Origin of the sequence: Halorubellus sp. JP-L1, assembly GCF_011440375.1 — an archaeon.
Taxonomy (GTDB): Archaea; Halobacteriota; Halobacteria; order Halobacteriales; family Natrialbaceae; genus Halorubellus.
This window is the reverse complement of record NZ_JAAOIR010000002.1, coordinates 567,780-623,595: the sequence shown is the minus strand read 5'-3', so window position 1 is coordinate 623,595 and position 55,816 is coordinate 567,780. Positions and strand designations below refer to the sequence as shown.

General features: G+C 70.2%; 54 protein-coding genes and 1 tRNA gene (2 of these 55 only partly in view). 25 read left to right on the top strand and 30 right to left on the bottom strand.

Annotated features, from left to right (window positions below; translation table 11 throughout):
- From G9C85_RS11620 to G9C85_RS11595, 6 genes are all read right to left on the bottom strand, one after another.
- Positions 1-875: the 5' portion of a hypothetical protein gene (locus G9C85_RS11620; protein ID WP_166040077.1), read on the bottom strand. Its footprint begins 124 nt before the window's first position; the window shows 875 of its 999 coding nt (coding positions 1-875); it begins with the start codon at positions 873-875; its stop codon lies beyond the left edge, outside the window.
- Positions 872-1,330 carry a hypothetical protein gene (locus G9C85_RS11615; protein WP_240148864.1) on the bottom strand — a complete coding sequence of 153 codons (459 nt, stop codon included), beginning with the start codon at positions 1,328-1,330 and terminating at the stop codon, positions 872-874. Before G9C85_RS11615 ends, G9C85_RS11620 begins: the two co-directional genes overlap by 4 nt.
- Positions 1,308-1,784 (bottom strand): hypothetical protein, encoded by a 477-nt coding sequence (locus tag G9C85_RS11610; RefSeq protein WP_166040076.1) that lies wholly within the window; start codon positions 1,782-1,784, stop codon positions 1,308-1,310. Before G9C85_RS11610 ends, G9C85_RS11615 begins: the two co-directional genes overlap by 23 nt.
- A gap of 90 nt (positions 1,785-1,874) precedes the next feature.
- Positions 1,875-3,668: a hypothetical protein gene (locus G9C85_RS11605; RefSeq protein ID WP_166040074.1), complete on the bottom strand. Its 1,794-nt coding sequence runs from the start codon at positions 3,666-3,668 to the stop codon at positions 1,875-1,877.
- Positions 3,665-5,560, bottom strand: coding sequence for an ATPase, T2SS/T4P/T4SS family (locus tag G9C85_RS11600; RefSeq protein ID WP_205254349.1), 1,896 nt, complete (start codon positions 5,558-5,560; stop codon positions 3,665-3,667). Before G9C85_RS11600 ends, G9C85_RS11605 begins: the two co-directional genes overlap by 4 nt.
- Before the next feature lie 442 nt (positions 5,561-6,002).
- Positions 6,003-6,794 carry a hypothetical protein gene (locus G9C85_RS11595; protein WP_166039030.1) on the bottom strand — a complete coding sequence of 264 codons (792 nt, stop codon included), beginning with the start codon at positions 6,792-6,794 and terminating at the stop codon, positions 6,003-6,005.
- Between the two features lie 133 nt (positions 6,795-6,927).
- Between G9C85_RS11595 and G9C85_RS11590 the strand changes: the two genes are divergently transcribed.
- Positions 6,928-8,007, top strand: a complete 1,080-nt coding sequence (locus G9C85_RS11590) for a tubulin/FtsZ family protein (RefSeq protein ID WP_166040073.1) — start codon at positions 6,928-6,930, stop codon at positions 8,005-8,007.
- Positions 8,008-8,210: 203 nt separating this feature from the next.
- Here G9C85_RS11590 and G9C85_RS11585 read toward each other — a convergent pair whose 3' ends face one another.
- The 4 genes from G9C85_RS11585 to G9C85_RS11570 form a co-directional block, all read right to left on the bottom strand.
- A complete protein-coding gene (locus G9C85_RS11585) occupies positions 8,211-8,657 on the bottom strand; it encodes an SHOCT domain-containing protein (protein ID WP_166040071.1) in 447 nt (148 codons plus the stop codon).
- A 66-nt stretch (positions 8,658-8,723) separates the two neighbouring features.
- Complete coding sequence (locus tag G9C85_RS11580) at positions 8,724-10,067, bottom strand: alkaline phosphatase family protein (protein WP_166040068.1); 1,344 nt, start codon at positions 10,065-10,067, stop codon at positions 8,724-8,726.
- A 150-nt stretch (positions 10,068-10,217) separates the two neighbouring features.
- Complete coding sequence (locus G9C85_RS11575; RefSeq protein ID WP_166040067.1) at positions 10,218-10,367, bottom strand: hypothetical protein; 150 nt, start codon at positions 10,365-10,367, stop codon at positions 10,218-10,220.
- Between the two features lie 148 nt (positions 10,368-10,515).
- The gene (locus tag G9C85_RS11570) at positions 10,516-11,046 is read right to left on the bottom strand and encodes an inorganic diphosphatase (protein ID WP_166040065.1); all 531 of its coding nucleotides are present in this window, start codon (positions 11,044-11,046) and stop codon (positions 10,516-10,518) included.
- Between the two features lie 313 nt (positions 11,047-11,359).
- Here G9C85_RS11570 and G9C85_RS11565 point away from each other — a divergent pair, with 313 nt between their 5' ends.
- A complete protein-coding gene (locus tag G9C85_RS11565) occupies positions 11,360-11,719 on the top strand; it encodes a PadR family transcriptional regulator (RefSeq protein ID WP_166040063.1) in 360 nt (119 codons plus the stop codon).
- 32 nt (positions 11,720-11,751) lie between these two features.
- Here G9C85_RS11565 and G9C85_RS11560 read toward each other — a convergent pair whose 3' ends face one another.
- Complete coding sequence (locus G9C85_RS11560) at positions 11,752-12,255, bottom strand: rnhA operon protein (protein ID WP_166040948.1); 504 nt, start codon at positions 12,253-12,255, stop codon at positions 11,752-11,754.
- Positions 12,256-12,472: 217 nt separating this feature from the next.
- Entirely contained in the window at positions 12,473-13,066 is a 594-nt protein-coding gene (gene rnhA / locus G9C85_RS11555) for a ribonuclease HI (protein ID WP_166040061.1), read from the bottom strand.
- A 179-nt stretch (positions 13,067-13,245) separates the two neighbouring features.
- On the opposite strand from rnhA, the gene G9C85_RS11550 reads away from it, so the two are divergent.
- From G9C85_RS11550 to G9C85_RS11525, 6 genes are all read left to right on the top strand, one after another.
- The gene (locus tag G9C85_RS11550; RefSeq protein WP_166040059.1) at positions 13,246-14,208 is read left to right on the top strand and encodes a transcription initiation factor IIB family protein; all 963 of its coding nucleotides are present in this window, start codon (positions 13,246-13,248) and stop codon (positions 14,206-14,208) included.
- A gap of 128 nt (positions 14,209-14,336) precedes the next feature.
- On the top strand, positions 14,337-14,552 hold the full coding sequence (locus tag G9C85_RS11545) for a hypothetical protein (RefSeq protein ID WP_166040056.1): 216 nt from the start codon (positions 14,337-14,339) through the stop codon (positions 14,550-14,552).
- Between the two features lie 49 nt (positions 14,553-14,601).
- Entirely contained in the window at positions 14,602-16,437 is a 1,836-nt protein-coding gene (locus G9C85_RS11540; RefSeq protein WP_166040054.1) for a S9 family peptidase, read from the top strand.
- Positions 16,438-16,493: 56 nt separating this feature from the next.
- Positions 16,494-16,751: a hypothetical protein gene (locus tag G9C85_RS11535; RefSeq protein WP_166040052.1), complete on the top strand. Its 258-nt coding sequence runs from the start codon at positions 16,494-16,496 to the stop codon at positions 16,749-16,751.
- Between the two features lie 72 nt (positions 16,752-16,823).
- The gene (locus G9C85_RS11530; RefSeq protein ID WP_166040050.1) at positions 16,824-17,747 is read left to right on the top strand and encodes an ABC transporter ATP-binding protein; all 924 of its coding nucleotides are present in this window, start codon (positions 16,824-16,826) and stop codon (positions 17,745-17,747) included.
- Positions 17,744-18,589 carry an ABC transporter permease subunit gene (locus G9C85_RS11525; protein WP_166040048.1) on the top strand — a complete coding sequence of 282 codons (846 nt, stop codon included), beginning with the start codon at positions 17,744-17,746 and terminating at the stop codon, positions 18,587-18,589. Before G9C85_RS11530 ends, G9C85_RS11525 begins: the two co-directional genes overlap by 4 nt.
- 55 nt (positions 18,590-18,644) lie before the next feature.
- Here the strand turns inward: G9C85_RS11525 and G9C85_RS11520 are convergent, their stop codons facing one another.
- The gene (locus tag G9C85_RS11520; RefSeq protein WP_166040046.1) at positions 18,645-19,703 is read right to left on the bottom strand and encodes an NAD(P)-dependent glycerol-1-phosphate dehydrogenase; all 1,059 of its coding nucleotides are present in this window, start codon (positions 19,701-19,703) and stop codon (positions 18,645-18,647) included.
- A gap of 730 nt (positions 19,704-20,433) precedes the next feature.
- On the opposite strand from G9C85_RS11520, the gene G9C85_RS11515 reads away from it, so the two are divergent.
- A complete protein-coding gene (locus tag G9C85_RS11515) occupies positions 20,434-20,703 on the top strand; it encodes a hypothetical protein (protein WP_166040044.1) in 270 nt (89 codons plus the stop codon).
- A 54-nt stretch (positions 20,704-20,757) separates the two neighbouring features.
- On the opposite strand, the gene G9C85_RS11510 is transcribed toward G9C85_RS11515, so the two are convergent.
- Positions 20,758-21,657, bottom strand: a complete 900-nt coding sequence (locus G9C85_RS11510; protein WP_166040042.1) for a DUF445 family protein — start codon at positions 21,655-21,657, stop codon at positions 20,758-20,760.
- A gap of 172 nt (positions 21,658-21,829) precedes the next feature.
- Here G9C85_RS11510 and G9C85_RS11505 point away from each other — a divergent pair, with 172 nt between their 5' ends.
- Positions 21,830-23,011: an inorganic phosphate transporter gene (locus tag G9C85_RS11505; protein WP_166040040.1), complete on the top strand. Its 1,182-nt coding sequence runs from the start codon at positions 21,830-21,832 to the stop codon at positions 23,009-23,011.
- A 61-nt stretch (positions 23,012-23,072) separates the two neighbouring features.
- Here G9C85_RS11505 and G9C85_RS11500 read toward each other — a convergent pair whose 3' ends face one another.
- Positions 23,073-24,221, bottom strand: coding sequence for an NAD-dependent epimerase/dehydratase family protein (locus tag G9C85_RS11500; protein WP_193570700.1), 1,149 nt, complete (start codon positions 24,219-24,221; stop codon positions 23,073-23,075).
- A 106-nt stretch (positions 24,222-24,327) separates the two neighbouring features.
- Here G9C85_RS11500 and G9C85_RS11495 point away from each other — a divergent pair, with 106 nt between their 5' ends.
- Both G9C85_RS11495 and G9C85_RS11490 read left to right on the top strand, forming a co-directional pair.
- Positions 24,328-24,540 (top strand): zinc ribbon domain-containing protein, encoded by a 213-nt coding sequence (locus G9C85_RS11495; protein WP_166040038.1) that lies wholly within the window; start codon positions 24,328-24,330, stop codon positions 24,538-24,540.
- A 22-nt stretch (positions 24,541-24,562) separates the two neighbouring features.
- Complete coding sequence (locus G9C85_RS11490; RefSeq protein WP_166040036.1) at positions 24,563-24,775, top strand: hypothetical protein; 213 nt, start codon at positions 24,563-24,565, stop codon at positions 24,773-24,775.
- A gap of 40 nt (positions 24,776-24,815) precedes the next feature.
- Here G9C85_RS11490 and gltB read toward each other — a convergent pair whose 3' ends face one another.
- Positions 24,816-29,480 (bottom strand): glutamate synthase large subunit, encoded by a 4,665-nt coding sequence (gltB, locus tag G9C85_RS11485; RefSeq protein ID WP_193570744.1) that lies wholly within the window; start codon positions 29,478-29,480, stop codon positions 24,816-24,818.
- 339 nt (positions 29,481-29,819) lie between these two features.
- On the bottom strand, positions 29,820-31,319 hold the full coding sequence (gene proS, locus G9C85_RS11480) for a proline--tRNA ligase (protein ID WP_166040033.1): 1,500 nt from the start codon (positions 31,317-31,319) through the stop codon (positions 29,820-29,822).
- Positions 31,320-31,478: 159 nt separating this feature from the next.
- On the opposite strand from proS, the gene G9C85_RS11475 reads away from it, so the two are divergent.
- Positions 31,479-32,432, top strand: a complete 954-nt coding sequence (locus tag G9C85_RS11475; protein ID WP_166040031.1) for a CPBP family intramembrane glutamic endopeptidase — start codon at positions 31,479-31,481, stop codon at positions 32,430-32,432.
- A 30-nt stretch (positions 32,433-32,462) separates the two neighbouring features.
- Here the strand turns inward: G9C85_RS11475 and G9C85_RS11470 are convergent, their stop codons facing one another.
- The 4 genes from G9C85_RS11470 to G9C85_RS11455 form a co-directional block, all read right to left on the bottom strand.
- Positions 32,463-33,029 carry an 8-oxo-dGTP diphosphatase gene (locus G9C85_RS11470; protein WP_166040029.1) on the bottom strand — a complete coding sequence of 189 codons (567 nt, stop codon included), beginning with the start codon at positions 33,027-33,029 and terminating at the stop codon, positions 32,463-32,465.
- Positions 33,030-33,081: 52 nt separating this feature from the next.
- Positions 33,082-33,579, bottom strand: a complete 498-nt coding sequence (locus G9C85_RS19255; RefSeq protein WP_166040027.1) for a DUF488 family protein — start codon at positions 33,577-33,579, stop codon at positions 33,082-33,084.
- A 29-nt stretch (positions 33,580-33,608) separates the two neighbouring features.
- Positions 33,609-34,454, bottom strand: coding sequence for a hypothetical protein (locus G9C85_RS11460; protein WP_166040026.1), 846 nt, complete (start codon positions 34,452-34,454; stop codon positions 33,609-33,611).
- Between the two features lie 85 nt (positions 34,455-34,539).
- Complete coding sequence (locus G9C85_RS11455) at positions 34,540-35,046, bottom strand: hypothetical protein (RefSeq protein WP_166040024.1); 507 nt, start codon at positions 35,044-35,046, stop codon at positions 34,540-34,542.
- 326 nt (positions 35,047-35,372) lie between these two features.
- Here G9C85_RS11455 and G9C85_RS11450 point away from each other — a divergent pair, with 326 nt between their 5' ends.
- Both G9C85_RS11450 and G9C85_RS11445 read left to right on the top strand, forming a co-directional pair.
- Complete coding sequence (locus tag G9C85_RS11450) at positions 35,373-37,292, top strand: beta-CASP ribonuclease aCPSF1 (protein ID WP_166040022.1); 1,920 nt, start codon at positions 35,373-35,375, stop codon at positions 37,290-37,292.
- Positions 37,293-37,476: 184 nt separating this feature from the next.
- Positions 37,477-37,824, top strand: a complete 348-nt coding sequence (locus G9C85_RS11445; RefSeq protein WP_166040020.1) for a DUF192 domain-containing protein — start codon at positions 37,477-37,479, stop codon at positions 37,822-37,824.
- Between the two features lie 228 nt (positions 37,825-38,052).
- Here the strand turns inward: G9C85_RS11445 and G9C85_RS11440 are convergent, their stop codons facing one another.
- On the bottom strand, positions 38,053-39,069 hold the full coding sequence (locus G9C85_RS11440) for a transcription initiation factor IIB family protein (RefSeq protein ID WP_166040018.1): 1,017 nt from the start codon (positions 39,067-39,069) through the stop codon (positions 38,053-38,055).
- Positions 39,070-39,600: 531 nt separating this feature from the next.
- A tRNA-Ser gene (locus G9C85_RS11435) sits at positions 39,601-39,685 on the bottom strand.
- Positions 39,686-39,789: 104 nt separating this feature from the next.
- On the opposite strand from G9C85_RS11435, the gene G9C85_RS11430 reads away from it, so the two are divergent.
- Positions 39,790-40,740, top strand: coding sequence for a MoxR family ATPase (locus G9C85_RS11430; RefSeq protein WP_166040016.1), 951 nt, complete (start codon positions 39,790-39,792; stop codon positions 40,738-40,740).
- A gap of 120 nt (positions 40,741-40,860) precedes the next feature.
- Positions 40,861-41,412 (top strand): cupin domain-containing protein, encoded by a 552-nt coding sequence (locus tag G9C85_RS11425; protein ID WP_166040014.1) that lies wholly within the window; start codon positions 40,861-40,863, stop codon positions 41,410-41,412.
- Between the two features lie 15 nt (positions 41,413-41,427).
- Here G9C85_RS11425 and G9C85_RS11420 read toward each other — a convergent pair whose 3' ends face one another.
- From G9C85_RS11420 to G9C85_RS11395, 6 genes are all read right to left on the bottom strand, one after another.
- Positions 41,428-42,033 (bottom strand): hypothetical protein, encoded by a 606-nt coding sequence (locus G9C85_RS11420; protein ID WP_166040012.1) that lies wholly within the window; start codon positions 42,031-42,033, stop codon positions 41,428-41,430.
- Positions 42,030-43,484 carry a DUF58 domain-containing protein gene (locus tag G9C85_RS11415; protein WP_193570699.1) on the bottom strand — a complete coding sequence of 485 codons (1,455 nt, stop codon included), beginning with the start codon at positions 43,482-43,484 and terminating at the stop codon, positions 42,030-42,032. Before G9C85_RS11415 ends, G9C85_RS11420 begins: the two co-directional genes overlap by 4 nt.
- Complete coding sequence (locus G9C85_RS11410; protein WP_166040010.1) at positions 43,481-44,044, bottom strand: hypothetical protein; 564 nt, start codon at positions 44,042-44,044, stop codon at positions 43,481-43,483. The genes G9C85_RS11415 and G9C85_RS11410 overlap by 4 nt, the downstream gene beginning before the upstream one ends.
- Positions 44,041-45,012: a DUF4129 domain-containing protein gene (locus tag G9C85_RS11405; protein WP_166040008.1), complete on the bottom strand. Its 972-nt coding sequence runs from the start codon at positions 45,010-45,012 to the stop codon at positions 44,041-44,043. Before G9C85_RS11405 ends, G9C85_RS11410 begins: the two co-directional genes overlap by 4 nt.
- Positions 45,013-45,120: 108 nt before the next feature.
- Entirely contained in the window at positions 45,121-46,125 is a 1,005-nt protein-coding gene (locus G9C85_RS11400; protein WP_166040006.1) for a DUF4129 domain-containing protein, read from the bottom strand.
- Positions 46,126-46,204: 79 nt separating this feature from the next.
- Complete coding sequence (locus tag G9C85_RS11395; RefSeq protein ID WP_166040004.1) at positions 46,205-46,837, bottom strand: VOC family protein; 633 nt, start codon at positions 46,835-46,837, stop codon at positions 46,205-46,207.
- 149 nt (positions 46,838-46,986) lie between these two features.
- On the opposite strand from G9C85_RS11395, the gene G9C85_RS11390 reads away from it, so the two are divergent.
- The 8 genes from G9C85_RS11390 to G9C85_RS11355 all read left to right on the top strand — a co-directional run bounded on the left by G9C85_RS11390 (position 46,987) and on the right by G9C85_RS11355 (position 54,418).
- Complete coding sequence (locus G9C85_RS11390; RefSeq protein ID WP_166040003.1) at positions 46,987-49,281, top strand: type II/IV secretion system ATPase subunit; 2,295 nt, start codon at positions 46,987-46,989, stop codon at positions 49,279-49,281.
- Positions 49,278-51,101, top strand: coding sequence for a type II secretion system F family protein (locus tag G9C85_RS11385; RefSeq protein ID WP_369680802.1), 1,824 nt, complete (start codon positions 49,278-49,280; stop codon positions 51,099-51,101). The genes G9C85_RS11390 and G9C85_RS11385 overlap by 4 nt, the downstream gene beginning before the upstream one ends.
- Positions 51,098-51,853 carry a type IV pilin gene (locus G9C85_RS11380; protein ID WP_166040000.1) on the top strand — a complete coding sequence of 252 codons (756 nt, stop codon included), beginning with the start codon at positions 51,098-51,100 and terminating at the stop codon, positions 51,851-51,853. The genes G9C85_RS11385 and G9C85_RS11380 overlap by 4 nt, the downstream gene beginning before the upstream one ends.
- Positions 51,850-52,356 (top strand): hypothetical protein, encoded by a 507-nt coding sequence (locus tag G9C85_RS11375; RefSeq protein ID WP_166039999.1) that lies wholly within the window; start codon positions 51,850-51,852, stop codon positions 52,354-52,356. The genes G9C85_RS11380 and G9C85_RS11375 overlap by 4 nt, the downstream gene beginning before the upstream one ends.
- Positions 52,357-53,046: a hypothetical protein gene (locus G9C85_RS11370; RefSeq protein ID WP_166039997.1), complete on the top strand. Its 690-nt coding sequence runs from the start codon at positions 52,357-52,359 to the stop codon at positions 53,044-53,046.
- Positions 53,036-53,488, top strand: a complete 453-nt coding sequence (locus G9C85_RS11365; RefSeq protein WP_166039995.1) for a hypothetical protein — start codon at positions 53,036-53,038, stop codon at positions 53,486-53,488. The genes G9C85_RS11370 and G9C85_RS11365 overlap by 11 nt, the downstream gene beginning before the upstream one ends.
- A complete protein-coding gene (locus G9C85_RS11360) occupies positions 53,485-54,024 on the top strand; it encodes a hypothetical protein (RefSeq protein WP_166039993.1) in 540 nt (179 codons plus the stop codon). Before G9C85_RS11365 ends, G9C85_RS11360 begins: the two co-directional genes overlap by 4 nt.
- Positions 54,025-54,211: 187 nt before the next feature.
- Entirely contained in the window at positions 54,212-54,418 is a 207-nt protein-coding gene (locus G9C85_RS11355) for a cold-shock protein (protein ID WP_008418277.1), read from the top strand.
- Positions 54,419-54,668: 250 nt separating this feature from the next.
- Here the strand turns inward: G9C85_RS11355 and G9C85_RS11350 are convergent, their stop codons facing one another.
- A protein-coding gene (locus G9C85_RS11350; protein ID WP_166039991.1) for a PAS domain-containing protein crosses the window boundary here: on the bottom strand, positions 54,669-55,816 show its 3' portion. The gene runs 760 nt beyond the window's last position; the window shows 1,148 of its 1,908 coding nt (coding positions 761-1,908); its start codon lies off the right edge, out of view — the gene reads right to left on this strand; it ends in the stop codon at positions 54,669-54,671.

Below are 55,816 nucleotides of genomic sequence, written 5' to 3'. Positions count from 1 at the left end.
AGCAGGTCGTTCGCGCTACCGACGCGGCCACCTTCGAGCGCACCGTCCACGTCGACGCCGAGTGCGTCCCCGAGGCGTCCGTACCGCCCCGCGACGGCCGCTCTGGTCGCGCCGTCGCGCAGTCCCCAGCGCGCGCGAGCGGGCGGCGCGACCGTGGCCATCGTCGCGGCCGCAACCACCTCCGCGAGCGCGCGATAGCCGCCCTCGCGCGCCACGTCCCGACGCTCGGTCGGTCGCGGCCCCGGGCCGACGGGGACCCGAACGCGAGCGACCGCGACGTCGACGCCCGGCGGCGCCGTCGGCCCGACCGTCGTGCGGCCCCTGACGCCGCTCCCAGGCGCCGGCGCGTACGTCGCAGTGACGTTCGCGCGAGCGTCCATGCCCGCGAGCACGCGCTCGGCTCGCTCGACGACCGCCTGCTCGAACGACCCCTCTACGCTGGGGCCGGCAGCCGATTCGCTCGCGTCGACGGCGACGTCCGCGACCGCCGCACGGGCGAGGAGCGCCGCCGTCGTCCCCTGCACCGAGCGCTCGCCGCGGCCGGCACCCTCGCCGCGGCCGGCACCCTCGGCCCGCTCACCACCCTCTGCGCCGCGCGCGTCCGGACCGCGGCGTGCGACCGGGTCGTCCGCGTGAGCGTCTTGGAGCGCGTATTCGACGGTGACGGTCGTGGTCGCGAGCCGATCGGCGGCGGCGTTCGCGCTCGCGGGGTCGTGGCGGTCCGGCGGTGGGCCGGCCGCGGCGAGCACGGCGACGGCGGCAGACACCAGGAGGAGGCAGAGCGTCACGTCGAGCGTCGTGCTCAACCCGCGGTCGACTCGCGGCGACGTCGCTCCTGCCCCGACGCCGAGGCCGCCGGCGCGTGCGCGAGTCACTGCCAGACCTCCACGCGGAGGCGGCCCGTGGCGACCACGCCGGGGGCGACGCGGACGCTCACGGGCTCGCTCGCGGTCGCGGCGTCCGGCGGACTGGCGGGCCCGACGCGCCAGCGGTCGCCCGCCGCGGACAACGACACCGCGACGTCGTAGCCCGCCGGTGCGCTCGAGAGGGCGTCCGAGAGGTCTCCGGGGTCGAGGACGCCATCCTCCGCGAGCGTGGCGCTGGCGCGCTCGAGCGTTGGCTCCGCCACTCGCGGATCACTCGGCGACGGGAAGGCGTCGTAGAGGCCGCCCGCGTACAGCGCGAGCGCCGCGCCGACGACGACGGTCGCCGCGAGCGCCGGCAGTGGCCCGGTCTGCGCGCGGTCGTCGCCGGTCCGCGATCGCCGGGTCGTCGACTGTCCAGGCGGCGACGCCCGGGGCGTCGACTCAGGTGAGGACGAGCGTGACATGCACGTCACCCCAGTTGACGCGGCGGACGACGATCTCGTCGCGAGCCGACCGCCACGTGGCGTCGCCGGCGTCCTCGCGGGTCGCTTCGGCCATCGCCGCGAGCGCTCGCGGCGACTCGAACGCCTCGCTCGGTGGCGTGCCGCGGGCGACCGCACCGAGTCGCGAGTCCGCGTCGACGGGCGTCACCGGCCCGAACGCGAACCGGGCGTGGGTCGCGCCCGCGTCGGTGCGGAGCCCGAGACTGCGTGGCGTCACGCGGACGCTCGAAGCCTCGAGGGGATGGGTCGCGGTCCCGGGGTAGTCGCTCGCGGCGAGCGCGTCCACGGAGTTCGCCGCTGCGCGAGCGTCCGGCGGCGGTCGCGTCGGTAGGTCGGCGGCGACGCCGACCACGACGAGGCTCGCGGCGGCGAGCCCCAGGAAGCAGTACGTCGCGGATAGCGGCACGTCGAACATGCAGGGCGTCGCCGCGGCTCCGTACTTGAACCCTCGGCGGCCTCTCGACGCGTCCGCGCGACGCTCGCGGTCGACCCGTCGCGTCCGATCTCAGACGAGTGCGTTCGTGAGGACGACGCCGGCTGTGAACGAGACGCCCGCCGTCGGGATTGCGGCGGCGACCTCGCGGCCGACGGCGACGCGGTCCAGGCCGGCTTCGAGGACGACGGCGAGCACGGCGAGGATGGCGGCGAGCACGAGGACGTACGCGCCGACGGCGAGGCCCAGTGCGGTCGGGTCGATGCCCGTGCTCGGTGCGTCGCCGAGGAGCGAGCCCGGTGCGGCGAGGCTCCCGGCGAGCGAGACGGTGGCGCCGCCGACGAGCGGCCCGAACCCGCGTCCCGTCGACCGGAGCGTGCCCGTGACCGCGGCGAGGTCGTCGCGACACGCGCGCTCGACGGCGGCGAGGTCCTCGAGGTGGTCAGCGACCGCGACGACCGCCTCGCCCGCGGGTGCGCCCTGGGCGGCGGCGAGCGCGAGCAGGTCGACGACGGCGCGGGTACGCTGACTCGGGAGCGCAGCGACCGCGCCGTGCTCGCCGAGGAACGCGTCGCGGGGGCCGACGCCGAGGCGGCGCTGGACGCCGAGCGCGTCCGCGAACGCCTCGCCGGTCGCGCCGGGGACGTCCGCGCCGGCCGCGAGCGCGTCCTCGACGGCGTCCCCGTCCGCGACCCGTCGCCCGACCGCGTACGCCGCGTCGACGAGGCCGTCCTCGACGGCGAGCGCGCGGTCCCGGACGTCGCCCGCGGCCGCGGCGAGGCGATGGCTGGCGACGCCGACGCCGACCGCGACACCGAGGATCGGCGCGACCCATCGCGGGACGAGTTCGGTGACGGGGAGTTCGACGACGGCCCCGTCGGCGAGCGCGAGGACGCCGCCGGCGACGGTCGCGCCGGCAAGTGCGCCGACGACGAGGGCCGGCCACCGTCGCGTCGGGACGGCCGGGTGGTCGCGGGGGACGCGCGGCGGCGGGAACGCCACGGGCCGGTTCGCGAGCACCCACGCCGTCGCCCCAAGGAGGACGAGCGGGAGCGCGACGTCGTAGACGGCGACGACGAGCGGGAGCGTGGCGGGGAGGCCGACGGCGCCGGCGGCGGGGAGAACGGCGACGAGCGCGAGCGGGAGGAGGACGCCGAACGCGTACAGCGCGTTCACGGGGCCGCTGAGTCCCGTGGTGTACGTGCGGAGGCGGTCGCGGGTGCCGTCGAGGACCGCGGTGAACGCGCGATCGATGCGGCGCCCGCGGTCGCCGTCTGGCGCGTCGGGCGCGCTCGCGAGCAGGTGACACGCCCTCCGGAGGCCCGGTGCGGCGTCGGCGTGCGCGTCCGCGAACGCGGCGAGCGCCCGGTCGAGGCGGCCGCTGCGCCGGGCGTGCGCGCCGAGGGCGTCAGCGAGCGGGTCGTCCGTCGCGTCCGCGGCGAACGCCACCGCGGGCTCCAGGGCCGGTTCGACGTGCAATCGAAGTGCGATCCGGGCGACGAGGTCGGGCGCTCGCCCGAGCGCGCGCCGCTTCCGGACCGCGACGAGCATGCCCGGGAGTTCGTGGACGCCGTGCGCGACGGCGACGACGACCGCGAGCGCGACTGGCGCGAGCACGAACACGGACAGCCCGACGACCCAGCCCGCGAGGAAGCCAGCGAGTGCCACGAGGACGCCAGCGCCGTAGCCGGCGCGGACGAGCGTCTCCGCGGCGACCGGGACGCCGAGGTCGCCGAGCGCCCCGCGCAGGTCCTCGCCGGCCGCTGCCTCGACCGGCGCGAGCGCGGCGAGCAGCCCGCACGCGACCGCGACCCGTCGCTCGCGTTCGCGCGGGCCGGTGACGTCGTCTCCGACGCCCGAGGTCACGCCGACCACGCTCCGGGGTCGAGTCGCCCCGCCCTCGCCCGGTCGGCGAGCAGCGCCTCGCGGTCCGCGAGCGCATCCCGGACGGCCGCGTAGTCCTCCGTCGGCGTCGCCAGATCCGCGACGAGCGCGCTGTTCCCGCGAGCGATGCGGCTCGTCGCCCGCAAGCGGCCGTCGTCGTCGAGTTCGTATAGCGAGCGGAACGTCGCGTCGTCGCCCGCGCCGACGACCTCCTCGATGCGAGCGACGCGCCGCTCGACGCTCCCGTCGACCGTCACGCGCCGGCACGTCACCACGCAGTCCGTCGCGGCGAACGACGACGCCGACACGCCGAGGTCCTCGACCACGCGCTCGCGCACCGCTCTCGCGCCGTCCCCGTGGATCGTCCCGAGGACGGCGTCGCTGCTCGCGCCGACGCGCATCGCCTCGTAGAGCACCTGGGCCTCCTCGCCGCGGACCTCGCCGACGACGAGCGCGCCCTCCCCGAGGCGGAGCGCCGTCCGGAGCGCGTCCGCGGCGGAGAGCGCGTCGCCGCGTTCGCTCGTCTGCAACCCCTGGACGTCGCGGTCGTCCGCGCGGAGCGCTTCGACCGGGAGTTCGGGCGTATCCTCGACGAGGACTGCACGCGTCGTCGCGTCGAGCTCGAAGCAGAGCGCGCCCAGGAGCGTCGTCTTCCCCGCGCCGCGAGCGCCGGCGACGAGCGTCGCCGCGGCCCTGGTCGTCGCGAGCGACAGGAGCGCCGCCGCCTCGGCCGGCACGGTGTCGTTCGCGACGAGCGCCGGGAGCGTGAACGCGTCCTCGCCGCCGCGACGGAACGCGAACCCGACGCCGTCCGCGACCGGGTCGCGAACGCCAGCGACGCGTACGGGGGTCTCGCCGACGGTCGTCGCCGCGTCCACCGTCGGCGTCGCTCGCGAGAACGCCCGCCCGCTCTCCGCGCGGACCCGCGACGCGAGCGCGCTCGCGCCGTCGACCGTCACCCGGCAATTCGTCGGTACCGACCCGTCCTCGCCGAGGCCAACGCGCAGCGCCGGGCCGTCGTCGTCGCTCGGCGCGTACACGTCCGTCACCGCGGGGTCGGCGAACGCGTCCTCGAGGACGCCGTCGCCCGCGGTCTGTCGACGGAGCACGTCGACGACGCGCGAGTTCCGGTCCGAGTCCGGGTCCGAATCCGCGTCGCCGTCCGTAACGGCGTCCACCGCGCGCCGGCGGGCGCGAGCCGTGCCGCCGTAGTCGCCGGCGGCGACGCGCTCGTACGCCCGCCGGAACGCGTCCCGGCCCGCGTCGTCGAGCGACGCCCACGCCGGCCGGAGGTGGTAGCGCGGCCGACCGCGGTCGTCGCGGTACCGCGTCGCCACGCCGCCCGTCGAGAGGCTCCGTGTCTCTTCGGCGGTCCAGTCGGCGGGCGGAGTCAGGCGGACGCGGACCGGTGCGACGACGGGGCCCTCGTGGACGGCGAGCGCGTCGTAACCGGCGATGCCTTCGGCCGCAACGAGGAGCCCGGATTCGGCCGCCCACTCCGAGACCGGCGGAGCGCGAGCGCGAGCGCTCTCGGCCGCCCCGAGCGGGTCGCGACGGACGCGCTCCGCGAGCGGGTCAGAGGCGTCGCCGAGTCGAGCGAGGAATCGACCGGCAGCGACGAACAGCGCGACCGCGCGGTCGCCGTACCGACGCTCGAACCCACGCGCGCGCACCCTGACGGCGTCCACGGTGCGGTCGCGGCACGCGGCGACGACGGTCGCGCGACAGCCCTCGTTCGCGACGAGGTCGCCGTCACCATCGCAGTCGCTTCCGTCGACGCAGAGCGCGTCACCATCGCAGTCGCTTCCGTCGACGCAGAGCGCGCCGCCCTCGATGCTCGTCGTGCACGCACAGTCGTCGCGTCGGTCGAACATGCCGACGGTGGCCGCGCCTCCCCCGATAAACGCTCGGCGTCCCCGGTGGCGCGCGCGACCACCACGCCACACGCCGTCTTCGACACCGCGATCCGGTGCATGCCCGACGTCTCCAGTACGAGCGGGCCGTCCGGCGCGCTGACGGATGCGGGCAGCGCGCGACCGCCGCGGCGACCGCTCGCGAGCCGGTACCGGACCGTGCGCCCCGACACCCGGACCTCGGCGACGCCAGCCGTTCCGACCGCGGCCTCCGGAACGTCGACGGCGACGACGCGCCGCGTCCCCCGCGGCGCCCCCGAGACGTGCTCGACCGCCAGCGCCAGTCGGTCGGCGTCCCCCGAGACCGCCTCGACGGTCGCACGCTCGCGCGCCGCCTCGATGCCGGGCGCGGCGACCGCGAGCAACGCCACCGCGAGCGCGACCGCCGCCAGGACCCGGAGCGTCACAGCGCGTCACGGAGCCGCGCGACTAACCCCGGCTGCTCGCGGTCGTCGTCCGCGTCCGGATCCTCGTACGGCGCCCGCGGCTCCTCGGGCGGCCACGCGACCACCTCGCCCTCCGTGTCGGCGCCATCGCGACGGCGGCCACCATCGCCGGCTCGGGCGGAGTCGTCCCGTCGACGCTCGTCGGCGCCCCGGCCAGCGTCGCGAGGCCGACCGTGGTCGGTAGTCGACGCACGGGTCTCGGTCCCTCCACTGGTCGCCTCGCTCGCGTCCACCGGCACCCGACTTCGGTCGGACGTCGGTGCTCGCTCGCGGCCCGCGGACGCCCCGGAACCACGGGGAGCGTCCCGTTCCAGCGCGGCAACGCGCTCGCGGAGGTCGTCCGCGGTCGCGACCGCCGCGTCCGCGCGCTCCTCCACGCGGTCGTTCACCGCGCGCACGCTCCCCGCGTACCCCCGGAGCGCCTGCACCGCCGCCTCCAGCTCCGCGACGCGCTCGGTCAACGCCGCCACGTCCGCCGCGGCCGCGCTCCCGTCGTCGGCCACCGTCCCGTCGTCGGCCGCGGACGCCGACCACCCGGCACCGTCGCCCGCGTTCGCAGTTCCGCCGCCCGTCGCGTCCGCAGCGCTCGCACTCGCGCCGCTCGCCGCGTCAGCGGCGCCTCCGGGCGCCGTCGCTCCCGGGTCGTCGCCGAACGCCGTCGCTCCCGGGTCGTCGCCGGACGCCGTCGGCGTCCCGTCGTCCAGCGCATCGTCGACCGCCGCGAGCCGCTCCTCGAAGTCACCTGGCATGCAGCCACCTCGCCGCCCCCTCTCACATCAACCCTCGGCGTCAGGGAGCCGTCGCCGACCACCCACTGCCGCGGCGTCGACACCCATCGGGCATGGGGAAGGTCTATGTGCCCACCACGGAAAACAGCGTGACATGAAAGTGGTCCTCATCGGCGTCGGACAGGCGGGTGGGAAACTCACCCAGCGCCTCGCCGAGTTCGACCAAGAGATGGACTTCGGCGCCGTCCAGGGCGCACTCGCCGTCAACACCGCCGAAGCCGACCTCCGGAACCTCGACATCGAGACGCAACTCGTCGGCCAGGATCGCGTGAACGGCCACGGCGTCGGCGGCGACAACGAACTCGGCGCCGAGGTCATGCAAGCGGACGCCATCGAAGTGATGGACGGCCTCGACGGGAAGATCACCGCGAGCGCCGAAGCGATCTTCGTCGTCGCCGGCCTCGGCGGCGGCACCGGCAGCGGCGGCGCGCCCGTCCTCGCGAAGGAACTCCAGCGCGTCTACTCGGTTCCCGTCTACGGCCTCGGCATCCTCCCCGGCCGCGGCGAAGGCGCCATGTACCAGGCGAACGCCGGACGCTCCCTGAAGACGCTCGCCCGCGAAACCGACTCGACGCTCCTCGTCGACAACGACGCCTGGCACGACGCCGGCGAAAGCGTCGAGGAAGCCTTCGCGACCATCAACCAGAACATCGCCCAGCGCGTCGGCCTCCTCTTCGCGAGCGGCGAGAACGTCGACGGCGTCGCCGAATCCGTCGTCGACTCCTCGGAGATCATCAACACCCTCCGCGAAGGCGGCATCGCCTGCCTCGGCTACGCCAGCGCCGTCAGCGGCGACACCGCCGAAGACAACATCAACGCCGTCACCACCATCACGCGGAACGCCCTCCTCACCGGCACCAGCCTCCCCGACGCCACCACCGCCGACGCCGCCCTCCTCATCATCGCGGGCCGCAGCGACGTCATCCCACGCAAAGGCGTCGAGAAAGCACGCAAGTGGCTCGAAGACGAAACCGGCAGCCTCCAAGTCCGCGGCGGCGACTTCCCCCTCGACAGCGACCGCCTCGCCGCCCTCGTCCTCCTCGGCGGCGTCGAACGCAGCCGCCGCGTCGACGAATTCATGGAACGAGCCAGAGAAGCCCACAAACGCAACCAACGAGACGCAGTCGACCACACAGAAACCTTCCAGAACGACGAACTCGACGACCTCTTCTGAGACAACCTTTTTTCTGCGTCGGGTGCGCCAGAGGCGCACCCTCCTTGAAAAAACGTTGATGAAAAAAGCCCGAGCGCTCACTTCGTTCGCGCTCGGTGGGCGCGCTGGACGACACAGCACCGCTATCGCATCTGCGACCGCCACCGCATCCGCGACCGCCATCGCAACTGCATCCGTAACCGCGACCGCAGCCGCATCTGCGGTTACTCGTACTCGAGTTCGCGGTCCGTCGATTCGTCCGTCGTCCGCTGGGCGTCTGCCCGGTCGCGTTTGTGCCGGTCGACCGTATCTCGGGCGTCCTCGAGCGTCTCGGTCTCGAGCAAGCGTTCAAGCTTTCGCTCGAACTGCGCTTCGGAGAGTTCGCCGCGCGCGTACCGGTCCCGGAGCGTGTCTAGGGCGTCGGCCTTCGACCCGGGCACGTTCGAGGCCTCTCGCGGGGCGTCGACGGACTCGCGACCGTCGTCCGTCTCCTCGTCGGTCTCGGGCTCCTCGCCGGTCAGCATCCCGACCAGCGGAACGATCACGCCGTACCCGACCACGAACGCGACCCACCAGTTCTCGACGCCGAGGAACAACCCCGTGAGTGCCACTCCCAGGACCAATAGCGACACCGCACCCGTGTACGACCGCGACCCGGAGTGGTCCGCCATACGCGACGGTTCGAGCACCACGCGAAAAAGCGTTGTCGTGTCGACAGCACGCCCCCGCAGGCGACCCTACACCAGGCTCGCGCCGTCGAACTCGGTCCGGTCGTAGTCGACGTCCATCAGGTCGAGGATCGTCGGCGAGATGTCGTAGAGGTCCGTGTCCGAGACGTTCGCGTCGTCGTCGTCGACGAACAGGCTCGCGTTCTCGAAGCTATGCATGCCGTTCCGCGGACCGCTCCCGAAGACGTCCTCGTGGCCCTTGAACCCGGCCTTGAGGTCGAACCCGTGGTTCGGGATGACGACGAGGTCCGGCGCGATGTCCTCGTGGTCGCCGCGGAACGCGTCCTCCTTCTCGACGACGCGCTGCGCGACCTTCTTCCCGTCCGGTCCCTCGAGCGCCTCCAGTTCGGCCTTGAGTTCGTCGCGGACCGCCTCGTACTCGTCCTCCGGCACGCTCCCGCGCGGCTCCCGACCCTCGAGGTTCAGGTAGAACCGACCCGGGATGAGCGAGTACGCTCGCGTGTCGTCCGCGATGTCGCCGAGCTCGCTGTGGTCGTCGTCCTCGTACGACAGCCAGCCGGCGTCCTCCAGCCACGCGTTCAGGTGGACTTCGTAGTCCTGACTCGTGAACCCGTGGTCCGACGCGACGATCATCGTCACGTCGTCGGGGAGCTGGTCGCGGAGCTTCCCGAGGTACTCGTCGACCTTGCTGTAGAACTCCATGAACAGCTCCTTGTTCTCGGTCCCGTCCTCGTAGTCCTTGAACAGGAAGTGGTTGACGCGGTCGGTCGTCATGAACACGCCGAAGAAGAGGTCCCAGTCGTCCTCCGCGACGTAGTGCGAGAACGCCTCGTAGCGCGCGTCGACGGTCGCATGTGCGTTCTCCATGAACTCCGTCTTGTCGTCCTGGTGCCCGAGTTTCGCGTTCGCGTCGATCTTGTAGTCGATCGACTCGAGGTACTCGCGGAGGTCGTCGGGGTACGACGCCTTGTCGATGCCCGGCGACAGGAATCCGCTGACCATCCGCTGGACGTCGCGCTGCGGCGGGAACGTCACGGGGACGTTCATCACGGTCGCGTTCCGGCCGTCGTCGGTGACGCGATCCCAGACGCGGTTCACCTGGACGTCCCGCCCCATCGGCACGTACGTGTCGTACGATCCGACCTCTCGGTCCTGGAACCCGTAGACGCCCGTCTCGCCGGGATTCCGCCCGGTCGTGAGCGCCGGCCAGCACGCCGAGGACTCCGGCGGGACGATCGAGTCGATCGCGCCCGCACTCCCCTCCTTGGCGAGCGCGTTCAGGTTCGGGAAGACGTCGGGGTTGTCACGAACGAGACTGTACGGTACCCCGTCGATTCCGAAGAAGGCGACGCGGGGTGCGTCGTCGCCGCGAAGCCGGTCGAAGAGACCCATACCAGCCTGTAACGGGGTGGGATACAAGAACTTTCTTTTACTGCGAGAAGTGGCCGTGAGCCCGGAGATTCCAGAGCCTCCCGAGCGCAGTTCGTCCTGGGAGCCGCGCGGTCAGTCGGTTCGAGCGGGGGCGTCGGCCACGGAGACCGCTCAATCCCGTCGCTCGAAGTTCGTCGGGACGACGGTCCGGTGGTCGATGCCGATGGCTGGGCGGTCCGAGGACGGACCGTCGTGGTCCTCGTCGTGGTCGGCGTCGGGGTCGCCGTCGGCGTCGACGGTGGGGTGACGTGCGGTGGCCATGACGAGAGGACCTACGCACCACGCCCGCATAATATTACCCATGCTCATAACGCATCTGTGTGGTCGGATGCGATAACTCGGACGAATGCCGAACGGAGATGCGAGCGTGAGGACGGAGCCGTTCGTGACCGTCGTCACGCGGTCGCCGTCAGAAGTTCTCCTCGTAGAGGTCCATCGCGTGCTCGATGGCGTCTTTCGCGGCGGCCTTGTCCTCCCACCCGAGCGTCTCCACTTCCTTGCCCTCCTCGAGGTTCTTGTACGTCGAGAAGAACTCGTCGATCTCGTCGAGTTGCTGCTGGGGGATGTCCTCGAGGTCCTCGACGTGGTCGTAGCGCGGGTCCTCCGTCGGGACCGCGATGACCTTGTCGTCCTGCTCGCCGTCGTCGTCCATCTTCATCAGCGCGACGGGACGGGCCTCGATGATGCACCCGGGGAACGTCTGGTCCTCGACGAGGACGAGGACGTCGAAGGGGTCCTCGTCGTCGTAGTACGACTGCGGGATGAACCCGTAGTCGCTCGGGTAGTGCACGTTCGAGTGGAGCACGCGGTCGAGGACGACGCCGGGGACGTCCTTGTCGTACTCGTACTTGTTCCGTTCGCCCTTGAGGCACTCCACGACTGCGTAGATCTCCTCGGGCGGGTTCGGGCCCGTCTCGAGGTCTTCCCAGAGGTTCGTCATTGCAGGCCGAGACTGCGGGGGAGAGCGAAATAGGCCCTTCGATTCCCTCGGCGCACCGGAGCTTCAGAGACCGCAACCAGTCAGTAGACAGATACGTCACGAGACAGTGACGAACAGCCTTCTCGCGAACCGTTCGAGGACGCACTTGGATAGCAAAGCAATAGAATCATGTATCAGACTGGATAGCCGATGGCCATTTCCAGAGCGCCCGGGGCGGTTTTACCGGCTTTTCCGGCCCACGAAGCCCCGATTCGAACCGGCGAGGTTCGAAGAGTTGAGAACTGTTAAATAGTTCGATGACATGTATCTACGTATGTCAGAGGCGCAATCCGTGACCGGCAAACAGGGCATCGCGCGCGAACTCACCGCGTTCCAGCACAACATCCTCGTCATCCTCGGCAAGGAACCGATGTACGGCCTCGCCATCAAGCGCGAGCTCGAGGACTACTACGGGACCGAAGTCAACCACGGCCGACTCTACCCGAACCTGGACGAACTCGTCGGCATGGACCTCGTCGAGAAGTCCGAGCTGGACAAGCGCACGAACCAGTACGAGCTCACCGACGACGGCTACGCGGCCGTCATGGACCAGATCGAGTGGACGCTCTCGAAGCTCGTCACCGACGACGACCGCGCGGACGAACTCCGCGAGCTCGTCGACGAACAGCAGTAGGCGGCCATCTGGCATCCGGCCGCGCTACGCGGTCACCAATCGGGCACCCGTTCTTTCGCAGCGTCGAACGCGTAGCGCACGCTCTGTGCTAGTGCCGCGGCCTGCTCGTCGTCGAGCCACGCGTTCCGCGTCGCGTAGTCGTCCGCGAACTCCCGCAGTTCGGCCGCGGTCAGGTCCTCGATGGGTTTCGCGTAGTGGTTGCCGGCGAAGTCCGCGAGCACGTCCACGTTCGCCGCGTGGACGTCGCCGTGTTCTTCGCGGACCCGAGCGACGATCTCGCGGTTGTGCGCGTCCACGTCCGCCCACTCGTCGGGGTCGCCGGTCCCGGCGAGCGCGACCTCGATCGCCCGGTCGGTGTCCTCGATGCGGTCGGGGCGGACGGTCCCGTCCTCGACCCACTCCGCTGGGTGGAGAACGAGCGTCGCGGCCGCGTCCGCCTCCCGCACTCGCGCGGTGTAGTCGAAGTCGGCGAGCTGGTCGTCCCGGTCCGCGCGATACGCGTCGGCCTCGTCGTCGTCCACGGCTTCGCGCGCCAGGTGCGTGAGGCGCTCGGCCGCGTCGACGACCGACGCCGGAACGGGCCGGTCGTCGTCCGCGTCGTCTCCGTCGCCGCCGTCGCCGTCGCTGCCGCCGTCGGCTGTGCGGTCGGTGAGGCCGGCGGCGTCGCGCGCCGCGGCCTCGGCGGGGTCGTGCGTGGCGTCCTCGGCGGGGTCGGGGTCGTGCGTCTCCGCGGAATCGTGCGTGGTGTCGTCGTCAGGCATCGTCGAGTGCTTCGTTCGCCAGTTCGTCCGCGCGCTCGTTAATCTCTCGGGGGACGTGCGAGATCGTCCAGTCGTCGAACGCGCGGAGGAGTTCGTGGACGCGGACGCGGTACTCGCGGAGGTCGGGGTCGTTGACGCCGTACTCGCCGGTGACCTGCTTGACGATGAGTTCGGAGTCGCCCCGTACCTGGACCTCGTCGTACCCGTAGTCGCGCGCGGCCTCGAGGACGGCGACGAGCGCCTCGTACTCCGCCTGGTTGTTCGTCGCGCGCCCGACGGTCTCGCCGCCCTCGGCGACGATGCCGTCGTCGGTGACGATCACCCAGCCGACGGCCGACGGGCCCGGGTTGCCCCGGCACGCGCCGTCGAAGTAGAGGTGCGCGCGACCGCTCTCGTCGCGGACGACGGCCTCGATGCTCGCGGGGTTCGCGCCCTGGACGACGAGTTTGTCGTCGTACGCGACGGCCGTGGCGTCGTCGAGGGTGGCCCGGTACCGTTCGTGTTCGGTGTTGCCCGGTTCGACTGTCGCTCCGGCGTCGGCGAGCGCCTCGCGGGCGGTCTCGACGTCGCACTCGATGACCGGCATTGACCCTTGGTCACCCGTTCTCGGGTATAACGCTTCTGATTCCACCTGGATGTCAGCGAAATTAAAACGTGCGCCGTCCGGCGGTTTTGCTCTTCGGCGCAGGCAATTCTGACCTCTCGAAGCAGGGCAGAAACCGTCCCAAGGTTTAAGGCCAATGGAACTGCTACTATAAAAGTGCGATGACACGGTCCACCCGCCAGCGGGAGCGAGACCTCGAGGCCGACGAGTCGGAGGAGCAGGAAGGGGTTCGGGAGTGCCCCGAGTGCGAATCCGACAACCTGGTCAAGAGTTCGGACAGGGGAGAACTCGTCTGCGACGACTGCGGGCTGGTCGTCGAGGAGGAGCAAATCGATCCCGGTCCGGAGTGGCGTGCGTTCAACCATCAGGAGCGACAGGAGAAGTCCCGGGTCGGCGCCCCAACGACCCAGACGATGCACGACAAGGGGCTGACGACGACGATCGACTGGAAGGACAAGGACGCGTACGGACGATCGATCTCCTCGAAGAAGCGCAGTCAGATGCACCGACTGCGCAAGTGGCAGGAGCGCATCCGAACGAAGGACGCGGGGGAACGCAACCTGCAGTTCGCACTTTCGGAGATCGACCGGATGGCCTCGGCGCTCGGCGTCCCACGGTCGGTCCGGGAGGTCGCGTCCGTGATCTACCGGCGCGCGCTCAAGGAGGACCTCATCCGCGGGCGGTCGATCGAGGGCGTCGCCACCTCGGCGCTCTACGCCGCCTGCCGGAAGGAGGGCATCCCGCGAAGCCTCGAAGAGATCAGCGAAGTATCGCGCGTCGAACGCAAAGAGATCGGGCGGACGTACCGCTACATCAGTCAGGAACTCGGCCTGGAGATGAAGCCCGTCGACCCGAAGAAGTACGTCCCGCGATTCTGCTCGGAACTCGAACTCTCCGAGGAAGTCCAGACGAAGGCCAACGAGATCATCGAGACGACCGCCGAGAAGGGACTGCTCTCGGGGAAGTCCCCGACCGGCTACGCCGCGGCTGCCATCTACGCCGCGAGCCTGCTCTGTAACGAGAAGAAGACCCAGCGCGAGGTCGCGGACGTCGCGCAGGTCACCGAGGTCACGATCCGGAACCGCTACCAGGAGCAGATCGAAGCGATGGGCATCCACAGCTAGGCCCGTCTCCCGCCGTCCGATCCACTTTTTCGCGCCTGCCGTCCGGCGAGCGACCGCGGCGGGGGACCCGAGTCCGACTCCGGAAGCGAAGCCACTTTCATCCGGGGGCGAAAGTTCGGAACGAACGGATGATCGACGACGTCGACGAACCAGAACCGTGGCTCCCGGTGCCAGTGATGGTGATCCTGATGGTCGCGAGCATCGTGCTCGGCGCGCTCGCGACCGTCTCGGTCGTCGATTCGCCAGCGGCGGCGCTCGACATGCTCTCGGACCCGTTCTTCTACGTGCTGCTCGGCGTCGTCGGTGGCACCGCGTCCCTCGTCGCGTTCGCGCGAGCGGAGTGAGGAGTCCCAGACCCAACGCCTTACGTCCCCGGACGGCGGACGAGTGAGCATGACGTACGACATCGAGCGCTACCTGAACGTGCGGTCGGCCAGCGGCGCGTCGTTCGGCCCGGACGGCGAGCGGCTCTCGTTCCTGATGGACACGACGGGGACGTCGCAGGTCTGGACGGTCGACGAACCGAAGGACTGGCCGGTCCAGCGGACGTTCTACGACGAGCGCGTGACGTTCGCGTCCTGGTCGCCGGAGCGCGACGAGCTCGCGTTCGGGATGGACGAGGGCGGGAACGAGCGCGCGCAACTGTACCGGCTCGCGGGCGACGGAAGCGAGGTGGTGAACCTCACGCAGCGCCCGGACGCGAAGCACCGCTGGGGTGGGTGGAGTCACGACGGCGAACGGTTCGCGTTCACGTCGAACCGCCGCGACGAGAGCGTGTTCGACGTGTACGTACAGGGCAGGGACGAGACCGGGAACGACGCGGAACTCGTCCACGAGGGTGACGGCTGGCTGACGGCCGCGGGCTGGTCGCCGAGCGACGACCGCCTCCTCGTGAGCGAGGCGTACTCGAACGTCGACCAGGACGTGTACGTCCTCGACCTCGACCGCGACGACCCGTCGGGCGATCTCGAGTGCATCACGCCCCACGACGACGACGTTCGATTCTACAGCCCGTCGTTCGGGCCCGACGGCGACGCCGTCTACTGCTGTACGGACGACGGCTCGGACACGCTGTACCTGGCGCGGATCGACCTGGAGACCCTGGAGCGCGAAGTCGTGGCCGAGGGCGGCGAATGGAACGTCGGCGGCGTGAGCGTCGACCACGACAGCGGGCGGTTCGCGTTCTCGCGGAACGTCGACGGTTACACGGACCTGACCGTTGCCGAGTTCTCAGGGACGACCGAGTACGAGGTATTCCCGAGCCCCGACCTCCCCGGCGGCATCGCCGGCGGCGTCTCCTGGGGGCCCGACGGCGAGAAGTACGCGATCACGGCGACCGGCGCGGCCGTGAACACGAACGTGTACGTCGTCGAGACGGAGACGGGCGACACCGAACGGTGGACGTACGCGGCGACCGCGGGCATCCCCGAGGAGTCGTTCAGGGAGCCCGAGCTCGTGCACGTGGAGAGCTTCGACGGCGTGGAAGTGCCGGGGTTCCTGACGCTCCCCGAGGCCGCCGAGGGCGACGCCGCGGATGGCGAGAGCGGGGACACGCCAGTGGTCGTGAGCATCCACGGCGGCCCGGAGAGCCAGCGCCGGCCGTCGTTCAATCCCGTCAAGCAGTACTTCCTCAACCGGGGGTACGCGTACTTCGAGCCGAACGTCCGCGGGTCGACGGGGTACGGCGAGACGTACACCAGGCTTGACGACGTCGAGAAGCGCATGGACTCGGTCGCGGACGTGAAAGCCTGCGTCGAGTGGCTGCACGACCATCCCGCGGTCGACCCCGACCGGATCGCGTGCATGGGCGGGTCCTACGGCGGGTTCATGGTGCTCGCGTGCATGACGGAGTACCCGGAGCTGTGGGCGGCGGGCGTGGACGTCGTCGGCATCGCGAACTTCGTCACGTTCCTCGAGAACACCGGCGAGTGGCGTCGGAAGCTCCGCGAGGCCGAGTACGGCTCGCTCGCCGAGGACCGCGAGTTCCTGGAGTCCATCAGCCCGATCAACACCGTCGAGAAGATTGCGGCGCCCCTGTTCGTGCTGCACGGCGAGAACGACCCGCGCGTCCCCGTCGGCGAGGCCGAGCAGGTGGTCGAGCAGGCCCGCGAGCAGGGCGTCCCCGTCCGCAAGCTGATATTCGACGACGAGGGCCACGGGTTCTCGAAGCTCGAGAACCGGGTTGAGGCGTACTCCGCGGTCGCCGAGTTCCTCGACGAACACCTGTAGCGGCCCGCGCCGAGCACACCGAACGCTTATCTTCCAGCCCATAGTTGTCTGAAGTGATGAACGTCCGGTCGTACGCCGAGGACGTCCGGCGGCTCCTCGCCACGCACTGGTGGTTCACCGTGATCGCCCTCCCCGTCGCCGCCTTCGGCGTCCCGCTATATCTGTACGCGTCGCGAGCGTTCGGCCCGCGGTTCGCCGTCCAACTGACGACGTGGTACGCGCTCGCCGGGGTCGTCGTCGTGCTCGCGGTCGCTGTCGCCCAGACGGTCTGGTCGCGCGTCCTCGCGAATGACACCGACCACCTCGTCGAGTGACAGCCCGCTTCGTCGCACCAGTCGCCACGTCGAGTGAGAAAACTTACAAAAGGAGCGTGTGGTGAACGAAGCATGGGTCCCGCTATACGAACAGAGAACCTCACGAAGCGATTCGGGAATCTCACCGCCGTCGACGGCCTCGACCTCACCGTCGAGGAAGGCGAAGTGTTCGGCTTCCTCGGCCCGAACGGCGCCGGGAAGTCCACGACCATCAACATGCTACTGGACTTCATCCGCCCGACCGCGGGCCGCGTCGAGGTGCTCGGCATGGACGCGAACGAACGAAGCCAAGAAGTCCGCCAACGTACCGGCGTCCTCCCGGAAGGATTCGACGTCTACGACCGCCTCACTGGCCGCAAGCACGTCGAGTTCGCGCTCGAATCGAAGGGCGAGGACGGCGACGTCGACGAACTCCTGGGGCGCGTCGACATGCTCGACGCCGCCGACCGCAAGGCCGGCGGGTACTCGAAGGGGATGCAGCAGCGCATCGTCCTCGCGATGGCGATCGCGGGCGAACCCGACCTCCTCGTCCTCGACGAACCGACGACGGGCCTCGACCCGAACGGCGCCCGAGAGATGCGCGAACTCGTGAAGGAGGAGGCCGCGCGCGGCGCGACCGTGTTCTTCTCGAGTCACATCCTCGAGCAGGTCGAGGCGGTCTGCGACCGCGTCGGCATCCTCCGCGACGGCCAGTTCGTCGCCGTCGACACCATCGAGAACCTCCGCGACAACGTCGGTAGCGGCGACCGACTCACCGTCACGTTCGCCGGGTCGGCCGACGCCGCTGTCGGCGCCGTCGAGCGCGTTCCCGGCGTGAGCAACGTGACCGTCGACGGGAACACGCTCGCGCTCTCCACGGGCGAGAGCGCGAAGACGGACGTCCTCTCCGCACTCGAGGACGAGGGCGTGACCGTCGAGGACTTCGCTACCGAGGAGGCGTCGCTCGAGGAACTGTTCGCCGCGTACACCACCGACGAACGACGGGTGGAAGCATGAACGTCGCGACCGTCGCCCGGAAGGACTTCGAGGACGCCGCTCGCGCGAAGACCCTCTGGGCGCTCGTCGTCATCTTCTCGCTGTTCCTCGGCGCCGCAGCGTGGTTCTTCGGTGACATCCAGGCCGGGAGCAACGCCGTCGCCGGCGACGCGCTCCTGGCGTCGCTGACCACGCCGACCTCGATCTTCCTCCCCATCATGGGCATCATGGTCGGGTACAAGGCGATCGTCGGCGAACGAACGTCCGGGACGATCAAGCTCCTGCTCTCGCTCCCGAACACGCGCCAGGACGTCCTCGCAGGGAAGTTCCTCGGTCGCTCGGCGGTCGTCGGGACCGCCGTCGTCGTCGGGTCGCTCGTCGGCGCGATCGTGTTCGCGATATTCGCGAGTTCGTTCCCCGCCGTCGAATACCTCGCCTTCCTCCTCTTGACGGTCGTGCTCGGCGCGGTGTTCGTCGCGATCGGTATCGGGTTCTCGGCGTCGACGAAGTCCGACACGATCGCGATCGTCGGCGCGATCGCGCTCGTGCTCCTGTTCACGCTCCTCTGGAACATCTTCACGTTCGTCCTCACGCTACTCCTGAACGAGTTCACGGACCTCGCTTCGGAGACGCTCACCGACGTCCTCGGGTTCACGAACGCGATCAATCCGACGGGCGCGTACAGCGTCCTCATCCGCGACGTCCTCAGCGACAGCGCGCAGCAGGCCGCCGCCGGCCAGGCGATGGGTGCACCGAGCGGGTTCTACACGGAGACGTGGTTCGCGGCCGTCGTCCTCCTCTTCTGGCTCGCCGTCCCGCTCGCCTTCGGCTACTGGCGGTTCGAGAACGCAGAACTCGGATAGTCGCATCGACTGCCGCCCGCCATTCTTCGACGTCGCAGTTCGAGCGATAGCGCCGTCAGATGACGTCCGTCTTCCGTGCGACCTCGCGAGCGGCCGGTTCGCTCATGCCGTTCCCGAGGATCGTGTAACGGTCCCGGATCTCGTGGCACGTCGTCAGCGCTTCGACGACCGTCTCCGGGTCGACCCCGAGTTCCGCGGCGGTCGTCGGCGCGTCGATCGCGGCGAGCGCACTCCGGATGTCCTGCCAGATGCCGCGCTCGCCGCCGTGGAGGTACGCCGTCACGATCGAACCGACGCCCACCTGGTGGCCGTGCAGGGCGGCGTTCGGCGCGAGCCGGTCGAGCTGGTGACTGAACAGGTGCTCGGCGCCCGACGCGGGCCGCGACGAGTCCGCGATGCTCATCGCGACGCCCGAGGACATCAGTGCCTTCGTGACGACCCACGCGGACTCCTCGAGGCCGGGACGCACCATGCTCGCGTTGTCGACGAGGATCTCCGCCGTCATCTCGCTGAGCGCCGCGGCGTACTCGCTGTACTCGACGTCCTGGAGTCGGTTCGCGAGCCGCCAGTCCATCACGGCGGTGTAGTTCGAGATGATGTCCGCACACCCCGCGGTCGTGAGCTCCCACGGCGCTTCCGCGAGCACGCCCGTGTCCGCGATGACCGCGAGCGGCGGTTCCGCGGCGACCGAGTGCCGCGTATCGCCTTCGGGGATCGACGAGCGCCCGGAGACGATGCCGTCGTGACTCGCCGCCGTCGGGACGCTCACGAACCCCTTCCCGCAGTGGTCGCTCGCCATCTTCGCGATGTCGATCGCTTTCCCGCCGCCGACGCCGAGCAGGTACCCGATCTCGTCGTTCCCCGCGGCCTCGGCCACTTCCTCGACGGACTCGAACGATGCCCGTTCGACGGTTACGACCTCCGGGTCGACGCCCCGCTCCTCGTACTGCGCGACGATCGGTGCCGCGGCGACGTCCCGGGGCGTCGGACTCGTCACGATGAGTGGCCGCCCCGTGAGGTGGATGTCGTCAACGACGTCGACCGTCCGCGAGAGCACGTCGTGCCCGACGACGACGTTCCGCGGGAGTCGAATCCACGCCGACTTCTGGAACATACCCGATTCGTCGCGGTAGGGCCGGAGAAACCTTTCGCCTCCGACCGACGCATCGGTCCGTCGGCGCGCGCTGTCGCGGTCGTGGTCGTCGACACGAGCGCGACCGCGTCGATATTGCGCGAGGTTCCCGCGAGCCGGGCGGGACCGGAGGTCCCGCTGGAAGCCGGCGCGTAGCGCCGGCGACGAAGCGAGCGGGAGCCAGTGAGAGCTTGCTCTCACACTGGACGACCGCGGCGACGACCGGAGGGAGTCGCCGCGGGAGTCGGTTGGGGAGGACGAGGCGCGATGCGGCCGGGCGGGGATGAAAGGGGCGGCGGGTTCGGGCGCCGTCGCGACGAAAGGACCGCAGGAGCGAACGCAGTGAGCGACGAGGACCACAGCGAGCGAGGGCGCCCGAACCCGCCGGGGCTTTCTGTGCGTTCGCGGTTGCTCGCCGTCGAATGCATGCGACCACCGGGGCTTTCTGTGCGTTCGCGGTTGCTCGCCGTCGAATGCATGCGACCACCGGGGCTTTCTGTGCGTTCGCGGTTGCTCGCCGTCGAACGCATGTGACCACCGAGGCATTCTGTGCGTTCGCGGGGTGTCATCTGGCGAGTGCGACTGGCGGTGGCGGGGGATCCGGAGTTCGCTAGCGGTCGATATCGAGCCACGAATCGGGCCCGAATCGTGAAGCCGTCGGCGCTCGGAGTCGGCGTCATGACCGATCCCGGACGGCCTGCGGGTCTCGACGGTGGCGAGCTGTCGTGCGAGCACGAGCCGGCGGTCGCGTACGAGGTCGGGTTCGTCGTCCGCGACGGCGTCGACGCTCCCCGAGGACGTCGACTCGGCGTGCGCGATGCGCGCGACCGTCCACGAGGTCCCCGTAGAGAGCGACGACGCCGACGCCGTCGGCTGCGCGATCGAGTCCTGCGAGAACCACCACGAACGCGTCGCCCAGGCGCTCCGTCGACGCGCCGCACGTCACAGCGGGAACGTCACCGGCGACCGACCCGGCTCCTGACCGCACTCGCTCCGCCCCTCACCGCACCGGTCCCCCGAACGACCGATCCGCGACTTACTGGGACGCTTTCTCCTCGGACCCGTCGTCTTCCTCCGCTGCGTCGGCGGTCCCCTCGCCGTCGACGACTTCCTCGACCTTCTCCTCGACAGTGTCCTCCACCGTCTCCTCGACCGTCTCTTCGACAGTATCCTCCACCGTCTCCTCGACCGTCTCTTCGACAGTATCCTCCACCGTCTCCTCGACCGTCTCTTCGACAGTATCCTCCACCGTCTCCTCGACCGTCTCTTCGACAGTATCCTCCACCGTCTCCTCGACAGTCTTTTCGACAGTGTCCTCCACCGTCTCCTCGACCGTCTCTTCGACTTCCTTCCCGACGGTCTCCTCGACCTTCTCGCTGACCGTGTGCTCGACCGTCTCCTCCACCTCCTTGCTGACCTCCTCGGTGACCGTCTCGCCGACCTTCTCCGCGACCTCGTCGACCTCCTGGCTCACCGTCTCCTCGACCTCCTTCCCGACCGTCTCCTCGACTTCCTTGCTCACCGTCTCCTCGACGGTCTTCTCCACCTTCTCCGCGACCTCGTCGACCTCCTTGCTCACCGTCTCGCCAACGGACTTCTCGACTTCCTTCCCGACCGTCTCCTCGACCTTCTCGTTGACCGTGTCCTCGACGGTCTTCCCGACGGTCTCCTTGACCTCTTTCCCGACCGTGTCCTCCACGGTCTTCTCGACTTCCTCGCTCACGGTCTCCTCCACGGCTTCGGCGACCTCCCGAGTCATCCACTCGGGGTCGAACCGCGCCATCTTCCACGCGATGTGGATGACGTACGACACGAGAACCCCCATCCCGAACGCGATCCCCACGACCGTCTCCACCAGGAGGACGAGCCCGATGGCGGCCGCGATCGCGATCCCGTACGCGAGGTCGACCGCGAAGTCGACGCGTTGCGGATTCATACCCCACCCCTCTCTCCCAGTCCATGTCCCAAGTGCATACCAGTGATTACGTAGCCCAGACGGGAATATCCGTCCATCCCAGCGGGTCGCTCCGGATGGACCGCACGTTCGCTCCCGTCGAGAGAGCCCCCGATGACGGTGGGTTTTAGAGCGTTCGGACAATCCATCCGGTATGGTCGAACTTCTTCTCGTCGTCGGCGTCGCCGTCTCGCTGTTCGTCGGATTCAACATCGGTGGTGCCACCACGGGACCGGCGTTCGGGCCCGCAGTCGGCTCGAAGTCGATCTCGAAGACGGGTGCTGCCGCCCTCATGGCAGTGTTCTTCTTCGTCGGCGCGTGGACGATCGGCCGGGAGGTCGTCGACACGCTCGGGAACGACCTCATCACGCAATCGGGCGTGTTCACGCTCGAATCCAGCATCGTCCTCCTGTTCTTCATCGGTGGCGCGCTGTTCGTCGGGAACTACTTCGGCGTCCCCGCCTCGACCTCTATGACCGCCGTCGGCGCGATCGCCGGTCTCGGCGTCGCCACGGGATCGCTCGACTGGACCGTCATGGGGAGCATCGCGGTCTGGTGGATCGTCGCCCCCATCGTCGGCTTCTGGACGTCCGCGATGATCGGTCGCTACCTCTATCCGCGCATCAACCGCTGGGTCGCCATCGAGACCACCGAGGGCGCGCTGTTCGAGATCGACCGCTCCGGCGTCGTGCCGCGACCGACCGCGGGCCCGAACACGACCCGCCGGGAGCTGTTCGGCGGCACGGTCGTCATCTTCATCGGGTGCCTGATGGCGTTCTCCTCGGGGACTTCGAACATCGCGAACGCGATCGCGCCCCTGGTCGGCGCGGAGGTCGTCGAGTTGAACACGATGATCATCCTCGGCTGTGGCGCGGTCGCCGTCGGCGCGTTCACGATCGCGCGCCGCACGCTCGACACGCTCGGCGACGACATCACGGACCTCCCGCTGACGGCGGCGATCGTCGTCGCCGTCGTCTCCTCGACGATCGTCATCTTCCTCTCCGTCATCGGCATTCCCGCGTCGTTCGTCATCATCGCCACGACCTCCATCGTCGGCCTCGGCTGGGGGCGCGCGACCCGGACCGCGAAGGTGACCGAGGTCGTCAGCGGCGAGGAGTCCCCGAGCGTCTCCGTCGGCGCGCTCACCGCGGAGGAACCCGGCGAGGAAGCGCCCGCGATCGGCGACGAGGAACCCGACGACATCCCGTCCGCCGCGGACCTCTTCGATCCCGCGACCACCGGCCGCGTCCTCGTGATGCAGAACGTCGTCCCGCTCCTGTCGACGATCGGCGCGTATGCGATGTTCACGCTCCTATTCGCCGTCTGGTGGACCTGACGGCCGACAGTTCGCCTCCTGGTGTCCTGCGACGGCACGCTTCTCGAGCGCTGCGGCCCACTCAGAGCGTGTCGAGGACGTCGAGCAGCGCCCGTTCGTTCTCGCGGCCGGGGTCGTGCTCGCTGCCGTCGCGGTCGCTCGCGAGGTGGTCGTCGACGGTCCGCTGCATCGCCTCGCGCAGCGGCGTGGACGCCCAGCCGAGCGAGGCGAGCTTGGTCGTGTCGAGGACGTGCGGGTAGTCGCGGTAGAGGACGTAGTCGTCCCCGGAGAGGTCCGCGATGGAGAGCTCGCGCTCGCTCGCGTGCACGACCTCGAACTCGCCCGCACCGGCGGGTGCGGCCCTGGCGTCGTCGAGGCAGTCCCCGATCAGGTCCAGCATCTCCTCGAGCGTGACGAGTCGGCGGTCGCCGACGTTGTACGCCTCGCCCGCCGTCCCCTCTTCGGCGACGACGCGGAGCGCGCTCGCGACGTCCTCGACGTACGCGCGATGCCAGACGTTCGTCCCGTCTCCCGGCACCACCACGCGATCGGCGTTCAGGACGCGGTCGATCCAGAAGTCCAGGCGCTCCGTGTAGTCGTGCGGGCCGTAGACGATGCAGGGCCGGACCGCCATCGCGCGCAGCCCGCGTTCCTCGGCGGCCGCGAACACCGCGCGATCGCCCTCGGCCTTCCGGTTCCCGTACGTCTCCGAGGTGTCGTCGGTCGCCTGCTCGTCGCTACACGGCCGCAGCGCGGTGGCACCGTCTACCCGCTGGAGCGCGCCCTCGCGGCTCGCGGCGTCGCCGTCTTCTCGCGGGCGATGCCCGCTCGAATGGTCCGCGGAACTTCGTTCCGCGCTACTCGCTCGTTCCGAGGACGCGCGAAGCGCGCCCTCGCGCTTCGGTATCTCCTCGTTTCCATAGGAGTCGCCGGAGGAGACGTAGACGTACGCGTCGGCGTCGTCGAAGATACGCGTCGCCGTGCGGACCTCCCGGGGCTGGTACGCGACCACGTCGAACACGGCGTCGTACTCGCTCTGGCGGGCGGCGCTCGCGAGGTCGCCGTCGTCCGTGCGGTCGCCCTCGACGCGAGTCACGCGGTCGTCCTCGGCGAAGGGATTCTCGTGGGTGCCGCGGTTGAAGATCGTGACGTCGTAGTCGTGCTCGAGGAGGTCCTCGACGAGGTGTCGGCCGACGAATCGCGTCCCGCCGACGACGAATGCGCTGTCCATGCGAGAGGGGACTCGGTCGCGCGAAAAGAGCGTGGCGCTCGCGGCACGCCAGTGGCGACTCAACGCGAGCGAAAAATACTCAAGTAATCGAGTCGTTCGTGTTGACATGTCGCCCTCCACCGACGACGGCTGCCCGAAGTGCGGGCATCAGGACGCGATCACGGACAGCATCTCGACCACCGGCGGCGGCCTCTCGAAGATGTTCGACGTCCAGTCGAAGAACTTCGACGTGATATCCTGTGCGAACTGCGGGTACTCCGAGCTCTACCGATCGGACCGCCGCCGCGGGAGCGACCTCGCCGACGTCTTCTTCGGATGACCCGCCGCGTGTCTCCCTGTAGATGACCGCCGTCGGGTTCGTCGCCGTCCTCGCACTGCTCGCCCTCGTCGTCCCGTTCTTCGTCTACGGGATGCTCGACGCCGAGGACCCAGACCAGGCCACGTCGTGGGACGACGCGCGCTCGCGAGCGCGGAAGGACGACGAGAACAGCCGAGAGCACGCCGGCGACGAACGTGACGACGACAGCGACGTCGCCGGGAACCACTGGGGGTGACGGACCCAGGAGGACGATCGTCGGCGGCGAGCCTGGCGCGTCAGTCGTCGCTGCTCGCGTACCCCCTCGCGCTCGCGGCGTCGGCGGTGGCGCTCGCGGGCGGGCTGTCGCGGACGTCGTAGCCGTCGCGCTCGCTGAGCACCTCCTCGTAGGCGTCGGGGAGGACCTTCGCGAACGCGGCGAGTGCGGCCTCCCAGTTCGCGAGGAGCGCGGCGGCGCGCTCGCTCCCCGTGTATGCGTGGTGGTTCTCGACGAGCCGGCGGAGGACGGTGGCGTCGCGCTCGTCGAGGTCGTGCTCGACGTGCACCATGCCCTCGTTCACGCGGTCCTCGAACGCGACGTCGGCGCTCTCGGCGTCGCCGAAGAACTCGCTCTCGTCGAGGACGTACGCGAGACCGCCGCTCATGCCGGCGGCGAAGTTCGCGCCGACGTCACCGAGGACGGCGACGACCCCGCCGGTCATGTACTCGCAGCCGTGGTCGCCGACGCCCTCGACGACCGCGTGCGCGCCCGAGTTCCGGACCGCGAAGCGCTCGCCTGCGCGCCCGTTCAGGTAGCACTCGCCGTCGGTCGCGCCGTACAGTGCGACGTTGCCGGCGACGACGTTCTCGCTCGGGTCGAACCCGGCGCGGTCGGGCGTGTCGACCACGACCCGACCGCCGCTGAGGCCCTTCCCGACGTAGTCGTTCGCGCCACCGCGGAGGTGGAGTGCGACGCCGGACGCGAGGAACGCACCGAAGGACTGCCCCGCCGTCCCCTCCAGGTCGACGGTGAGCGTGCCGGCTGGCAGTCCGGTCTCGCCGTGGCGCTTCGTCACCTCGTGACTGAGGGTCGCGCCGACCGCGCGGTCCGTGTTCGAGATCGTCGCCGAGACGCCGACGGGCTGGCGGTCCGCGACCGCGGCCTCGGCGTCCTCGAGGAGCTCCCAGTCGAGCTGGGCGTCGACCTCGTGGGTCTGCTCGCGGACCTTCGTCCGCGGGCCGTCGCCGACGTCCGCGAGGACGCCCGAGAGGTCGAGCTTGCTCGCGCGCTCGTGATCGACGTCGCGCTGTTCGAGGCAGTCGACGCGCCCGACCATCTCCTCGACCGTCTCGAACCCGAGCTCCGCCATCGTCTCGCGGAGCTCCTGTGCGAGGAACGTCATGTAGTTGACGACGTGCTCGGGCTCGCCCGGGAAGCGCTCGCGGAGCTCCTCGCGCTGGGTCGCAACCCCGACCGGGCAGGTGTTCTTGTGGCACTGGCGCGCCATCACGCAGCCCGAGGAGACGAGGCTCGCCGTCCCGAACACGTACTCCTCCGCGCCCAGAAGTGCAGCGATCGCGACGTCGCGACCGGTCTTCATGCCCCCGTCGACGGTCACGCGGATGCGGTCACGGAGACCCGTTCGCTGGAGGGTCTGGACGGCCTCCGCGAGCCCGAGCTCCCACGGCAGGCCCGCGTGCTTGATGCTCGTCTTCGGACTCGCGCCCGTTCCGCCCGAGTGCCCGCTGATGTGGACGACGTCCGCGTTCGCCTTCGCCACGCCCGCCGCGACCGTTCCGATACCCGCCTCGGACACGAGCTTCACGTTGATGTCCGCATCCGGACTCGCCGCCTTCAGGTCGTGGATGAGTTGCTTGAGGTCCTCGATCGAGTAGATGTCGTGCAGCGGCGGCGGCGAGATGAGGCCGACGCCGGGCGTGGACTTCCGGACGTGCGCGATCATCTCGTTGACCTTCTCACCGGGTAAGTGCCCGCCCTCGCCGGGCTTGGAGCCCTGCGCCATCTTGATCTGGATCTCGTCCGCGCTCGAGAGGTACGTCGACGTCACGCCGAAGCGGCCCGAGGCGACCTGCTTCACCGAGCACTCCTTCTCGGTGTCGAAGCGCTCGGGCGGCTCCCCGCCCTCGCCCGTGTTCGCCTTCCCGCCGATCCGGTTCATCGCGACCGCGTTGTTCTCGTGCGCTTCGGGAGAGAGGCTCCCGAGGCTCATCGCGGCCGTCGAGAACCGCTCGACGATCTCGTGGACCGGCTGGACGGACCCGAGCGGGATTGACTTGCGCGCGTCGGCGTCGAACTCGAGCAGGCCGCGGAGCGCCTCCGGGGCCTCGTCGTCGGGCGTTTCGTTCGTCGCACTCGCGAAGTTCCTGTACTCCTCGTAGTCGCCAGTCCGCACGGCGCGCTGGAGCGCCCCGACGGTCTCCGGGTTCCAGGAGTGCCGGCGCCCGCCGTTGCGGTGCCGGAACTCGCCCTGACGCTCGAGGTCGGGGTCGTCGCCGAACGCGAACGCGTGCCGGGCGGCGACGTCCTCGCCGACGTCCGCGACGTCGATGCCGCCCGTGCGGTTCTCGGTGCCCTCGAAGTATTCCGCGACGAAGTCCGCGTCGAGGCCGACGGCCTCGAACACCTGCGCGCCCTGATAGGACTCCACGGTGGAGATCCCCATCTTCGCCATGATCTTCAATAGCCCGCCCTCGAGCGCGTCGCGGTACGCGGCGAGCGCCGCGTCGGTGCTCGCGCCGTCGCCGCCCGCGGTGAGGTCGGCGAGCGTCTCGTACGCGAGGTACGGACAGACCGCGTCCGCGCCGTACCCGACGAGCGTCGCGTGGTGGTGGACGGTCCGGGGGTCGCCGGAGTCGACGACCAACCCTGCCTTCGCGCGAGCGCCGGTGCGGACGAGGTGGTGGTGGACGCCGCCGGTCGCGAGCAGACTCGGGATCGCCGCTCGCTCCGGGCCCGTCTCGCGGTCCGAGAGCACGACGACGTCCGTGCCCGCCTCGATGGCGTCGCGGGCGTCCGCGCGAATTCGCTCGACCGCCGCCTCCAGGGTCGTCGCCTCGGGGTCGTACGTCGCGTCGACGACGGTCGACGTCAGGCCGTTCGCCCGGTTCGAGCCGTCCAGTTCCACGATGGCGTCGCGCTCGGCGAGCGAGAGCACGGGCGAGTCAGCGACGAGCTGGCGGGCGTGCGCGGGCGTCTCCGCGAGGAGGTTCCGCTGGCGCCCCAGCCGCGTCTCCAGGCTCGTGACGCGCTCCTCGCGGATGTAGTCCAGCGGCGGGTTCGTCACCTGCGCGAACAGCTGCTTGAAGTACGAGAACAGCGGGCGGTCGTGATCCGAGAGCACCGACAGCGGCGTGTCGTCGCCCATCGACCCGACGGGGTCCTTGCCCTTCTGACTCATCGGTTCGACGAGTTCGTCGATCTCGTCGTGCGTGTACCCGAACGCCGCCTGGGTCCCGCGAACGTCCTCGACCTCGTCGACGACGCCGCCCTCGGCGGGCTCGTCGGGCGCCGCTCGAGCCCGCTCGCCGTCGCCGCGTTCGTCGCCGGGCGTCGGGTCGTCGCCGGGGGTCAGGTCGTCGAGACGCACTTGCTCGCTGTCGACCCACTCGGCGTACCTCTCGTCGGTGAGTTCCGCGAACACCTCGTCGTCGGTGAGCACGCCCTCGTCGGGGTCGGCGAGGAAGCACTGGCCGGGTTCGAGGCGGCCGCGCTCGCGAACGTCGGCCTCGTCGACGTCGAGCGCGCCGGCCTCGCTCGCCATCACGAGCCGGCCGTCGGTCGTCACGTCGTACCGGCACGGCCGGAGGCCGTTCCGGTCGAGGACGGCGCCGACGCGCTCCCCGTCGGTCGCCGCGACGAGCGCGGGGCCGTCCCACGGCTCGACGAGGCTCGCGTGGTAGTCGTAGAAGTCCTTGCGTTCCTGGGCCATCGCGTCGTCGCCGCGCCAGGCCTCCGGGACGAGCGTCCGGAGTGCGTGCGGGAGGTCACGGCCGGCTTCCATGAGGAGTTCGAGCGAGTTGTCGATGCTCGCGGTGTCGGACTGCTCGGGGTCGTCGATGACGGGGCGAACGTCGTCCACGTCGAACGCGTCGGTCGCCAGGTCGCCCTCGCGGGCGCGCATCCAGTTGACGTTCCCGCGGAGCGTGTTGAACTCGCCGTTGTGGACGATGTTCCGGTAGGGATGCGCGAGGTGCCACGCGCCGAGGGTGTTCGTCGAGAAGCGCTCGTGCACCATCGCGAACGTCGACGCCATCCGTTCGTCGGCGAGGTCCGGGTAATACGAGCGGACCTGCTCGCCCTTGAGGAGGCCCTTGTAGACGAGCGTCTGGCGGTCGAGCGAGCAGACGTAGAACCGGTCGGCGGCCGCGTCGTCGACGTCGGGGTGCTCGAACGCCGGGGCGTCGCCGGCTTCGGCGGTGCCGTCGACGCGGTGCTCGATGCGCTTCCGTGCGACGAACAGGTCCGTGTCGAACTCGTCGGCGGACTGCCCGTCGCTGGGTGCGACCGCGACCTGCCAGACGTCCGGTTCGGCCTCGCGAGCGGTCGCGCCCAGGTCGCTCGCGTCCGTCGGCACATCCCGCCACTCGAGGACGTCCACGCCGCGTGCGGCGAGTTCCTCGGCGACGAGTCCCTGGAGCGCCTCGCGGGCGGCGTCGTCCTGCGGGAAGTAGAGCGACCCGACGGCGTACGCGTCGGAGAGGTCGGCGTCGAGGACACCTGCGAAGAACTCGTCCGGGCGACGGAGGAGGATGCCGGCGCCGTCGCCGGTGTCGGGTTCCGCGCCGGTCGTGCCGCGGTGTTCGAGGTTCACGAGCAAGTCGAGGCCGTCGGCGACGACGTCGTGACTGGGGCTCGCGTCGAAGTCCATGACGACGCCGACGCCGCAGTTCGCACGCGCGGCGGTCGGATCCGCCAGTCCGGTATCGTCGCCCGAATCGGCCATCCCAGAGTCGTCGCCCGAATCGGTACGGCCAGAATCGTCGCCCGAATCGGTACGGCCAGAATCGCCCGCTGCATCGGCCGGTCGAGCGTCGCCGGACCGGTCGTGTGGCTGAGTCATGCCACTGGGTCCCACGAGCACCTACAAGAGGCTACTCCTGAATCACTAAGGGTCTCTTAATCCCCTACTAGGAGATTTAAGGTATTCGGATGCGAGTACCATCTTCGCAGTCCTCGCGGGATTTCCACGCGAACCGCGCGCTTCGTCGCCGAAACGGTGGACGAACGCGAGAATAATCGAGACGGCGACGCCGAACGGCACGACCGCACGCCACCGATCGAGTCAGTACGTCTTCGCGAAGTACGCGACCTCGCTCGCCGGCTCGCCGCACATCGTACACTCGTCGCCCTCGACCGCGACTTCTTCGCCGCCCTCGACGTCCGCCTCCGGCGCGACGCCCTCCTCGAGGGGGACCATCGCGATCTCCGCCGCGACCTTCTCCTTGATGACCTCCTCGCAGGCCTCGTCGCCGCACCACGGCGTCTTCACGAACCCGCCGTGCTGGCCGATCGTCCCCATGATCTCCTCGGGCTCGGTCGCCGACCGAACGTTCTCGACGAGGTTCTGGGCGGCCGTCTCGTAGAGCTCGTCGAACACCGTCTCGAGCTGGTCGTCGACCGCCTCGACGAGGTTGGAGCGCTCCAGCTCGCGCTTCTGGTTCTGGTTGTCCGACCGCCGGACCGCGGTGACGACCTCGTCGTCGACCTCGTTCGGCCCGATCTCGACGCGGAGCGGGACGCCCTTGAGCTCCCACTCGTTGTACTTGAACCCCGGATTGCGCTCGTCGCGGTCGTCGAGGTGCACGCGCACGTCACCTTCCTCCTCCAGTTCCGCCGCGACCTCGGTCGCGTACTGGAGGACCTCGTCCTTCGTGTCCTCCTGCCAGATCGGGACGACGACGACCTGCTCGGGCGCCACCGCCGGCGGCAGCACGAGCCCCTGGTCGTCGCTGTGCGTCATGATGAGCGCCCCGAGCGCACGCCACGAGAGCCCCCACGACGTCGTCCACGCCGTCCGCTCCTCCTCGTCCTCGTCCGTGTACGTCACGTCGTACGCCTCCGCGAACGACTGCCCGAGCGCGTGACTCGTCCCGCCCTGCACCGACTTCCCGTCCGGCATCAACGCCTCGACGGTCGTCGTCACGTCCGCGCCCGGGAACTTGTCGTGATCGGGCTTCTGGCCGCGCAGGACCGGAATCGCGAGCACGTCCTCGTACAATCGCTCGTACTGCCCGAGGCGCATCATGACCTCGTCCATCGCGCCGTCCTCGGTCGCGTGCGCCGTGTGCCCCTCCTGCCAGAGGAACTCCTTCGTCCGGAAGAACGGCTTCGTCTCCGTCGCCTCCCACCGCACGACGCTCGCCCACTGGTTCAGCCGGAGCGGGAGGTCGCGGTGACTGCGCGTCCACTCCGCCATGAACGGCGTGATGATGGACTCGCTCGTCGGCCGCACCGCCAGTCGCTCCTCGAGTTCGTCGTACCCGCCGTGAGTCACCCACGCGACCTCCGGGTCGAACCCCTCGACGATGTCCGCCTCCCGCTCCAGGAACGACTCCGGGATCAGCAGGGGGAAGTACGCGTTCTGCGCGCCCGTCTCCTTGAACCAGCCGTCGAGGTGGTTCTGGAGGCGCTCCCAGAGCTCGTACCCCCGCGGTCGCGTGACGATGAACCCACCAATCGGCGCGTAGTCCGCGAGTTTCGCCTTCTGGACGACCTCCGCGTACCACTCGCCCGTGTTGTGGTTCTTGCTCTCCGTGACGCCGAGTTCCTGCTCGCCACTCATTACTCGATTCGACGCCCACCGCTACCTTAAGTCCCCTGAAGGGGTTCCGCCGCCGCGGAGCGAACCCCGCGTGTGGGACGGCGGGCCGGGTACGTCGACGACCCTCGACAGTGAGCCGAAATGACTGCGGTTAAGTGGTTCGTGTAGGTTCACGAACGTGTGAGCGTCCTTCGCGAATCGAACTCGACCCGGTTGCGTGCGAGCCTCCGCGGCGTCCTCCCCGCCGCCGTAACGCTCCTGGTGCTCCTGGCCGGGCGCGCGGCCATCCAGACCGTCTTCGAGCCGGCGGGAACGGCGCTCTCCGCGGCCGAGACGGTCTCGATCCGAGTCCTCCTGTTCGCCCTGTACGTCGCGACGATCGGGATCGCGCTCCGGATCGCCACGACGCTCGACCGTCGGCGGTACGCGGAGTTCGGGCTCTCGGTCGATGCGGCGTGGCTCGGGAACTTCGCCGCCGGGACGGTCATCAGCGCGGCCGGAATCGCACTGTCGCTCTGGTGGGGCGTCGCCCGCGGCCACCGCGCCGTCGACCTCTCGTCGGCAGCGAGCGGCGTCGACGAACCGCTGCTCGTCGCGGTCGCACTCCTCGCGTTCGCGCTGTACTTCCTGCTCGGGAACGTCTACGAGGAGGTCGTCTACCGGGGGATCATGCTCCAGAACTTCGCGGAGGGGCTCTCGGCGCGCGGTCGCTCGCCGGCGTGGGCCGTCGTCCCCGCGACCGCCGGGAGCCTGTTGCTGTTCGGCGCGTACCACGTCCCGCTCCGCGGGAACGTCGTGGTCGGCGTCGACGCCGCGATGGTCGGCGTCACGTTCGCGCTGGCGTACCTCCTCACCGGCGACCTGGGGCTCCCACTGGGCGTTCACTTCGGTCGGATGTCGCTGGAACTCCTGAGCGGATTCGAGATGCTCGGCGTCGAACTCACGGCTGCGCTGACGATCGCGCGGAACACGCTCCCGGCGAACCTCGAAGTGCGGCTCCTCGAACTCGGGTGCGTCTGCCTGCTCGTCGTCGCCTGGGCGTACCTGACCGAGGGTCACGTCGGAGTGGCCAAAGACGTCTACGAACCGACTCGTGGCGACGTGGACGCCAGGGGCGACGCTGCGGACGACTGACCGTCAGGTGCGTTCGCCGGGCGCGACCGCTCAATCGAATCCGTCGACGCCAGCGGCGACGTCGTACTCGAGGAGGTCGTCGCCGTCGTCGTCGAAGTAGAAGACGCCGCGGATGGTGTCACCGTCGAGGACCCGGGGCACCCAGAGCACGTCGTCCTCCCACATCTCGTCGTAGGGAACGTCGCGGCGTGCGCGCCACTCCGGGAACGCCTCCGGCGTGTCCTCGGGGACCCCGGACACCTCGCGGCCGACGTAGACGTGGCAGCAGAACACGTGCTCGTCGCCGAAGAAGAAGTCGAACTCGCCGCGCTTGTCGACCGCGCCGACGTCGACGCCGGTCTCCTCGCGCGTCTCCCGGACCGCGGCCTCGGCGGGCGTCTCGCCGGGCTCGACCTTCCCGCCCGGGCCGTTGTACAGGTCCGCGCCGAGCCCGCGGCGCTTGCGGATCATCAGGAGTTCGTCGTCGTCCCCGAGCGGGAGGTCGCCCCGGATCGGGTAGCAGATCGTCGCCTCGTCGCGCTCGCTCGCGAACGCCGCGCTCGGCACCGCCGTCTCGATGCCGTCGACCGCGACCTCGCGCGCCCCACCGTCGTCCATGCCGGCCCGTGCGAGCGCGGGGACAATCAAGCGTTCGGACACGACCGCGAGGTCACCGCTCGTCCACGCCGTCGAACCGCGATTCGAGGACGTCGCGGAGGATGGTGCGGTGACAGCGCTTCTTGTCGGTGTTCTCGAAGCAGACGAGCGCGACGTCCTCGCCGTCGCGGACGCGCTCCGCGAGTTCCGACAGTGCGACCGTCGCGTCCGCGTCCGACTCGAGGTGCGAGCGATAGCGGTCCGAGAACTCCGCCTCGAGCCACGCCTCGTTGTGCGCCTCCTCCTCGCAGACGCCCGCCATCTCGAAGTCCTCCTGTCGCCGCTTCGTCTCGTCGAGGAGGGCCTCGGGCGGGGCGAGCGCGGGCACGTTCTCGTCGACGCTCCCCGAGAACCACCGCGTCGGCCGCCTGACGACGCCCACGCGCGTCGCGTCCCCGACGTCCGCGAGGTCGTGCTGGAGTGCCGCGACGTACGTGTCGAGCACCCGGCCACGTGCGCCGGAGTCGTCGGTCACGCCCGAATCGTCGGTCACGCCCGAATCGTCGGTCACAGGTCGGGCGACGCACGCGACCCACTAAGTCACTCGGTCGTCGTCGGGACCGAGACCGTGCGTTCCATGCTCCCCGACCCCCAGTCGAGGACGACCGCCTGCTCGTCCACACTCGGCACCAGGCCGACCGACCGCGTCACCGTCTTCGTCTCGCCCGCCGCGACCTCGACGCGGAGCTCGCCCTGGTCCGAGACGGCGCGCGAGCCGAGTTCCGCGAGGAACTCGCCGTCGCCCTCGCCGACGTTCGCGACCGTGAACGACACCGCAACCTCGTCGCCGTCCGCGCGCGCCGGAACCTGGAACGACCGCACCTCGAACGCGGGAGGGTTCCTCAGCGAGGGGGCCAGCGAGTTCGTGAGCGGAAACACCGGGGTTTCGACCGCGCCGACCCACGCCAGCGCCACCGCCTCGGGGTCGACGTCGAGCGGAAGCGAGAACGCGAGGTGGACGGCGTCCGTGAACGGCTGGACGGTCTCGGAGACCGGCTCGATAGCGGCGTCGTCGACGCGAAGCTCGCAGGCGTCTCGCGCCGCCTGCTGTGGGTCGTCGCCGGACACCTCGAGTTCGACGACGACGTACTGTCGGTCGGCCTCGGCGCTCACGCTCGGGTGGACGCCGGCGAGGAGCGTGACGATGGCGCGCGACGTCCGCGCCGACGCCAGCCGGACCGACCGACCGTCGACGTCCGCGCGTCTCGCGGGAGCCGCATCCCCCTCGCCGGTCTCGTCTTGCGTCGTCGCGTTCGTCGTCGTCGACCGCGTCCCGGTGGGCTCGGTCGTGCCGCCGCCACCGTCGGTCGCGTCGAGACAGCCCGCCGTCGCGGCGACCGCCGGCACGACGGCAGCGACGACGGCACGGCGAGAGACGCGTTTCATGCCAGCATCAGCGTCCACGTTCGGTAAATGTCTTGTCGAGACTCTAACGCGAGTTTCACCGGAGCAGCATCGGGAGTGACCCGCCTTACCGGTTCGCGCGTTCGACCGCGTCCGCGACCGCGAACGGACTCGGTTCCTCGGTCCACCCCCAGCCGGGGACGTGCTCCTGAACGCCCGCGGCGAGCGCCGCGTCGAGGTCGTCCGCGCCTGCGGCCTCGTCGTCCTCGCCGTGCGTGTGGATATCGGCATAGTGGAACGTCGCCTCGCCGAGCATGCGGAGCGGCTGGCCACCCGCGATGGTGCCCGCGAGCTCGCGACCCAGGACCTCGTCGACGACGAACCCCGGATAGTCGCCCTCGACGTCCAGATCGCGCAAGATGGCGGTCAGCGCCGCGACGTTCACCGCACGGTCGCCGTCGGCGAACGTCTCGTCCACGACCCCCCGGTACTGGTCGGCAGTCACGTGGTCGACGTCGACCTCGAACAGGTCCCCGAGGTCGTCCCGGACCGCATTGATCAACGGCACGACCGCGTCAGCGCGCTCGCGAACCCACTCGTACTCGTCGACGACCGTCGCCGGCGTCACGTCCACGACGCTCGCACCTCCAGGAGCACTCGCATACGCTCCGTACCGGGCCACGACGCCTCAACTTTGCGAAGGCTTTTATAACTCCGCGGGTATAGCGACGAGTAAGCGGGTTCTCCCTGGACTCCCCCCAGCGGGCGACGGAATCGTCCGAGTGGCCAGCCGGCCCGGGGTACATCACCGATGAACTACTGCTGTAATCGACAGTCCACGTTCAGTTCGCACGTGCGTCGTCGCCGTCGCGGCGGCGAACAGCCCTGCGACGCGTTCAGGGACCCCCTGCGGGAGCGACCACCGCGTCGCGCCCGCCGTCCCGCATATCTGCAGCACTCATGAGTTCAGTAGACCGCCAACTCGACGACCTGAAGGCAAAGATCACGAGCGAGATACCCGACGACATCACCGTCTCCGACGTGAAGTACGAGGGCCCGGAACTGGTCGTGTACACGCGCGACCCGAAGAAGTTCGCCCAGCAAGGCGACCTCATCCGGCAACTCGCCTCCAAGCTCCGCAAGCGCATCACCGTCCGCCCCGACCCGGACGTCCTCAGTCACCCCGACGAAGCCCGGGAGCAGATCATGGACGTCATCCCCGAGGACGCGGGCGTCACCGACCTCGACTTCCACGCCGACACCGGCGAGGTCGTCATCGAAGCCCAGAAGCCCGGGATGGTCATCGGCCGCCACGGCTCCACGCTCCGCGAGATCACGAAGAAAGTCGGGTGGACGCCCGAAGTCGTCCGCACGCCGCCGATCGAGTCCTCGACCGTCTCGAACGTCCGGAGCTTCCTCAAGCAGGAGCGCGACGACCGCCGCGACATCCTCGAGAAGGTCGGCCGCCAGATCCACCGCGAGGAGATGCAGGACGACGAGTGGGTGCGCATCACGACGCTGGGCTGCTGTCGCGAAGTCGGTCGTGCGAGCTTCATCCTGTCGACGCCCGAGACCCGCATCCTCATCGACTGCGGCGACAAACCCGGCGCAGAGGGCGAAGTCCCGTACCTCCAGGTTCCCGAGGCGCTCGGGTCGGGCGCGAACTCGCTCGACGCGGTCGTCCTCACGCACGCGCACCTCGACCACTCCGCACTCATCCCGCTCCTGTTCAAGTACGGGTACGACGGCCCGATCTACTGTACCGAGCCGACGCGGGACCTCATGGGGCTGTTGACGCTCGACTACCTCGACGTCGCAGCCAAGGAGGGTCGTACGCCGCCGTACGACTCCGAGCAGGTCCGCGAAGCGATCAAGCACTGCATCCCCCTCGAGTACGGTGACGTCACGGACATCGCGCCGGACGTGAAGCTGACGTTCCACAACGCCGGGCACATCCTCGGGAGCGCGGTCACGCACTTCCACATCGGCGACGGCCTCTACAACGTCGCATTCTCCGGCGACATCCACTACGACGACACCCGCCTGTTCAACGGGGCGGTGAACGACTTCCCGCGCGTCGAGACGCTCGTCCTCGAATCCACGTACGGTGGACGGAACGACTACCAGACCGACCAGGAGGACTCCGAGCGCCGCCTGAAGGAAGTCATCAACGAGACCTACGAGCGCGAGGGGAAAGTCCTCATCCCCGCGTTCGCGGTCGGCCGCAGCCAGGAACTCATGCTCGTCCTCGAGGAGGCGATGCGCGAAGGCGACATCCCCGAGATGCCAGTGCACCTCGACGGGATGATGTGGGAAGCGACCGCGATCCACACGACGTACCCCGAGTACCTCCGGGACGACCTCCGCGACCGCATCTTCCACGACGACGAGAACCCGTTCCTCGCCGACCAGTTCAATCACATCGACGGCGGCGAGGAGGAACGCCAGGAGGTCGCCGACGGCGGCCCGTGCATCATCCTCTCCACGAGCGGGATGGTCACGGGCGGCCCGATCATGTCCTGGCTCCGCCACCTCGGGAGCGAGGACGAGTCGACGATGACGTTCGTCGGCTACCAGGCCCAGGGGACGCTCGGGCGCCGCATCCAGAACGGCTGGGACGAGATCCCGATCAGCGAGGACGGCAGTCGCGGGAACACGATGAAGATGAAGATGCACGTCGAGACCGTCGACGGGTTCTCCGGGCACGCCGACCGCCAGGGCCTCGAGAACTTCGTCCGGACGATGAATCCCCGACCGGAGAAGGTGCTGTGCGTCCACGGCGACGAATCCTCGGTGCAGGACCTGTCGTCGTCGCTCTACCACGACTTCAACATGCGGACGTTCGCGCCGAAGAACCTCGAGACGTTCCGGTTCAAGTAACCGGTCGAGCATTCCTCGAACCCGGAGTGTTCGCGGGAGTTCGTTCGTGAGCCACCGCTACCCGGACCCGATTCGAGCAATTCCGACGGTCACACGCTCCACTGGCGACCGTTCGCACCTGTCACCGAATACGGCCGCGAGGCTGCCGGAACCCTCTTGACTGCCGACGGCGACGTCTCGCTGTATGCGCGTCCTCCACGAACGAGACGGGAATACGCGGGTGTTGGCGCGCGACGTCGACGTCGCCGCGTCGACGCTCTCGCGCGCCCGGGGACTGATGTTCCGGCGGTCGATCCCGGACGACTACGCGCTCGTCTTCGAGTTCGACGGGGCCGCTGCTCGCGACGTCCACATGCTGTTCGTGCCGTTCCCCATCGACGCCGTCTGGCTCGTCGACGACGAGGTCACGCAGGTCGAGCGCCTCCGCTCGTGGCTCGGGCTCGGTCGCGCACGAGCGGACGTCCTCGTCGAATTGCCGGCGGGTGCCGCCGGGGACGTCGACGTCGGCGACGTGGTTCGCGTGGAGTCCTAGCGCGACCGAGTAGTCACTCTGCGTCCGTCGGTCTCGCGAGCAACCCACCCGTGGCGTTCGGCGCGTCGGCGGGTGGGACGCCCGCCAGGACCGACGCGTCGTCCGGCTCGGGACGCGTCGCTCCTGGTCTTGGTTTCGAACAAGAGGGTTCGGTCACGCGGCGACGCTGGCCGCGACGGGCCGCGACGGGCTTCCGAATCGACGCACAGCGCCCTGGTTCGGATGTCCTCAGGCGAGTGCGTTCGCCTGGTCGGCGTTCTCCAGAAGTTCCTTGTAGCGGTTGCGGATGGTGACCTCGCTGACGTTCGCCACCTCGCTGACCGCGTTCTGCGTGACCTTCTCGTTCGAGAGGAGGCTGGCGGCGTACACCGCGGCGGCGGCGAGACCGACGGGGGACTTCCCGGAGTGGATGCCCTCGCGCTTCGCGCTCGAGAGGAGTTCGCGAGCGGTGCGTTCGGCCTCGTCGCTGAGGTCGAGTTCGCTCGCGAACCGCGGCACGTACTGGAGGGGGTCCGCGGGCTCTACCTCGAGGTTGAGCTCGCGGACGACGTACCGGTACGCGCGCTTGAACTCCATCGCGTCGACGCGCGACACGGCGGCGACTTCGTCGAGGCTGCGGGGGGTGCCGGCCTGCCGGGCGGCGGCGTAGAGGCTCGCGGTGGCGACGCCCTCGATGCTCCGACCGGGGAGCAGGTCCTCGGCGAGCGCGCGGCGATAGATGACGCTAGCGGTCTCGCGGACGTTGTCCGGCAGGCCGAGCGCGCTGGCCATGCGGTCGATCTCGCCCAGCGCCTGCTTGAGATTCCGTTCCTTCGAGTCGCGCGTGCGAAAGCGCTCGTTCCAGGTGCGCAGGCGCTGCATCTTCTGACGCTGGTTCGAGGAGAGGCTGTTGCCGTAGGCGTCCTTGTTCTGCCAGCCGATGTTCGTCGACAACCCCTGGTCGTGCATCATGTTGGTCGTCGGGGCGCCGACGCGGGACTTCTCGTCCTTCTCGCTGGCGTCGAACGCACGCCATTCGGGGCCGCGGTCGACGGCGTCCTCCTCGACGACGAGTCCACAGTCCGCGCAGACGGTCTCGCCGTGAGCCTCGTCGGTCTGCAGACGGCCGCCGCACTCGGGGCACGTCTGCTTCTCGGTCTGCTCTCGTTCGTGTTCGTGCTCGCCTTCGGCTTCGCGCGCCGTCCGCTCGTCGGTGGTGCGTTCGTCTGTCCGTTCGTCGGTCGTTCGAGTTCGAGAACTTGACATCGTATGGGGGAGGGCGGGTCCGCATCGTCGGTGGTTGCGTAACTGGACTCGGACTGCTTCAGTAACTAATTGTAATCCCTCCAGTCATTTAAAACCAGCGCCTATCTTTATATATGATGCCAGTTTCAGCTGGTAACTGAACTCCACATACGCGCCCGTAGATACACCTACGCATCGGCCACCAGTAGATGAACCGCAAACAAGCCAGCACAACCCACCACCCGAACAACGACCGACGACTCCACAGCCCTCGACGACCAACCACGCCGGCAGTCCACTCCCCACCTTCCAGGAACCGCTCACGCTACCCCACGAACCGCTCACGCTACCCCACGAACCGACCACGTGACGCCACGAACCGACCACGTGACGCCACGAACGACTCGCTGACGCTCGTCGTCGTTCCGAAGAGCCCTGGGGAGGAGATTTGGACCACGGTCGCAGCGAGCCGCTCCCTGGTTCAAATCACGCTGCTGGCGTTCTTCCAGCACGGACGACTCACTACGTTCGTCGTCGATGTGCTGGAAGAAGCGCCGAGGAGGAGATTTGAACTCCTGAGTCCTTGCGGACAGTTGCTCTCGAAGCAACCGCCTTGGCCGGGCTAGGCTACCTCGGCTACACCCTGCGATTCGCGGGTCACGATTTTATGGGTTTCGATTCGTCCGGTGGGCGTGTGAGTTATCGCCACCACTAAATTGCGGTACGTGTTTCTCGTGGAACATGGACGTCGCTCAAGCGAGCGAGGACTGCGCTGCCGTCCTCGACGAGATCAGTAACGCCGTCATCGCCGACCGAGAGTTCCTCGAGACCGTCCTCCTCGGCGGGGTCGCACGCGGCCACGTCCTCCTCGAGGACGTGCCAGGGACCGGGAAGACGCTCACCGCGCGCGCAATGGCGAGCGCGCTCGGCCTCGAGTTCTCGCGCGTCCAGTTCACGCCCGACCTCCTCCCCGCCGACGTGACGGGGACGCACGTGTTCAACGAGGAGACCCGCGAGTTCGAGTTCCAGGAAGGCCCGATCTTCGCGAACATCGTCCTCGCGGACGAGATCAACCGCGCACCACCGAAGACCCAAGCGGCACTCCTGGAGGCGATGGAGGAGGCCCAGGTCACGGTCGACGGCGAGACCCGCGAACTCCCGAAGCCGTTCTTCGTGATCGCGACCCAGAACCCCGTCGAGCAGGAGGGGACGTTCCCGCTCCCGGAGGCGCAGGTCGACCGGTTCATGGTGAAGTCCAGCATCGGGTACCCGGACGAGGACGGCGAGGTCGAACTGCTCCGGCGGCGCGCGGGCCGCGTCGAGCAGGCGCCGAGCGTCGGGCGCGTCCTCAGCGACCAGGAAGTCGCGGACCTCCGGCAGGTCCCCGAGGACGTCCGCGTCGACGAGGACCTGCTCGGGTACATGGCACAGTTGACGCGCCAGACGCGCGAGGACGGCCGCGTCGAAGTCGGCGTCTCCCCGCGCGGCACCCAGCGGTTGTTCGAGGCGTCCCGCGCGTACGCGACGCTCGTCGGCCGGGACTACGTCACGCCGGACGACATCAAGCGCGTCGCCCAGCCAGTGCTCGCCCATCGGCTCGTGCTGACGCCGGACGCGATGGTGAACAACGTCGAGAAGTCCCAGGTCGTCGACGCCGTCCTCGACTCGGTGCCCGTCCCGACCGTCGAGTGACGGCGTCCCGCCCGGCCGTCCGCGTCTGGACCGCACCGCAGTCGTTCGCCCCGTAATGGCATACCACACTGAGATTTTTCCGGGCGCCAGCCACGTTCCCTTCCGACGAGCGATCCACGCATGGAGAAGGTCAGCATCGACGACATCGACGCGGCGGCACCGCCAGACGAGAACGTCCCCGAGGACGCGATGGCGACGTCCATCGGCGGCGTCCGCCAGCTCGGCGAACGCCTCGGCGCGACGAACTTCGCGCTGAACCACTTCGTCCTCGCCCCGGGCGAGAGCCCCGCGCACTCGATGCACAGGCACCCCGAACAGGAGGAGGTGTTCTACGTCCTCTCGGGGACGGTGACGGTCGAGACGCCCGCCGAGGATGCCGTCGCAGATCCCGCCGAAGACGACGCGCTCGTCGTCGAGACGGACGAGGTCGTCCGCGTCCCGCCGGACACGTACCAGTTCGTCGTGAACCGGAGCGACGACCCGGCCGCGCTCCTCGCGCTCGGCGCACCCAGCGAGTACCAGGGCGAAGGAGACTACCTCATCTCCTGTCCGACGTGCGGCGAGCGAACCGAACAGTCGTTCGGGCTCGAGACGGACGAGGCCGGCGACCCGACCGCGCTCGTCGCCGAGTGTCGCGAGTGCGACGACGAGTCCCACCGCATCGCGGCCTGACGCACCGTCGCCGCGTCACCGGAGGACGTTCAGGAGGACGGCGACGGCGACGAGCAGGAGGACGACCGCGGATAGGGGCCGATTCCCGCCAGCGAACTGGTAGAGGACGTACGCGACGCCGACGGTCGTCGCACCGAGGCCGATCGTCGCGGCGCTGTGGGCGACCTCGGCGCGGGCGGTGTCGGCGTCGCGCCCGAGCTGTTCGCCGAGACTGATCGCGTTCTGGCCGGCGTCCCACGCGACGACCGCGCCGACGGTCGCCGTCAGGATCCAGAGTTCCGGTGCGTCGCCCGCGCCGCCGAGGACGACGCCCGCGAGCAGAACGAGGCCGGCGACGTGCACGAGCCAGCGCGACCCGCGAACGACCGCGGGGGCGAGGACGGCGACGCCGACGGCCGCGAGCGCGCCGCCCGCGGGGCTGCCGACGCTCGCCGCGATCGCGGTGATGGCGGCGGCCGCGAGCGCCACGACCGCCGACAGCGGCGTCGGCCGCCGGTCGATCTCGCGGGCCGACAGGTCGTCGCCGCCGTCTCCGCTGTCGCCGCCGCCGGTCGCGTCCGTCTCGCCGCTCGCGGCCGCCGCACCGGACGCCTCTGCCGCACCGTCGGCGTTCGCGCTCACGTGGACCACCGCCGTTGGGATCGCGCGAGCGTGGACGCGAGCGACTCGTCGACGTCCCAGTCGACGACGTGCACGCCCACCTCGCGGAGCGTCGTGAGGCGCGCGAGCCGTTCGACGCGCGCGAGTCGATGCCCGAGCGTCGCGTCGTCGGTCGGGTCGGGACTGACGACGGTCACGGCGTGTCCGTGCGCGTGCAGGAGCCGTGCTGCCTTCGCGGCTTGGTCGTCTGCGAGCGGCGAGAACAGGATGACCTGCGCGTCGTTCGGCAGTCGCTTCCGGAGGTTCCGGACGCCGAGTCCGAGCGAGAAGTAGTCCGCGGGCCGTTCCGGGGAGAGCGCGGGATGGGTCGCGAACAGCTCCTCGGCGCGGATGCGGTGTTCGTTCCCGAGGCCGGGGGCGAGCCAGACGTCGTCCGCCGAGAGCGCGGCGATGCCGACGCGGTCCCCGGTCTCGAGGAGCGTCGCGAACACCTGGCCGGCGGCGTCGACGCCGTGGTCGGCGGCGTGGAAGGTGTCGCCCTCGCCGTGGACGTACGCGGCCTGCCGGAGGTCGAGGACGCAGACGACGGTCGCGGCCTTCTCCTCGCGGAACTCCAGCGTCGCGAGTTCGCCGGTGCGCGCGTGCCGGTTCCAGTCGATGCGGGACAGCGAGTCGCCGGGACGGTACTCGCGGGTCTGGTAGAACTCCAGGCCTTCGCCGCCCGTGTCGGTGTCGACGCGGCCCGCGTACCGCGACGTCTGCTGGCGGAGCGGGACCTCGCGCGTCGGTTCGAGCGACGGCGTCGACACCATCTCCGTCGACGCCTCCAGCTCCAGTTCCGTCTCGACGGCGCCACTGAATCCTCTGGCGTACACGGAGAGCGTCCGGAACTCGTGCGTGCCGCGCTTCGCAGCGACCGTGTACGAGAACGACGTCGTCTCGCCGGCGCGGAGGACGGTCGCGACGCGCGCGGTACCGTCGACGACCTCGAGCGCGTCGGGGACGCCGTCGACCAGGCGCAGGTCCGGGATCGTTCGCCCGCCCGCGTTCTTCACGTGGACCGTGACCTCGACCTCGTCGCCGAGGTCCGGATCGGCGTCCGAGAGCGCTCGCGCGACCGAGAGGTCGACCGCGACGGGTTCGGCGACCTTCGCGTACGCGACGAACGCGACGCCGACGACGGCCGCGAGCAGGAGCGCGGGCGACCGGAAGACGATGCCGGCGCCACCGCAGAGCGTCGTCACGGCCGCGACGCCCTCCCAATGGTGCGTCTCCGTCTCGTGAAGCCGGACGACGCGCGCGAGCGTCGTCTCCGCGTCAGCGTCGAACGTCGTGGTCGTACCGTCCGCGTCGGTCGAGGCGTCGGTGGCGGTCGAGGCGTCCCCGTCCGTCGAGGCGTCCGCGTCGGCCGTCGTGCCCGTGCTCGTCCCCGCGTCGTCGTCGCCGTCCGTCGTGGTAGTCGTGGAGCTCATTGATCTGCCTCCTCGCTCTGCTCGACGATCGCTCGGGCGGCGGCCGTCGACCAGCGCTCGAACTGCGAGCGCGAGCCGTCGAACAGCGACACGCGCTGGACGAACGACGTCCCCTCGACGCTCCCCGTGAAGAACGCCGCCGCGTACGGGTCGTCCGTCCACGTGCCTGCGTCGATGCGCTCGATTGCTTCCTCGCGGGAGACGCCCTCGGTGCGGACGAGCACGGCGACCGCGGCGGCGTGCAGGCGATCGCGGACGAGTTCACGCTCACGGCTGCTGTGTCGGGCCCGACCCGCCGCCTCCATGAGGTCGTCGAAGTCGTCGCCGGGCGTCGGGAGGTCCTGTGCGACCTCGGGGTCGTCCGTCTCGCCTTGCTCGTACGGCGTCTTCCGGCGACCGTTGACGACGCGCGCGGTCTGGAGCGCGAACCCGACGCCGACGAGACTCAGGAACAGCTCGTTCGCCGAGAACAGGCCCGCGAGCCCGGGAACGAACAGCATCGCGAACCCGACGACGATGAGGACGACGCCCGCGGCGGACGCGACGGTGTCGAAGTTCACGCGTCATCCCCTCCGTACTGGGACTCGACGCGTCTGAGCGCGTCGAGCGCGCGCGCCTCGCGCTCGGCGGTCGCCGCCGTGTCTCCGTACCGGACGCGCTCGAACAGGTCCGTGAGTTCGACGACGTCGTCGCGGTCGATGCCCGCGTCGACCGCCGCGGCCGCGAACTCGCCGGGCGTGCTCGACTCGGGGTGCTCGACGTCGAGGTACCCCGTCATCTCCACCCACGCCCGGTAGATCTCGTTGTCGACGTCGTCGGCGTCCTCGATGCGGTCGGCGGCGCGGCCGGCCGCGGCCGCGAACTCGTCGACGTCGACCGCGTCCTCCGCGTCGGCTTCGTCGCCGCCCTCGGCGAGCGCGTCGAACGGGTCGTCGGCGTCGGCGTCCTCGCGCGTCACGAGGACGGCGCCGACGGCGGCAACGGCGAGCACGGCGACGATGGCGACGAGCGCCAGCGGGAACTCCCGCGCGTCACCCTCCTCGTCACCGGTGCCGCCCGTCCCGGCCGGTGCCGAACTCGTCAGGTTCGTATCGTTGTGTTCGCCACCCGATTGGTTCGGCTCCGGGCCGTCCGGCGTCGGCGGACAGACCGCCAGCGCCGAGAACGCGAAGAACACGAGCACCAGCAAGAGCATCGCGAGCGAGAGCGCCTCGACCTGCCCGTACGATCGGTAGACGTGGGCGAGGACGGCCCCGAGGACGGCGAGGACGCCGAGGACGACGAGCGGGTTCTTCGCCGCCGCGACGCACTCCTGGTCCTTCGTCGGGATCGGGCGCTGCGTGCTCGTATCGGCGACCGTCTCCGTGGACTGCGTCGTCTGGACCTGCGTCTGCGTCAGTTCGGACTGGGACTCGCCCGGTGCGCCACCGTCGTCGGTGGGCGGGTCGTCGACGGTGCCGGCGACGGCGACGATCGCGGCCGCGACCAGCAGGGCGACGACGGCGACGCGGAGGGCGGAGCGATTCATCGATTCGGAGTTACCGACTACTAACTAAAGGGGTTGTGGAACGTCAAACGTTCGCTTGCGTCACTCGGCCACATGCAGCACTCGCTCGACTGCCAGCGCTCGACTGCATCACTCGCTCGACTGCGAGTGCTCGCCACTGACGTCGTCGTCACTGTCGTCGTCGCCCCACACGTCGTCGAGGTCCGTCGCGGCGGTCTCCATCGACCGGAGCGCGTCCACGGCGCGGGCCTCGGCTGCCTCCGTCGGCGGCTGGTCGCCGTAGCGCACGCGCTCGAACAGCGCCGTGAGCTCCGCGACGGTGTCCGGTTCGATCCCGGCGTCGACCGCTGCGGCCTCGAACTCGCGGGGGGTGCTCGACTCGGGGTGCTCGACGTCGAGGTACTCCGTCATCTCCACCCACGCCCGGTAGATCTCGTTGTCGACGGCGGCGGCGCGCTCGATGCGGTCGGCGGCGCGCCCGGCGGCCGCCCGCAGGTCGTCTACGTCCTCGTGCTCGTCGGGGTCGACGGCCGCCGGCGTCGAGTCGTCGGGCTCGTCCGCGTCCGCGGGCGTCCGAGTGACCGCGACGGCGAGCGCGCCGAGGCCGACGAGCGCGACGACGGCGACGAGCCATACGGGCGACGCCGCACGGCCCGCCTCGCCGAGGACGCCGAACGCCGCGTCGCCGCCGTCGGGCGTGACGACGAGGTCGCTCGGGACGATGCTCTGCTCCTCGTTCGGGTCGGCCCCGCACTTGCTGAGGAGGAGCCACACGAGCGAGAACGGCATCGCGAGCGCGGAGACGTACGCGGTCGCCGCGAGCGAGTCCTGGTGGTGGCGCGCGAGCAGCCAGATGCCGGTGGCGACGGCAGCGACGACGAGCCAGAACCACCCGGAGTACAGCCACGGGATGCACGCGCCGATGTCGAAGTCGAGTTCCCCGGGGCTCCCGATCGGGTCGGCGTTCGACTCGCCGCCCTCGCCCTGCTCGCGGTCCTCGTCGTCCGCCTGGAGCGACCCGCCGCCCGTGTCGGCCCGCGTCTCCTCTGGCGCGGAGAGCGTCGCCGCGGCCGCGGAGACAGCCAGCACGCAGAGAACGCCCACGAGGACGACCCGCAGCCGCTCCCGATCCATAGAGAACGGTTCGCACGGTACTACCCTGAGGGTTTCGGTGACGGGGCTGTACGGCCGCCGGGAACGGCACGAACCTCGTTCAGTCCAGGTCGGCGGTACCGCTCGCGGCGTCCGGGAGGTCGTTCGGGACGACCTCGATCCCGAGCTCCTCCAGTGCGGCCTTCAGGTGCTCGTCCTTCGCGAAGTCCGCGCCCTCCTCCTCGCGAATGCGCTGCGCGGTCGCGAGCACCTCCGCCTTCCGCTCCATGGGGAACTCGTACTTGTCCGTCGTCAGCTCGATGACGAGCCCGCTGTTGTCCCGCGTATACAGCGAGAAGAAGATGCCGCGGTCGAAGACGTTGTACCCGCGGCCGTCGTCCTCGAGCGCCTCCATCGTCGACTCGAACTCCTCGGGCGCGATCGAGAAGCAGAGATGGTGGACGCCCCCGACCTGCGTCCGCTGCGAGCGTGGACTGTCGCGGTCGGGACTGACGAAGAACGTGAGGATGCGGCCGTCGCCCGTGTCGAAGAACAGGTGCGTCTGACTCGGGTCGTCGAGGTTCGGCTGCCGCAGCACCAGCGGCATCCCCAGCAGGTCCCGGTAGAACGAGATCGTGTCCTCGGCGTTCGACCCCCAGACCGTGATGTGGTCCGTGCCGGTCGTGTGGATGGGGCTATCTGGGCGCTCCGCACTCGTCGGAATCTCCGCCTCGCTGGCTGCGTCCTCCGTCATGGCTCAACGTACGACTCCGAGGGGGATAAGCACTCGCCGGCGTCGACGCCACCAGGTGACGTCCGCGTCCGTGCGCGTCGTCGACGCCGACGACGCACACGGCCACAAGTTCCATTAATTTAAGTCGGATGGGGTCGGAAAGTCCCACGATGACCGACGCGCCGACCCTCGAACTCCCGACGGACGGCGACGACGCCGCCCGCGACGAATCCGCGGACGTCCCACCGCCCGTCCCGCCCCACGATCCCGACGCGTGGTACGCACCCGACGTCCGCGCCCAGTACCGCGTCGCGGACGACGTCGTCGCGACCGTCCGCGAGACCGAGGACGGCTTCGCGTACGACGTCCGCGAACCCGGGGTCGGTCCCGACGAGCGAGCGGTCGTCGACCGCGTCCGAGCGTACTTCGAGGACGCGAACCTCCAACCACCTCGGACGCGCGAGGCCGCCCGCGACCGCCTCGCGGAGGGGTTCACGGGCAAGCACGAGCGCGTCGTCTCGCGGCTCGTCGACCTGACCCCGGCCGCCGAACGCCGCGTCCGCTACCACCTCCTCCGCGATCTGCGCTGTCTCGGAGACCTCACGCCGCTCGCGCTCGACGACCGCGTCCAGGTCGCCGACGTCGAGGACGACGCCCTCCGCGTCCACACCGACCGGTTCGCGCCCGCCACAACCAGCCTCGACGCGGACGTCGACGGCCTCGGGCGGTTCGCGAGCGAGCGCCTCGCGCGCTACACCGTCTCCTTCGAGACCTACGAGATTCCGGTCGTGCTCTACCGCGAGCACGCCGTCGGCGGCGACGCGTTCAACACGCGGTACGCGGTCCTCGAACCCGACCTCCTCCCGGGCGACCGCGAACTGGTCGACGCGTGCGAGGACCGCGTCTGGGAGCACGCCGTCACCACGCCAGACGTCGACCGCGTCTCGCTCGTCCGCGACCGCGCGGAACGCTACCTCGAACGCGCCCTGAACGCGCGCTCGGCGAGCGCGTGGCTGGACGCCGCCCGGCATCGCGTCCGCGAAGCGCTCGCCGAACGCGACCTCGTGCTCCCACCCGTCGACGAACGCTACAGCGGCGACCGCCTCGAGGACCTCGTCTACTACGTCCTCCGGGACTACGTCGGCCACGGCGAACTCACCGTCCCGATCCACGACCCGAACCTCGAGGACGTCGAAGCCAACAGGGTCGGCGAGCGCGTGAAGGTCGTCCCGCGGAGCGACCTCCACGACGGCCGTGTCCCGACGAACCTCGCGTTCGAGGACGAGGCGTCGTTCGTGAACGTCGTCACGCAACTCGCCGCGAGCGACGGCGTCGAACTCACCGCGTCGAATCCGAGCGCGAAGGTGAACCTCGACGTCGGCACCGACGAGACCGTGCGCTGTGCGGTCGCGCTCCCCGTCGTCAGCGAAGGCGGCCCGCACGTCTCCATCCGCAAGCAGGCCGCGGACTCGCTGTCGCCCGTCGACCTCCTCGAGCGCGACGCGCTCCCCGCGGACCTCGTCGCGCTGCTGTGGATGCTCTACGAGCACCACGGCGTCGTCCTGTTCTCCGGCCCCACGGGCGTCGGGAAGACGACGCTCATGAACGCCCACATGCCGTTCGTGCCGTTCGACCACCGCCCGGTCAGTATCGACGAGGGGTCGAGGGAGGTATCGCTTCCCCACGAGACCGGGGTGTCGCTCACGACGCGGGACCACCAGACGCCGTACAAGCGCGTGACGATGGCGGACCTCATGACGGAGACGAACTACCTCAACCCGGACGTGGAGGTGATCGCCGAAGTCAACACGCCGGAGTCGTTCGCGACGTTCGCGGAGACCCTGAACACGGGCCACGGCGTCGTCGGGACGACGCACGCCGAGAGCGTCGAGAAGCTCGTGAACCGCGTCGTCGAGCAGGGCCTCCCGAGCTACCTGCTCGCTGAACTGGACCTCGTGGTGTTCCCGCGGCACGTCGACGGCGAGCGGTACGTCGGGCGCGTCGTCGAGTTCGTCGACGAGGCGACCTACGAGTCGTGCACGGGCCCGCGGGGGTCGGTCGAGAAGGACGACGCGACGGTGTACTACAACGAGGTGCTGTCGCGGACGCCCGACGGCACGTTCGAACTCGCCTACCACCACCCGGACCTGCACGAGGACGCGACCGCGAGGGCGTGCGAGCACGCCGTCTTCGAGACCGTCGCGCGACGGACCGACCGGACGGTCGACGCGGTCGAGGACGAGTTCCACCGCAAGCACCGGTACGTCCAGCACTTCGTCCGTTCGGAGGTCCGCGACGTCGACGAACTGTTCTCGCTCGTCGCGGACCTCCGAACGGACGCCGCCGCGACCGTCGCCGCACGCGCCAGCGGCGATACCGGTCCCGACGCACAGGACGGCGACTGTACCGACGCACAGGACGGCTACGGGAGTGGTACTCCAGAGAGCGACGGAGGGTGGTCGTGACGCGGCCGCTGTCGGCGCTGGACAGGGCCGCGTACGCGCTGTTCTCTCGGCGCGCGGACGCGAGGCGGCACGAGCGCGACCGCGATCGGTACCGTGGCGCGGGCGTCGAGATCGCGTTCGACGTGTTCGTCGCCCGTTTGCACGCGCTCGCGTGGTTGCTGGCCGCGCTCGCCGCACCGACCGCGGCGGTGCTCGTGCCGGTCGCGCTCGTCCCGGCGCCCGACGCGGTCTCCGCGGTCCCTGCGGTCGTCGTCCGCGGCGGCGTGGGCGTGCTCGCGGCCGCCCTCGCGCATCGGTCGACGACGACGCTCGGCGGCCGGTACCTGGCGTGGCGCGCTCGCGCTCGCCGCATCGGCATCCAGCGGACGCTCCCCGGCGCAGTCCGGTATCTGCGCGCGCTCTCGACGGGGACGGACGACCGGCGGACGATGCTCGCGAAGGTCGCCGAGAACGACGACGCGTACGGCGCGACCGCCGAGGCCGCGGGCGCGGTGCTGGCGAAGGCCGAACTCACCGGGAGCCTGAACGAGGGCCTCAGGCTCGTCGCGCGCGACACGCCGAGCCAGGACACGCTCGCGCCGTTCCTCATGAAGTTCCGCGAGCACGCGACCCAGGGCCCCGAGGAGCTCTCGCGGTACCTGCGGATGGAGAGTCGGATGCTCGGGCACCGGCAGGCCAGGGAGCGCGAGCGCGCGAGCGGGTTCCTCGAACTCGTCGCTGAACTGTTCGTCGTCCTGCTCGTCCTCCCCGCCTTGCTGGTCGTCGTGCTGTCCGTGATGAGCGTGCTGACGCCGAGCCTGAACCAGCCGATCGGGCCGCCACTCGGTGGGGTGACGCCGCGAGCGATGATCGTGTACGGCGCCGCGGTGTTCGTCGCCGCCGTCGGCGCGCTCGCCGCCGCGGTCGTCGTGTCCCTCCGGCCGGTCGCGGTCACGCCGAGCTACGAGCGACCGCCCGGCGTCGTGGAGTCGTTCGCGACCGCGCTCTCGAATCCCGCGAGCGCCGCGGTCGTCGCCGTTCCGTTCGCCGCGAGCGCCGCCGTCGTCGCGTGGGCGACCGGCGGCTCCCTGCTCGTCGCGGCGACCCTCGGGTACGTCGCGTACGCCGTCCCGGTCGGCGTGGTCGCGACCCGGCGCGCGCGTCGGGACGACGCGAAGGACCGCGAGCTCAAGGACTTCGTGCACGCCGTCTCCGGGCACGTCTCGCTCGGCCGGCCGTTCCCGGACGCCGTCGCGCGCGTCGCCGACGAGGTCGACCTCGGGCCGCTCGACGGGGACGTCGCCGACCTCGCGTTCGCCGCCGGCCTCACGAGCACGGACGGCGACCTGCGGACGGCGGCGCTCGACCGGTTCGTCGCGCGCGTCGGCACGCCCCTCAGCGAGCAGACGATGCGGCTCGTCACGGGCGCGCTCGACGCCGGCAGCGACACGGAGACCGTCTTCGAGACGCTCCAGACCGAGGTCGGCCGGCTCCACCACGAGAAGCAGTCGATGCGCGACGAGATGCTCGTGTACGCCGCCGTCGGCTGGACGACCGCGATACTCGTCGTCGGCATCGTCGTCGCCGTGAACCTCTACGTCCTCGACTCGTTCGCCCAACTCTCGGCGGTGTCGACGCCCGGGACGGGGTTCGTCCTCGACCCGGACGCGGTGGACGTCGCGCGCGAGCACCGGCGGTTCTACGTCGTCACGCAGGCGACGATGCTCGCCTCCGGCTGGTTCGCTGGCGCCGCCAGCCGCGGGACGTACGACGCGCTCCTGCACTCCGGGTTGCTCGTCGCGTTCGCGTACGTCGTCTTCTCCCTCGGAGGGTTGCTATGACTCGCGAGGACGCACCCGGTGTGCCCGTCCGGGACAGCGCGCAGTCCCACGTCGTCGGCGTCGCGCTCTTGCTCGGCGTGACCGTCGTCGCGATGGCGGCGGTGACCGCTGGCGTCGGCTCCACGGTCGACTCGGGGGTCGCTCGCGCGGACGCCGACCGGGCCGCGGACGCGTTCGCGGACGTCGACGCCGTCTCGCGGACCGGGCCCGGGACCGAACGGGTCGCGTTCGCCGACGGCCACCTGTCGACGGTCGAGCGCGACGTCCGCGTCCTCGACGGCGACGGCGACGTGGTCCGTCGGGTTCGCTCGGACGCACTCGTCTTCGAGGCCGGCGACCGCCGCGTCGCGTACCTCGCCGGCGCCGTCGTCCGCGGTAACGCCGGGAACGCGTGGCTCGTCGAGGACCCGCCGATCGCGGTCGGCGAGGACGACCTGCTCGTCGGCGCGCCCGCGCTCGGTCCCGACGCCTCCAGCGGCGCACGCGGCGAGTACGCCGTCGGCGGCCGCGGTCGGGCGTCGCTCGCCGTCGACGTCGAGCACGACCGGGAGACGCTCCCCGCGGACGCGTACCGCCTCGCCGTGGAGACGACGACGCCCGGCCCCTGGCGGCGCTACTTCGAGTCCCTCGGCGCGACCGTCGACACCCGCGACGTCGACGGCGACGGCGTCGAGAGCGTCGTCGCGTCGTTCCCGGGGTCGCGTCGCCTCCATCTCGTCGTGCACGCGCTCGACCTGGAGGTGGCGCCGTGAGCGGACCACCCGCACCGACGGCGCTCGCCGGCGACGACCGGGCGCTGTCGTCGGTCGTCGGGAAGACGCTCGAACTCGGCCTGCTCGCGCTCTACGTCGGCCTGCTCGTGTCGACGTTCTACGGCGGCGTGCTCCCGGAGTACCGCGCGAGTACGGCGGACTCGGTCGCGGACCGGACGACGGCGGCGCTGGCGACGGACGTCGAGTCCGCCGTGCCGGCGACGACCGACCGCGGCGTCGCCGACGACGGCGGCGTGGTCGCCGTCGCGGTCGAGCACGAGGTCGACGTCCCGCGCACCATCCGCGGCGACGCCTACCGTGTCCGGCTCGAGGGTGGCGAACTCGTCCTCTATCACCCCGACGACTCGCTCTCCCGGACCGTCCCGCTCGCACTCCCGGACGCGGTCGACCGCGTCGCGGGCGAAGCCCGGAGCGGCGACGCGGTCGTGATCGTCGTCGAGTCGACGCCCGGCGGACTCGTCGTCCGCCTGGAGGGCCGGTAAGTGCTGGACAGGAGCGAGCGGCGCGCGCAGGCGAACCTCCTCGCGCTCGTCGCGGCGCTGGTCGCGCTGACGACGGTGTCGACGGTCGCGGTCGTCGTCGCGGACGGCGCGCTCGCGGACGCGACCCGCGAGCCCGTCGAGCGCCAGCGCGCGAACGCCGTCGCGGACCGCGTCCTCGCAGCAGACGGCGCGCTCGCCGAGCGCGAGAACGCCCTGAACGCGACCCGCCTCGGATCGCTCGACGCGGCCGCGCTACGGGACCTCGACGCGGTCCCCGAGGACGCGGACGTCCGCGTGCGCGTCGACGGCGAGACGGTCGCGTCGACCGGCGACGTCGCCGGCGGGACGACCGTCTCGCGGATCGCGCTCGTCGTCGACCGCGAGGCACGGACGGTGACGCCCGGTCTCGACGGCCGCGACCGCGTCACCCTCCCCCGACGGACGCCGTGGATCGCGATCGACCTGACGCCCGCCGCGGGCGAGGTGACGACGGTGCGCGCGAACGACCGCGTCGTCCTCCACGACCCGGACGGCCTCGCGAGCGGCCGGTACCGCGTGGACGTCTCCCGGCGCGTCACGCCAGTGCTCGCGTTCGCGGGCGACGACCTCGACACGGGCGCGGTCGAGGTCACGTACGCGCCCGCGGACTCGCGGAAGGTCGTCGTGGAGGTGACCGTCGATGTCGAGTGACGGATTGCGAACGACGAGACCGTCGGCGGGCGACGGCTGTGACCGCGGCCAGCTGTCGCTGTCGGCGGTCGAGGGGGCGGTCGGCGTCCTGCTCGTCCTCGGCGCGCTCGGGTCGTTCCTCGCGGGCGTGCCGGCGGCCGACCGGGACGCGGCCGCGCTCGATCGGACGGCTGCGGACGCCGCGACCGTGCTCTCCGGCGAGAGTCCGCGCCACGCCGGCGGGACGCGGCTCGCGGAGGTCGCGCGCTCCCCGAGCGCGTTCGAGCGCGAACGCGACGCGCTCGAGCGGCGCGTCGTCGACGTCCTCCCCGAGAACGTCATGTTCCAGGTGCGGACGCCCCACGGCGCGGTCGGCTACGACCCGCCGGACGGCGTCGCCGTCGGCGTCGCGACCGTCCCGACCAGGTACGGCGACGTCACGATCCGAGTGTGGTACGCATGAGCCGTAGACTGACGGGATCGGTGCGCGACGACGATCGCGCGCAGCTCGTGCTCGCCGCGGCGGGCGTGGTCGCGGTCGCGCTGCTCGCGATGACCGCCGCGTTCCTCCAGCTGGGCGCGCACCCGGACGTCGCCGCCGAGCGCGACGTCGGGCCGCGCGAGGCGACCGACCGCGCGGTCGGCGTCCTCGAGCGCGCCGTGGACGATGCCCGCGTCACTCACACCGGCGAACCCTGGGGCGACCGCGACGCGGTCGCCGAGGCGGTCCGCGACGACCTCGAGACGGCCCTGGACTCGCTCCGGACCGCTCGAGTTGCGAAGGGCACCGCGTACGCCGTCGACTACGACCAGGACGCGGCGAGCGCGTACGCTCGCGAGCACTGCCCGAGCGGGGACGGTCGCGCGTTCGGCGACTGCGAGGCCATCGACGGCGTCGTCGTGCAAGAGAGAGCCGGCGAGACCACCGTGCTCGCCGTCGCGTTCGAAGTGACAGTCACGACGCCCGACGGCGAGACGATCGTCGACGTCGTCGTGTGAGTCGAACCAGGTTTCCACGAGCGTACGCGAGAGGGACAGCATTCGAGGCCGGTAGCGTTCCAGAGACCGACGCGAACCGAGCTGGCGCGCGCGAATCGGGACGGCGAGGTTCGAACGGCGCGTGAAGAGTCGTGGTACCTCGACCCTCGGAAGGGTTATCCCTCTCCCACCCCTTCGTCTGTTTGTAATGGCAAACGGTAAGGTTGACTTCTTCAACGACACGGGCGGCTACGGTTTCATTTCGACTGACGACGGCGACCTCGACGACGACGAGGACGTGTTCTTCCACATGGAGGACGTCGGCGGCGAAGATCTCACTGAAGGTACCGAGGTAGAGTTCGACATCGAGTCCTCGCCCAAGGGACCGCGCGCGGCGAACGTCGTCCGCCAGTAGTACTACGTCACGACTGTCGCTCACCGCGACAGACGACGATCCCGATTTTTCGATGGTTGCGCGATCGAGCGCACGCTCTCTGCACGCTCGTATCGACCGCTCCGGTACCGAGTCCGGCCCCGACACACCGCACCGAGCTCGTCTTCGACGCTCGGACGACGAGGCGAGACCGGATTCTCGGCGACGGTCGTCTCTGCGACGGGCGTCGTTCGTCTCTGCGACGGGCGTCGTTCGTCTCTGCGACGGTCGTTCAGTCGTCGACGAACTCGACGCCCTCGAACTCGAAGCGCGCCCCACCGTCGTCGCTCTCGGCGAGCGAGACGGTCCAGCCGTGGGCGTCAGCGATCTCCGCGACGATGGCGAGCCCGAAGCCGGTGCCGTCCTCGTTCGTCGTGAACCCGTGCTCGAAGACGTCGTCGCGTTCGCTCTCGGGGATCCCCGAGCCGTCGTCCTCGACGTAGAGCGTCGCTCCGTCGACACCGACCGCGATCCGGGTGGCGTCGCCGTGCTCGACCGCGTCACCGGACTGCGTCCGACTGCCTGTCGAGCCGTGCTCGACGCTGTTCCGGAACAGGTTCTCGAACACCGTCCGGAGGCGCTCCGGGTCGGCCGAAACGTGTGGGAGGTCGGGGTCGACGTCGAGCGTCGCGTCCGCGTCGATCACTCGCCACGCCTCCGTCGCGGCGGTCGACGGACTCACCACTTCGGGGTCGTCGACGACCTCGCCGTCGCGCGCGAGCGTCAGGACGTCCTCGATGAGTTGCTCCATGCGGTCGAGCGAGCCCGCGATCTCGTCGACGGTCGCGTCGTCCGCATTGCCTGCGGCGAGCACCTCCAGGTGGCCTTTCGCGATCGTAAGTGGGTTCCGGAGGTCGTGACTGACGACGCTCGCGAACTCCGAGAGCCGCTCGTTCTCGCGCTCCAGTCGCGCCTCGCGCTCGCGCCGTTCGAGCTCGTAACTCACCCACGTCGCGAGCAGTTCGACGAACGTCTTCTCCGCGTCCGTGAACGGCCGCGAGTGCGTGGTATCCGCGAAGCACAGCGTCCCGTACAGCTCGCCGCGGACCTCGACCTTCGCGCCGACGTAGCACGCGAGGTTCCAGCGCTCGTACGCGGGGTCGTCGCTCCACTCGTCGGCGGCGTCCTCGACCGCGAGCGGTTCGTCGGCGGCGATGGTGCGCCGACAGTACGTCGTCGACATCGGTTCGGTCTCGCCCGGCTGGAGACCGGGGTGTGCGCTGTCCGCGGCGACGACCTCGAACTCGTCGTCGATCGCGGACAGGAATCCGACGTCGACGTCGAAACGCTCGCAGCCCAGTTCCAGGAGGGCGTCGACCTTCGACTCGAAGTCGAGTTCGGGGTCGGCGGTGACTTCGACCAGTCGCTGGCGTGCGCGCT

What these genes read in the sequence shown, in the direction of transcription:
- G9C85_RS11615 (WP_240148864.1), bottom strand. Translation starts at nt 1,330, where the DNA reads ATGTCACGCTCGTCCTCACCTGAGTCGACGCCCCGGGCGTCGCCGCCT.
- G9C85_RS11610 (WP_166040076.1), bottom strand. Translation starts at nt 1,784, where the DNA reads ATGTTCGACGTGCCGCTATCCGCGACGTACTGCTTCCTGGGGCTCGCC.
- G9C85_RS11600 (WP_205254349.1), bottom strand. Translation starts at nt 5,560, where the DNA reads ATGTTCGACCGACGCGACGACTGTGCGTGCACGACGAGCATCGAGGGC.
- G9C85_RS11595 (WP_166039030.1), bottom strand. Translation starts at nt 6,794, where the DNA reads ATGCCAGGTGACTTCGAGGAGCGGCTCGCGGCGGTCGACGATGCGCTG.
- G9C85_RS11590 (WP_166040073.1), top strand. Translation starts at nt 6,928, where the DNA reads ATGAAAGTGGTCCTCATCGGCGTCGGACAGGCGGGTGGGAAACTCACC.
- G9C85_RS11585 (WP_166040071.1), bottom strand. Translation starts at nt 8,657, where the DNA reads ATGGCGGACCACTCCGGGTCGCGGTCGTACACGGGTGCGGTGTCGCTA.
- G9C85_RS11580 (WP_166040068.1), bottom strand. Translation starts at nt 10,067, where the DNA reads ATGGGTCTCTTCGACCGGCTTCGCGGCGACGACGCACCCCGCGTCGCC.
- G9C85_RS11575 (WP_166040067.1), bottom strand. Translation starts at nt 10,367, where the DNA reads ATGGCCACCGCACGTCACCCCACCGTCGACGCCGACGGCGACCCCGAC.
- G9C85_RS11570 (WP_166040065.1), bottom strand. Translation starts at nt 11,046, where the DNA reads ATGACGAACCTCTGGGAAGACCTCGAGACGGGCCCGAACCCGCCCGAG.
- G9C85_RS11565 (WP_166040063.1), top strand. Translation starts at nt 11,360, where the DNA reads ATGTCAGAGGCGCAATCCGTGACCGGCAAACAGGGCATCGCGCGCGAA.
- rnhA (WP_166040061.1), bottom strand. Translation starts at nt 13,066, where the DNA reads ATGCCGGTCATCGAGTGCGACGTCGAGACCGCCCGCGAGGCGCTCGCC.
- G9C85_RS11550 (WP_166040059.1), top strand. Translation starts at nt 13,246, where the DNA reads ATGACACGGTCCACCCGCCAGCGGGAGCGAGACCTCGAGGCCGACGAG.
- G9C85_RS11545 (WP_166040056.1), top strand. Translation starts at nt 14,337, where the DNA reads ATGATCGACGACGTCGACGAACCAGAACCGTGGCTCCCGGTGCCAGTG.
- G9C85_RS11540 (WP_166040054.1), top strand. Translation starts at nt 14,602, where the DNA reads ATGACGTACGACATCGAGCGCTACCTGAACGTGCGGTCGGCCAGCGGC.
- G9C85_RS11535 (WP_166040052.1), top strand. Translation starts at nt 16,494, where the DNA reads ATGAACGTCCGGTCGTACGCCGAGGACGTCCGGCGGCTCCTCGCCACG.
- G9C85_RS11530 (WP_166040050.1), top strand. Translation starts at nt 16,824, where the DNA reads ATGGGTCCCGCTATACGAACAGAGAACCTCACGAAGCGATTCGGGAAT.
- G9C85_RS11525 (WP_166040048.1), top strand. Translation starts at nt 17,744, where the DNA reads ATGAACGTCGCGACCGTCGCCCGGAAGGACTTCGAGGACGCCGCTCGC.
- G9C85_RS11520 (WP_166040046.1), bottom strand. Translation starts at nt 19,703, where the DNA reads ATGTTCCAGAAGTCGGCGTGGATTCGACTCCCGCGGAACGTCGTCGTC.
- G9C85_RS11510 (WP_166040042.1), bottom strand. Translation starts at nt 21,657, where the DNA reads ATGAATCCGCAACGCGTCGACTTCGCGGTCGACCTCGCGTACGGGATC.
- G9C85_RS11505 (WP_166040040.1), top strand. Translation starts at nt 21,830, where the DNA reads ATGGTCGAACTTCTTCTCGTCGTCGGCGTCGCCGTCTCGCTGTTCGTC.
- G9C85_RS11500 (WP_193570700.1), bottom strand. Translation starts at nt 24,221, where the DNA reads ATGGACAGCGCATTCGTCGTCGGCGGGACGCGATTCGTCGGCCGACAC.
- G9C85_RS11495 (WP_166040038.1), top strand. Translation starts at nt 24,328, where the DNA reads ATGTCGCCCTCCACCGACGACGGCTGCCCGAAGTGCGGGCATCAGGAC.
- G9C85_RS11490 (WP_166040036.1), top strand. Translation starts at nt 24,563, where the DNA reads ATGACCGCCGTCGGGTTCGTCGCCGTCCTCGCACTGCTCGCCCTCGTC.
- gltB (WP_193570744.1), bottom strand. Translation starts at nt 29,480, where the DNA reads ATGGCCGATTCGGGCGACGATACCGGACTGGCGGATCCGACCGCCGCG.
- proS (WP_166040033.1), bottom strand. Translation starts at nt 31,319, where the DNA reads ATGAGTGGCGAGCAGGAACTCGGCGTCACGGAGAGCAAGAACCACAAC.
- G9C85_RS11470 (WP_166040029.1), bottom strand. Translation starts at nt 33,029, where the DNA reads ATGGACGACGGTGGGGCGCGCGAGGTCGCGGTCGACGGCATCGAGACG.
- G9C85_RS11460 (WP_166040026.1), bottom strand. Translation starts at nt 34,454, where the DNA reads ATGAAACGCGTCTCTCGCCGTGCCGTCGTCGCTGCCGTCGTGCCGGCG.
- G9C85_RS11450 (WP_166040022.1), top strand. Translation starts at nt 35,373, where the DNA reads ATGAGTTCAGTAGACCGCCAACTCGACGACCTGAAGGCAAAGATCACG.
- G9C85_RS11445 (WP_166040020.1), top strand. Translation starts at nt 37,477, where the DNA reads ATGCGCGTCCTCCACGAACGAGACGGGAATACGCGGGTGTTGGCGCGC.
- G9C85_RS11440 (WP_166040018.1), bottom strand. Translation starts at nt 39,069, where the DNA reads ATGTCAAGTTCTCGAACTCGAACGACCGACGAACGGACAGACGAACGC.
- G9C85_RS11430 (WP_166040016.1), top strand. Translation starts at nt 39,790, where the DNA reads ATGGACGTCGCTCAAGCGAGCGAGGACTGCGCTGCCGTCCTCGACGAG.
- G9C85_RS11425 (WP_166040014.1), top strand. Translation starts at nt 40,861, where the DNA reads ATGGAGAAGGTCAGCATCGACGACATCGACGCGGCGGCACCGCCAGAC.
- G9C85_RS11415 (WP_193570699.1), bottom strand. Translation starts at nt 43,484, where the DNA reads ATGAGCTCCACGACTACCACGACGGACGGCGACGACGACGCGGGGACG.
- G9C85_RS11405 (WP_166040008.1), bottom strand. Translation starts at nt 45,012, where the DNA reads ATGAATCGCTCCGCCCTCCGCGTCGCCGTCGTCGCCCTGCTGGTCGCG.
- G9C85_RS11400 (WP_166040006.1), bottom strand. Translation starts at nt 46,125, where the DNA reads ATGGATCGGGAGCGGCTGCGGGTCGTCCTCGTGGGCGTTCTCTGCGTG.
- G9C85_RS11395 (WP_166040004.1), bottom strand. Translation starts at nt 46,837, where the DNA reads ATGACGGAGGACGCAGCCAGCGAGGCGGAGATTCCGACGAGTGCGGAG.
- G9C85_RS11390 (WP_166040003.1), top strand. Translation starts at nt 46,987, where the DNA reads ATGACCGACGCGCCGACCCTCGAACTCCCGACGGACGGCGACGACGCC.
- G9C85_RS11380 (WP_166040000.1), top strand. Translation starts at nt 51,098, where the DNA reads ATGACTCGCGAGGACGCACCCGGTGTGCCCGTCCGGGACAGCGCGCAG.
- G9C85_RS11365 (WP_166039995.1), top strand. Translation starts at nt 53,036, where the DNA reads ATGTCGAGTGACGGATTGCGAACGACGAGACCGTCGGCGGGCGACGGC.
- G9C85_RS11360 (WP_166039993.1), top strand. Translation starts at nt 53,485, where the DNA reads ATGAGCCGTAGACTGACGGGATCGGTGCGCGACGACGATCGCGCGCAG.
- G9C85_RS11355 (WP_008418277.1), top strand. Translation starts at nt 54,212, where the DNA reads ATGGCAAACGGTAAGGTTGACTTCTTCAACGACACGGGCGGCTACGGT.